The following is a 57,671-nucleotide window of genomic DNA, read 5'->3' as shown; positions in this document are numbered from 1 at the left end:
CGGCCACCCATTCAAAGCCGGGCTCGCTCAGGATGGTCAGATTGCAGCGATCGATGACCCGCAAACCGGCTGCCCGAAACGCTTCCGCCAACCGGCGGAAGTTCGGATTCATCTCCGGTGCGCCGCCGGTCAAATCGACGGTGGTGATCGCGGGGCACGACGCCACCAATTCCAACAAACGATCCGCCGTGCGGTCGTCCATGTTTTCGCGTTTCTTGGTCGGACCAGCGTCCACGTGGCAGTGCGTGCAGGTTTGATTGCAAAGTTTGCCGAGATTGATTTGAAGCTGATTCAGCTGGTTTCGCCAGAGCTGGCCACCTTCCAGACGCGATGCAAACGTTGGGACCACACCGGTGGGGAGACCTTCATTCACAATCGGTAGCAAACTCGACACAGGGGCTTTCTCCAAGGATTCATCTGGGCGGCAGGATCGATTCAAATCGTACGATCCGTCATCGGCAACAGCACACTTCGAGCACTGACGCCGGAAAGGTCGAAATGGAAACCATTTGAGCGGCCCCAACGTACAAGATGGCCAACGAAGTCCTATCCCCGTTGTTGCGACAAAACGGTAGGATGACGTTAGCACGGTATGGGGAACCGGCCGGTTGTGCGTCGAAGTTCGTTTTCGCAGAAAGCATTTGCGAAGCGATTTTCCCTGCAATTGATTGGTTTTTGAGGCGTTGGAAGATAGCTTCCGTCGTCTTGTGGGTGACTTGTGGCGTACAGTTTGCGTAGGGAAACAAATCGGGTCGAAAGATTCGCCAGTTTGACAGTCGGTCTGGTCTAAGGGACGGAGAATATGTACGAACGGTTTACTGACCGAGCCAGGAAAGTCATGCAATTGGCTAACCAAGAGGCTCAACGATTCAATCACGAATACATCGGCACCGAACACATTTTGTTGGGGTTGGTGAAAGAGGGCAGCGGTGTCGCTGCCAATGTGTTGAAAAATCTCGAGGTCGATCTGCGAAAGATCCGCCTCGAAGTCGAAAAATTGGTGCAAAGCGGTCCCGAAATGGTGACCGTCGGCAAATTGCCACAAACACCACGTGCGAAAAAAGTCATCGAATACTCGATGGAAGAAGCACGCAATCTCAACCACAGCTACGTGGGCACCGAGCACATCCTGCTGGGTTTGCTGCGTGAACAAGAAGGCGTCGCCGCGCAAGTTCTGATGAACTTGGGCCTGAAGCTGGAAGATGTTCGCGAAGAAGTGCTCAACCTGCTCGGACACGGGCTCGAAGGCGCTGAAGTCGGCGAACGCGGTGGCCGTGGTGGCGACAGCGAAGGCAGCAGTGGCGGAAGTGGAAGCAGCAAGAGCGGCAAGAGCAAGACTCCCGCCCTGGACAGCTTCGGCCGCGACCTGACCGAACTGGCTAAGAAAGGCGAACTGGATCCAGTCATTGGCCGCGAACGAGAGATCGAACGCGCCATCCAAATCCTCTGCCGCCGGACTAAGAACAACCCCGTCCTGCTGGGCGAAGCCGGTGTCGGTAAAACCGCCATCATCGAAGGCTTTGCCCAACGCGTCATCGGCGGCGAAGTGCCTGAAATCTTGGCCGAGAAACGCATCGTCGTTCTCGACCTCGCCATGATGGTGGCAGGCACCAAGTACCGCGGTCAGTTCGAAGAACGCATCAAAGCGGTCATGACCGAAGTGCGTCGTGTCAAAAACACGATCCTCTTCATCGATGAACTTCACACCCTGGTCGGTGCCGGCGGTGCAGAAGGCGCCATCGACGCGGCCAACGTCCTGAAGCCAGCTTTGGCACGGGGCGAAATCCAGTGCATCGGTGCGACAACCCTCGACGAGTACCGCAAGTACATCGAAAAAGACAACGCGCTGGCCCGTCGTTTCCAAGAGATCATGGTCGAACCGACCGGCAAGACCGAGACGATCGAAATCCTCAAGGGATTGCGAGAACGCTACGAAGAACACCACCGGGTGCAGTTCACCGACGATGCCATCGTGGCAGCCGTCGAAATGAGCGAACGCTACATCACCGCCCGCTGCTTGCCCGACAAAGCCATCGACGTGATCGATGAAGCCGGTGCTCGCGTGCGTCTTCGCACCATGACTCGTCCACCAGACTTGAAAGAGATCGACGAGCAAGTCGAAACGCTGAACAAGGACAAAGAAGACGCGGTTGCCAACCAAGACTTCGAAAAAGCCGCCAACCTACGTGATCAAGCTGAAAAACTTCGCAAGAAGAAAGATCAGATCACTCAAGAATGGCGTGAGAAAAGTCAGCAAACCGATGGCGTCGTCGACGAAGAGATCATCGCAGAAGTCGTCAGCAAGATGACCGGCATTCCATTGACACGTCTGTCAACGGAAGACTCGTTGCGTCTGCTGAAGATGGAAGAGGAACTGCACAAACGCGTCGTCAGCCAAAGCCAAGCGGTCACAGCGGTCGCCAAAGCGGTTCGCCGAAGTCGTTCGGGTTTGAAAGATCCCAAGCGTCCAACCGGTTCGTTCATCTTCGCCGGTCCAACCGGTGTCGGTAAAACGTTGCTCGCCAAAGCTCTCGCTGAATACATGTTCGGTGACGCAGACGCTTTGGTGCACATCGACATGTCCGAGTACATGGAGAAACACAACGTCAGCCGTCTGATCGGTGCCCCTCCCGGATTCGTGGGTTACGAAGAAGGTGGGCAGCTGACCGAAAAGATTCGCCGCCGTCCTTACGCGGTTGTTCTGTTCGACGAAATCGAAAAGGCGCACCCCGATGTCTTCAACATGCTGTTGCAAGTCATGGAAGAAGGTCGCTTGACCGACTCCTTCGGTCGCAACGTCGACTTCCGAAACACGATCTTGATCATGACCACCAACGCGGGTGCGGAAGCGATCAAGAACGAATCGGCATTCGGTTTCCAAAAACCGGATGGCGATGCGAGCTACGACTCGATGAAGTCTCGTGTGATGGACCAAATTGAACGTGTCTTCCGACCTGAGTTCTTGAACCGCTTGGACGACACGATCATCTTCCGTCACCTGACCACGACCGACCTCAAGGGCGTGATCGACTTCGAACTGTCGAAGGTTCGCGAACGGTTGCTCGACCGTGGCCTGGCCATCGACTTGAGCGACGAAGCGAAGGAGTTCTTGATCAAGAAGGGCAGCAACCTCGATTACGGTGCCCGTCCACTTCGTCGTGCAATCGAGCAACGCATCGAAGATCCACTCGGCGAAGAATTGCTGCGTGGTGCGTTCGAAGGCAAGGACACGATCATCATCGACGTTCACAAAGACGACAGTGGCAAGATCACACGTCTGAACTTCGAAGGCGAAAAACGAGGCTGGGCAGACAGCGACTCCGACGAGGAAGCGGTGCCTGCTGCCAGCAGCGATGACCAAGCAAAATCGGACGCTTCGTAGTTCGTTTCGCGAATGAATTTGAATGTGCCTCGGCGAGTCCCTCACTCGCCGAGGCATTTTTTTTGCCATCACCCGCCCGATCCTGAACGGGCGAATCTCCGATCCCAATCGATCGCGATGCCTCAACCAGCCGACAAGCATCCGCCTGCAGACGCGCCCTTGGGTTCGCCGAACGTCCAAACCAACCCCAACTCCGCCCTCTGGACTCGCCATCTCGGGCAGGTCGCAGACTTGAAAGACTGGTTTGAGAAGCTGGCCGGAATGAATCATCGACTCTGGTTCGATTCGGCCTCCGACCACAGTCACGACCGAGGACGCCACTCCTTTTTGACTGCCGATCCGGTCGCGTGGCTTCAGGCATCACTCACCGACCCTGACCCCTGGCCGACCTATCACGATTGGTGCCTTCGACTATCAAAGCAAGAACGGCCCACGGACCTGCCACCGTTTTGTGGCGGCATCGCCGGGCTGGTTGCCTACGAAGCGGCTTGGTGGATCGAACCAAGCGTTCAAATGCCACCGTCATTCCTCGGTGAACAGCCTCCCCTTGGCTTGGCGATTGGAGTCTACGACTGGACCATCGCAGTCGACCACTCAACCGGCTCAGCCACGCTGATCAGCAACGGCCTCAACGAGGATCTGGTCACAGATCCCCAAAGGGCCCAGCACCGCGGCGAAGCAATCCTTGAACGACTCGCTTCCCCCCGATGCGCCCCCACGGCCAGCCATACCGAGAATTCACAACCATCCGTTTCATCCGGCTTCCTGACCGAGGTGCCCGGCATACGCAGCAACTTTGACTCACCTCGCTACATCGCTTCGGTCACGGAGATCATCGATCGAATCCGCGCCGGCGATTCATTCCAAGTCAATCTCGCTCAGACGCTCACCCATGAAGCAACCTGCAGTGCAGAGGAACTGTACAGCCGATTGCGTCAATCCAACCCAGCTCCGTACGCAGCGTTCTTTGACATCGGCAGCGAGCAGATCCTGAGTTCCTCTCCCGAGGGCTTTCTCCAAATACGAGACCGCCACGTTGTCACCCGCCCCATCAAAGGGACTGTGCCGCGAACCGGCGATGAGATCGAAGACGAACGCTTGGCTCAAGTGCTCGGCGGAAGCGCCAAGGACCGTGCCGAGAACATCATGATCGTCGACCTGATGCGAAACGATCTTTCCATCGCCTGCCGAGACGACAGCGTTCGTGTGACAGGACTCTGCGAAATCGAACGTTACCAAAGTGTTCAGCACCTGGTATCAACAGTGGAAGGCCAACTGCGAGATGATGTCACCATCAGCGAACTGCTCGCCGCATGCTTTCCCGGAGGAAGCATCACGGGAGCACCGAAGATCGAGGCGATGAAGACGATTGCCCGGCTCGAAAGACAACCGCGAGGAGCCTACTGCGGATCCATCGGTTACGTGAGCGTTTCTGGCAACGCGGACTTCAACATTCTGATTCGAACCGTGACACAGCGAGATGGGCAGTGGCACTTTGCTGTCGGAGGCGGGATCACCGCTCGCAGCGAACCGCAAAGCGAACTGGAGGAGACCTGGACCAAAGCCGCCGGCCTGCTGCGTGCCATTCGCCCAACGGAAGAATAGCGAGCCACCACCACTTCCCATCACGATTCACTGGTTGGGATCGTTCAGTTCTGCCGCCAGCTTTTCGCGGAAGATCTTGCTGTTGTGCCGAATGTCGACGGGCAAGGGTTGATCACGGATCACAAAACGCTCGATCCGATGCGTGAGTGGGTTGCGAGCCGCACGATCACGCAGCCTCGCCTCGAGCTCTTGTGTTCGACGGGAATCTCCACTGATGGAAAGATCGACTGGCTGAACGACGAGCACCGGCTCCTGCTCCCCCGGCTTCCCGACACCTACCAACGCACACTTCTCGACCTGTTCATCCACATTGAAAACTGATTCACACGGAATGGTGAAGAACGTTCGCTTGGAAGAGACAATCCGATGAGCCTTGCGACCACAGAACCAAAACCGATCTTGATCGTCCAAGTAACCCACATCACCCATCCGATGCCAAAATGGATCCTCGGAGCCGCCTGATCCCTCATGGACTTTGTGCAGGGCGTTCTGATCCACGCGAGTGACGTACCGCCTGGTCACCATTGGCCCGCTGACGATCAACTCTCCAATTTTGCCACGCGGAAGTTCGTTGACATCGTCGATCGTGGCGATGGGTCCGTCGTTGATCTCGATCACTTTCCAACGCACGCCGTCAAAACGTGAACCGACACAGACGCCCTTGCCCTTGGACGCTGCTGGCCCGGTTTCTGAAATCACGGCGCGCGACTCGATGGACGCAATCGGCAACGCTTCCGTCGCACCATAAGGCGTTTCAATTCGGGCATCCTCGTGAACAAACCGCCGAAGAGATTCCAGGGTCGCGGCAGGAACAGGCGCTCCCGCGGACAACACGCGTTTCAGCGTTGGGAAGGGCTTCCCCACCGCATTGGCTTCGCACCAGCGAGTCACCGTCTTCCAAAGTGCAGGGGAACCAAACGCCTGGTCCACCTCCCACTGCCGTGCCGCCTGGATCAACTTTTTCGGGTCCACGTCCGCGGGCCGAGTGGGATCCATGTCGGGAATGATCGTCGTCACTCCCATCACCGCATCGAACAAACCGAACAGAGGGAAACACGCCAGGTCGCGTGAGCCTTGCCGAATCTCGTAGCGGTTTCGAATTCGATCGATCTGGGCATGAAAGGTTTGATGCGTGTAGGCGACACCCTTGGGCGGCCCTGTGCTGCCGGTGGTGAAGATCACCGCGGCATCATCGAGCGTCTGAACCTCCGGAAGCGTCAACGCCGAATTCCGCTCACCCAATTCCAGAATTTGCTTCAGCGTTTTGCCCCCCCAAAACCAACGCCGCCCCACGGTGATGTTGCGCTTCGCATTCGGAAACCTGCGTCGCAGGATCGCCCGAATCGCCTGCGCCTTTGGAATCCCCAAAAAGCCATCGGGGTTCACCTCCTGCAAGCAACCGACCAAGTGCTTGCGATCCATTCCTGGATCAATCAGCACCACCACCACACCGGCTTTCATCATCGCAAACACAAGCTCGATGAACTGAGCACCAAACGGAACCAAGCTCACCAAACGCATGCCTGGCTGGATCCCGGAAGCCAACAACCCGCGAGCAATCTGGGTGCTGCGATCGTCCAGCGTTTTAAACGTCGTCAACGCGTAGTCGCGGTCAGAACCGTCCCGCTTGGCAGGCCCCGACGGCTCGGCAATCGCAATGCCGCCCGGCAAAACTTTTGCGACGGCACTCAAGCGCGAAGCGACATTGCCGGTTGACCCCGCTGTGCCAGCCAGGACCTGTGAGGATTCTCGACTGCATGGACCGTCACTCATTTTCATTCACCAAGACTTCGAGAATTTGATCCGCGATCGATTCCTGCACGACCCGCTGAGCCCCCTTCCAACCTGGGATACCGTTGACTTCGATCAATTGAAGCTCCCCGGTTTCTGTTTCCAACCAGTCAATCGCAGCGAACTTCAATCCAAAGTCGTCACTGACCTGACGAGCCAATCGATCCCAAGTCGCTTCCATCGGCACAAGTTCGCTCTGCCCGCCACCACGAACGTTGGTCCGGAAATCGGATGCATTGCGACGCCGGATTGCATGCGAGTGATCGCCAATGACCAAGACTCGCAAATCCACCCCACCTGGCGGCACGAACTGCTGGACATACAGGACCGCGTTCACTTGAGCGAGTGTTGAGAACGCCGTCCAAGCCAACTCGGCATCGCGAACACGCATCACCCCGCGACCTTCGCCCCCAAAGATCGGCTTGATCACCACGTCGCCACCCAGGTTTTCAAAAGCCTCCATCGCCGCCGATCGCGATTGCACGACCTGCGTGGGCGGGGTGGGAACACCAAGAGATTGCACACGAGCCAAGGTCGCATACTTATCAATTGCAAACTCCAACGCACTGGGCGGATTGACCAAGGCAGTCCGGCAGACGCCGCTTCGCCCACGCACGAAATCATGCAGAACCGCTAGCCGGAACGTGATCTGTTCCATTGAACCCGCTGGCATGGTGCGGGTCAGGATCGCCTCGAAATCCGCCAGCGATCGCTCGCGGGAATCCGTCCCGTCGTGCAGCTGACACCATGCCGTTGAGCCCGTTGGAGTGGGCGCCGTGTCGTCCGCGCAGTGCAGACGGCTCCTCAATGTTTCGTAGTCCGCAAAGTGCAATCGAATCGAGCGACGCGAGGCTGCTGCCTGCAACTCCTGCAGGTGCCAACCCAGTGTGGCAGCACGGCCAAGAGGCTGAGACCGGGATGCCCCGGACGTCGCATCACGCCCGCCAAGAACCAGCACATTCGCTCGACTCATAGCCCGAATGATTCTCGCAAAACGCGATTGTTCAGCTGTCCATGACGCCACGATTTTCCCGTTTGCAACGAGTGAATGGTGACCACCGCGGGGCTGAACAGCATCGGATCGACGCGATAAAAATCGTAGTCGTATCGCTGAAAGGTTTTCGCGAACGGCTGCCCATGATCCTCGGAGGATTCGCTAGGAATTTTCGCGGCCACGCTCTCGATCAGATCGTCCTCGGCATCGATCCAAAGCGTCACGCGGGCCCCGTACAACATTGCATCGTTGGTTCGCCCAATGCCACCCACCGTGTCACCGAGCTTTGCTGGAGGCGGCAGGGGCGCATCGCCATGAGCCGACATCACACGGGCGACGTCGAATTCCAAGGCGTGCAATTTGTGCAACGCCGTCTCGACGCTTCGCGACACCACTTGAGCACTGCCAGCGATGCTGGTGCTCGGAGCAACCGCCAAACAGAGACGACTGGAATCCACGCCACATTCATCCGCCATCGCCTGAATCACGTCCTCCCCCGGCAGCGTCCCTGATTCAAGAACACCCACGGCAAAGTCGTCCCCGGTTGCCGGCCGCGACAACTGAAGCTGCTCCAACATCGCCTCTTTCCCGCGAAGCGAACGCATCGGACCACTCGCCATCGCGAAGTAGTCGCCGACTGAAACGGGCCACCCTGCGTACTGACCGCCCAAGCAGGCCCGAACCGGATGATCCGTTTGAATCGAAACAGCCAGCCCAACCAGGTCCTGGGGCGACGTGGGCGAATAGGAAACCGTCGCCAGATCACCCAAGCAGAGCCGAGCCAGCCCCAGGCCAGCCGCCAAAGAGCCACGGCAATCGACCCCAGCGTCCAACACGCGGGCCCCTGCGATCACAGACGCCTCGCAATTCAGTTCCAAGGCGGAATCCCAGAGAGACTCAAAACACCCGTGAGCCATCCGGCACAGCCCAGGATCGGATACGGAATGGGACGGATCATTGGAACGAGCGGAATTCATGCCACCAATCTAACGCCCGCTCCAGCAATTGACGATTGGCCCTCAAGCCTTGCGCTCCACCGAACCGACGCTCAAAATGAACACGCAGCGGTGTTTGCCAAAGTGCGTTGATTTCTTTGCCCCCAATTGAGACGACACGATGCTCCCCAAGTCCACCTTGCCAGCCATGACGCTCGTTGCTGCGCTTGCCACCGGCGTTTTCTGTTGCGAATTGGCAAACGCCACCGACGCCACCCCGAACAGGCAGAGAGCCGAGCCAGAAGTCGGACGAATGGCCAAGGAATTTCGACTCGAGGCGGTGGCTGGCAAACGTTCGGGCGAGGTCAGCCTGAGCGATGTCACGGGCGAAGCCCCCGTGGTGGTCGTTGTTCTGCGAGGTTTTCCGGGCAGTCAGTGTCCCGCCTGTGCCGGGCAAGTCGCTGACCTGGTCAAACATGCCCGCCACTTCCGCCAACGAAACATCGAAGTCCTGCTGATCTACCCCGGCCCCGCCGCGGAACTCAAGGCCAGGGCGGAAGACTTCCTCCAAGACTCCAAGTTGCCCGCCCCCTTCACAATGCTCTTGGACCCAGACCACTCCTTCACCCAGGCCTACGGACTTCGTTGGAACGCTCCTCGAGAAACGGCCTACCCGACCACCATCGTGATCGGCAAAGATGGCAAAATTGATTTCGTGAACATCAGCCGCACTCACCGAGGTCGCACCACGGCGACCACTGTCTTGGATCAATTTTGACTTTGCCCCCCGAATCGGCCGCTTGGCTGCAAGACATCTCAGGAGCCTCGTCCATCGACGAAGTTCAGCATGTTCAAACGCTCTGGAGCGGCTATGGACAAATCCTGCGAGTCAAACTGAAGCAACCAACCTGGCCCGATTCAGACTCCTCGACGAGCACATCCCGGGCAACCAGTGTCATCGTCAAACAAATCTCGCCGCCCAGCTCCACCGAGCCGGGTGGCGCTCACCCGCGTGGCTGGAACACATCGCAGTCTCACCGTCGCAAACTCCGATCGTACGAAGTCGAGTCGGCGTTCTACGCTCACCACGCCAGCCACTGCGACGAGTCCTGCCGAGTCGCAAAGTGCCTGGCCCAAGCCGAGTTGCCCGCGGGCCAGATCATCGTTCTCGAAGACCTGGACCAAGCGGGCTATCCGATCCGCCATCGCAGCCTCAACGCCGTTGGCGTGAACCAAGGGTTGCGATGGCTCGCACACTTCCACGCTCGATTCCTGCACCGCCGGGACCAAGCGAACCAGTGGAACGACCTGTGGCCGATCGGAACCTACTGGCACCTGGCGACGCGGCCTGACGAATTCGAAACGATGCCGGAAGGGGCATTGAAACAGGCCGCCGCGGCGATCGACGCGTGCCTCAACGATTGCGAGTTTCAAACGCTGGTGCACGGCGATGCGAAAGTGGCCAACCTGTGCTTTGCCGCTGGTCATGACCAATCCCCTGCGATGGTCGACTTCCAATACGTCGGTCGCGGCTGCGGCATGAAGGACGTCGCTTATTTCCTGAGCAGCTGCGTCAGCCAATCCGAATGCGAGCGAAATGAATCTCGCTACCTCGCGACCTACTTCGATTCCCTGCGGGACGCAATGTCAACTCACGGCACCGAACGAATCGAATTCACTGCGTTAGAAAATTCATGGCGTAAACTGTACCCGATCGCCTGGGCCGACTTTGTTCGGTTCCTGGAAGGCTGGTGCCCCGGTCACACGAAACTCACCGGGTACTCCCATCGCATGACCAACCTGGCGTTGGAACACCTTGGCCGCGAGCACACGCCTTCACCGAACGATTAAACTTCACCAAACGAAGCGACGCTGGGCGGCACACCCCTTCTGACTCTCAACTGGAATCCTGCGACATGTTGACCCGATCCCTCCTTCCCATCGCCGCGCTGTCGCTGCTCGTCGCGACAATGCCGCGACTCGCCAATGCCGAAGAAAAATCGCCGCCCAACGTTGTCTTCTTTTTGGTCGACGACCTCGGCTACATGGACATCGGCGCCAACAACCCCGACACGTTTTACGAAACGCCCAACATCGACCGACTGTCGCAATCGGGAATGCGATTCACCGATGGCTACGCGGCCAACCCGGTCTGCAGTCCGACCCGGTACAGCATCCTCGCGGGCAAGTACCCGTCTCGCGTTGACGCGACCAACTTCTTCACCGGCACCCGTCCAGGCAAGTTTCATCCCGCGCCGCTGAACAACCGGATGCCCTTGGAAGAAGTCACCTTGGCCGAGTCCCTGAAGTCGAACGGCTACGCCACCTTCTTCGCTGGCAAATGGCACCTTGGCCCGTCCGAGGAATACTGGCCAGAACACCAAGGGTTTGACGTCAACCAAGGCGGCCACAACGCAGGCGGCCCCTACAGCGGCAAGCGATACTTCTCGCCGTTTGAGAACCCTCGCTTGGAAGACAACACGACCGGGGAACACCTTCCCGATCGGCTCGCCAAAGAAGCTTCCAAGTTCATCGAACAACACCAAGACGAACCGTTTCTCACCTACCTGTCGTTTTACAGCGTCCACACGCCGCTGATGGCACCACCCGAACTGGTCAAGAAATACAAAGCCAAGGCCGAACGCCTCGGGCTGACCGAACAAGAGGCCTTTGGCGAAGAAGAAAAGCTGTGGGGCAAACCCGAGTGGAAGGGACGCCCCGTCCGACAACTCCAAAGCCACGCCACGTACGCCGCCATGGTGGAAGCGATGGATCAAGCCGTCGGCCGCGTCCTCCAGCAGATCGACGACCTCGGCCTCACCGAAGAAACCATCGTGATCCTGACCTCCGACAACGGTGGACTGAGCACATCCGAAGGCTGGCCAACCTCCAACCTTCCCCTCCGAGGCGGCAAGGGCTGGGTCTACGAAGGCGGGATCCGTGAGGCGTTCATGATTCGCGCCCCAGGAATCACGAAGCCAGGAACGACCAGCAATGAACCTGTTTGCAGCATCGACTTCTATCCCACGATCCTGGACCTCTGCGGGCAAACCGCCCCTCAGCAACAACAACTCGATGGTGTCTCACTCAAACCGCTCCTTCGCGGCGCTGAATCCCTGGACCGGCAAGCTCTCTACTGGCACTACCCTCACTACAGCAACCAAGGCAGCTTCCCCGGCGGAGCCATTCGCGAAGGCGATTGGAAACTGATTGAACGCTACGAAGACGGACGAGTCCACCTCTACAACCTGAAGGACGACATCGGCGAACTGAACGATCTCGCTGAACAACACCCTCAAAGAGTGAACGCGATGCGAGACCAACTTCATCGCTGGTACAAAGAGGTGGACGCAAAATTCCTGCAGCCCAAAGATGGCCAGCAACCCTGGCAGCCCTTCCAAGACTGAACGCCGTCGGCGGAGAAGCCCTACCGACCTGCTTCACCCTCCCGACGCGGTACCGTCTTCCGGGGGACGCGTTTGGTTGACCGCCAGCAACAAGCTCTCTCTAAACGAAGTATCGGGGGAGGTGCTTGCGGCAGAAACTCAACAAAATGCGGCACCACAAAAACGGTTCAATCTCCAGTCACGGAGCGACGAAAGCCGATAGCCTTGGGTTTCAACCCAAGGTCACACGCCGACGGCACACAACTCCCAAGTCGCGGAGCGACGACAGTTACTTGCCGCCTCGTCACCGAACGCCCCCCGGTTCGTATCCCGTACGATAGGCTCCCGAGCCCGCCGAAATGGTATCCCGACGCGTCAGCGAGACCCGCGCGGCATGCCCGACGCCGGCCCCGTCCGGGGCGAACGCCTGTGTTCCGCCATCGGTCTCGGGGCTTCCACCCCGAGCTAAGAAAGACGGCCCCATCCGGGGCGAAGCTCCCCGCCAAACGATCCCCCGGTGCGCGCCCCGCCATCGCCTCCACGGCCCAGATTTTGAAATTTACAATTTACAATTTACAATTTACAATTTCACTTTTTCAATCCGCCCCCATCGCATCCCTCGCCACCTGTCGCCGCTCCGCGGCTTGCCGAGCCAGGTGGTGTTGCCCAAGACCTCGGGTTGAAAACCCGAGGCTAACAACTGTCACCGCTCCGCGGTTCTTCAAACGCCCCGATACCGACAACCAGTCGCGGAGCGACGGCAACTGGGAACACGCCCCGAACACCTGTCGGCACTCCCTGGCTTTCCTACCTTGAGCGCCACACCCTACGGTCGTGGCGCTCCCTGCTTTCGCTTCCGATACTTGTTCGGATTGTCGGCTTGGCCGGTGATCTCGTACAGGAACATGCTCGGCTTGGTCGGACGTGGCTTTCCCCACTTACGACGCGTCAATGCCAGCGACATCGTCAGCTGATCTTGGGCACGAGTGATGCCGACGTAACACAACCGCCGCTCCTCGGCGATGTCCTCGTCCATCCCGCCCTTCAACGTGCGACTGTGTGGCAGAATCCCATCTTCCATGCCGACCATGTAGACGACCGGGAACTCCAGTCCTTTGGCCGCGTGCATGGTCAACAACCACACCGCGTTCTTCATCGCCAGCTTGTCTTTTTCGCTGCCCATCTCGCGACCGGCGAGCGCGATGTCGGACAAGAACCCCGATAGATCAGGCTCTTCGTTTTTGTCTTCGTAAGCGGCAACCGCGTTGGCGACTTCACCAATCGATGCCATCCGAGACTCACGCTCATCAGGCTGGTCGTACAGACGCGCGATCTCATCCGCGTACGCTGTCCGCTGCAACAAAGTCTCCAAACCTTCTCGCATGGTTTCGTTGGAAAGCCGCTGCTGAACGTCTCCCAACAACTGCTTCAGTTGGTCGATCCCGCGCAGTGCCGCCGGAGTCAAATCGGCAACCGACTCAGGATCATTCATCACCTGCCAAACCGGAATCCCCTTGGCAACCGCGCGGTCGATCAACATCCTCACGGACTTGTTGCTCAGTCCCCGCGCGGGCGTGTTGATCACTCGCAGCAACGAAATCTCATCGTCCGGCTGATTGATCCACTTCAAATAAGCCACGATGTCACGAACTTCGCGACGATCAAAGAACGACTGACTGCCCAGCATCACGTAGGGCACATCGTGCTTCCGCAGTTCGGTCTCAAACAGACGAGGCTGCTCGTTGGTTCGAAACAAAATCGAGATGTCTTTGGGCTGAATGTGCTCGTTGTCGATCAAGTGCTTGATCTCACGAACGACGGTCTCTGCCTCGGCTTGCTCGTCTTTGTGCTGCACGATCCGAGGGCGTTTGCCGGACGGCCGATAGGGCTTGAGCACCTTGTCGTGACGCACCGTGTTGAAGTCAATCAGCGTGTTGGCCATCTCCAAAATGGCTCCCGTGCTGCGATAATTGTCCTCCAGCCAAACCACTTTCGCGTCCGGCCAATCCTTGCTGAAACTGAGAATGTGCGACACGTCCGCACCTCTCCAAGCGTAAATCGACTGATCATCGTCGCCGACGACGCACAGGTTCCGGTGAGCCTCGGTCAGGAACTTGGTGATCCGGTACTGGCTCCCGTTGGTGTCCTGGTACTCATCGACCAACACATGGTCGTACTTGCTCGCTTCACGATCACGAATCTCTGCGTGCTCACTGAACAGCATCTCGGTTTGCAGCAGCAAGTCATCAAAGTCCATGGCCCCGCGAGCACGCAGCCCATTCTGGTAACGCCGGTAGCCGGACGCAGCGAAATGCTCCTTGTCGGTGCTGGCGATGCTCATCGCTTCCTCCGGAAACACCGACGCGCTCTTCCAACCACTGATGATCGAGAGCATGTCATTGGGTTTCAGAGCCGTGTTCGGCAACCGCAACTCACGCAGAATCGCTCGCGCCAGTGACTCTTGATCACTGCGGTCATAAATCGCAAAGGTCGCGGGAAAGCCGAGCGCGGGTGCATGCTCGCGAAGGATTTTCACGCACTGAGCATGAAACGTGCTGATGGTGGGCTTGGGCGGCCCTTTTTGGCCGCGTTTCCGCTTCTGCTTTTTATATCCCAGCAGATCGGCCACACGATCCTGCATTTCACCAGCCGCTTTGTTGGTGAACGTGACCGCCAAGATGCGATCAGGCGAAACGCCGTGCTTGATCAGATTCGCAATGCGAAACGTCACCACACGGGTCTTGCCCGTGCCAGCACCGGCGAGCACCAGGAGCGGGCCAGACAAAGTCTGCACCGCTTCGGCTTGTGGCGGATTCAGGCCCGCAACATCAAACGTGCTCAAGGAAGAAGATTCAGCCGTGGTTTATTCAGGCAACGTCAATGTTGACGCGACGACCTTCGCGGTCAAAACGGACTTTGCCGTCGACCAATGCGAACAAGGTGTAGTCGTTGCCCATGCCGACACCCGCACCTGGGTGGAACTTCGTTCCAACCTGACGAACCAAGATGTTACCGGCGATAACGGCTTCACCGCCGAATTTCTTGACACCACGACGTTGCGCGTTGCTGTCACGACCGTTGCGGCTGCTGCCCTGACCCTTTTTGTGTGCCATCGAAGTTCTGCGTTTTGATCAGTGAGGAGTGTTTGTAGATTATTTGAGAGGGCGAGAGATTAGCGGAACGTCCACGTGTAATCAAGTCGTCGTTCTAGCCCATATTGGTCGAGCATGTATTTTTGCTCTTCTGGATCCGAATACGCAGGCACGCCAAAGCGAACCCGGTCTTCCGTTTGATCCATTCCATCGCCAGGGCGATAGAAGTTCAATGTCAACGCTTTCCGGCGGTACGGTGCGTCGTCGCCTTCACCGTCCTGTTCAAATGCATTCGTCAAACCGAACACGTCGATTGAGAAGAAATCCAATCCAGGTTCCACATCCACCCAAGTCGCGACCCCCCAAGTGCCGGGAGCATTCTTGTCCGACGTGCGTGGGATTTTGACAGTGCTGATGTCCACCGAATTGTGCAGTGGTGCAGTGATTTGCTCGCGAATCGCAATGCGATCCATGGCTGCAGGCAAGATCTGATCGACATACTTCCGGTCGCTCTCGTGATCCTTCAACACCAACATCGGGAAGAATCGCCGGGAACTGTAGCTGACCGATTCGATCCGTTGGTAAATCGGAGTGTCGGGGTCGTCGACAGCGGGACGTAAATCACCGCCGCGATATCGAACGCGATACACCATGTAGTGCACCAACTTTCGCTGCAGTCGGCCGTCCGGACGTGGCACGTCCAAGTACATCTGACGCAGCGGTTTGAACGAAAACTCAAAGCAGAAAATTTCGCGACGCAAAATCACTTGCTTCGCCATTTCCTCGAGCGTGCGTGAACGAGGGTCGAAATGTGGCTCGCCATTGGGGTGCTTGTCGCTCTGCCACGCGATTTCAGGGTGGCTCTCCATGATCGACTTCAGCGTCAGTGGCCCGTCAAACGTTTCCTTCGGATCCGGGGCGGGCGGGATCTCCGTCACCACGCCCGGCGCGAATTCCGTTTGAACCTGAACCGACGGGTCCGCGTTCTGAGCGTTGGCGGTCACCGAAAAAGTGCCCGCAGATACGCACAAAACAACAGCAATGACCGGTTTTTGCGTCCATTGCGCCAGCACGCCGGTCCAGCCCCGCCTTTGCGGCAAGCCTGCCGAAAGGTCGTCCAAAGATCGAGATCGTGTGGCGAAAGTGAACATGAAAAGCCGTCGTTAACGCTTGGTCGTGGGAAGATCACTGGCTGAGATGACGTGTTCCGGGCCAGTTTTGCTCGGGTCGACCACGTCAGCTGCCTCCAATCTTAATTGCTGACCGGCCGAGGAAGCTGTTTCCGTGCCGTCCAAGCCGGATTTTTCTGCCGAGTCGACGTCGATTTCTTCGCCACCGGTGACCCCAGGTCCTGACCACTGCAGCGAAGCGGCCAATTGGACATCCGAGCCGTCCAACCGAGTCACGCTTTCACCATCCATCGTCAGGGTCGCTTGGACGCGGCGTCCGGTATCATCGCTGAAGTGCATCATGATCCACTGAATCGGAATGCCCTCGACTTCGCCCGTGGCCGTGACATGCAACACTCGCAATCCCGAATCAGCCAACTGCTCCTCGGATCGCATCAACTGATCGAGCTGCTTGCCCAGCGTTCGTTGCACATCCGCTTCGAATGCTTCCAGCGTCAACTGCTTGCCTTCCGAGAAACTTGGCAAGGACCTCAGGTTGCACTGGGCGATGCTCTGTTCGTTCTCGATCATCCGCAGAATGGCCTGCCCGGCACCATCCTGCATGATCCGCCACCGGCGGTCCAGCAGCGCCGAAACACCAATTTTCTCGCAGTCAATCGCCATCAGCATCCGCTCCGATGGCGGCGGAGAATCGAAATCGACGGCAACCGCTGTGCGTGGCAATGCCTGAGGCGTTTCCAGCGGCTTGCGGATCATCCGAATCGTCGCTGTGACATCGAACCCGGGTTCCGCCATCCCGATTTCGCGAGTCTCGTGAATCGCGACCGCGGCCCAAGTGACCGTTCTCACCGAATGCTGGAAGGTCAGTTTGCCGAGCACCCGCAACTGCGTTGGCACCCCACTGACAAATCCATCCAGCTTGCCCTGAAACTGCAATTTCGCGTTGCTGGCATCATTGGAAACCAAACTGATTTCAACGTCGCTCGCCGCCACACCACTGAGGTTGAACGCGGAAGCCAAATCGTTCGAATCGAGCGCCACTTTCTCGCCCACCGTCAACGTTTGGGTCGGCAAAAGATGGTCGAGCGCGACGCTCGCAATGGGCGTCCGGAGAAGATCCAGCTCGTCATGGTTCAGGTAGTCGCTGGTCGAATAAATCGCCTCTGGCAATGTGTCACGGCGAGCCACAATCGAGCCCAAATTGTCTCGCAATTGCGAGGTTTGGTCCAAGCGGCTCAACCGGCTGACACCCTCCGCCGTGTGGTAATGACGCTCCGCCGCGATGATCGGCGATTCCATGTCCGCGTTTCGCGGCCGCAACAAACGCTCCTCGTAATCCAAGGCGATTTTCGCGGTGATCGGCAACTGCTGCTTCGCGCTCGAGTCATTGCCACGAGCCAGCAACGGGTCCTTGGTCAAATTGACATTCCCCTTGACGTCCATTTCCATTCGAACGCGATACAGCCCCAGATCCAAGCGAGGGCGAAGGATCACATCGCTGGCCTCCGCAGGCCCCGCGGCAACAGCAATCGAACTCGCGCCCCACGTCCCCGCCACGCCGCCCATCGCCAGCAAGCGAGCCAGGAACGCACGACGAGTCGCGGAAGGAGAATTCGAAGAAACACAGCTAGAAGTCGAATTCGTCATGATCAATTCAGCGGATTGGCGGCAGAGTCGAAAATCTCGCGACCGCTTCGCATGGGCGGCCTCAATCCGTTCAATCGGCTCGACCGGTTCTCGCGGTTGACCGGATCTCGCACTTCTTGCCGCCTTTCTCAATCTGAGACCGCCAAAGTTTCAAACTGATTGTAAACTTTGCACTTTTTTGACAGTGACAAGGACACTTGCTCGTAGCCTCAAAAATTTTGTGCACGAGAAAACCAAGCGTTTTGCGGGACACTTGCAAAGTCAAATCGTTTTTTTGACTTGGAGCGGACCGTTTGGCCTGAAACTTTCACTAGTGGTCCCTCGTCCTGATCAGGGCAGGGTAGCCGCGCACTTCAGCAGGTTCGCTTCCTTTTTGACACTGGGTCAACGAGGGGAACTTGGTGAGGTATCGAAGACGAAAAACTCGTCTTTTTCGCTATCAACGGTGATCTCAGCGAACTCTCGGTGAGCTCACACGCTCTAATCAGGACAGCCCAAGAAGTCAGCCGAATTTCAGTGATCTGATGCTCGGATGCCTTCAACTGGCGTGGCACGGAGTCGCGCTGGACGAGACGGCAGTGAGAAATAGGATGGTTTTTGAGCAGCCCGTTTGGGCGGCGTTGAAAACGAAGTCTCCCTGCCCGATCAAACCGATCGTCTTACGGATAAGGCGACCCCCGGGCAAATTGGATTGACGTGCTGACGACCCGCCGGGGTCGCAAGGACAACGGCACGGACAATCTGGCATTGGGAAACCAAGATCATGCATGCGTCTTACCGAAACATTGCTGTCAAAGAACTTCGCGATCAACTGTCTCGATTCAGCCCTCGAGCCAAGAAGGTCGAGCAGTCCTTGCTGGCCGAGAAATTGCTGTCGGAAATTCAGCCCGATCGTGATTACTCAATGGACTACGTCACCTTCCGGATCACCAACTACCGCCCCGAATCTTCACTGCGTCAAACGATCGCGTCGGCCGACTTGGTGCACGACCTGCGTTTGCTGATCGAAGACCTTTCCGATTCAGCCGACATCAGTGCGGACGAAGCCGGTGAGCACGTGCACACCGTCGCCGATCTCAGTCGCAATTTCCACGTTTCCACCAAGACCATCAGCCGCTGGCGTGACGCCGGCTTGGTCAGCCGCAAATTCCTGTTCGGCAAACGCAAACGAGTCGGCTTCCTGAACAGCAGCGTCGATCGCTTCATTGCCAACAACCGAGACAAAGTCCGTCGCGGCGAACGTTTCAGCCAATTGAGCGACAATGAGAAGACCGAGATGGTCGAACGCGCTCGGCAATTGGTCGAAGGCGGAGCCACGTTTGCCGAAGTCATCCAGCAAATCGCATCGATCATGCACCGTTCGCCCGAAACGGTTCGCTACACGCTGAAAAACTTCGACGCCAAGAATCGACAACTTGCGATCTTCCCTCATCACCGCGAGACACTCAGCGAAGAAGACAAACGAGTGATCCACCAACTGCAATTGCATGGTGCGACGATCCCTCAATTGTGCAAACGCTTCAAACGCACTCGCACCAGCATCCAGCGGATCCTGAACGAAGTTCGGATGCAGCATCTGCTGGAGATGCCTCTGGAGTACATCTACAACGAAGACTTCGAAGACACCTCGCGAGAAGCCGAGTACCTGGGCGAGATGCCCGTTTCCGAATCCGCTCGCAAAGTGCGGGCTCCCTCGGAATTGCCAAGCTACTTGGCGGCCCTCTACGACGTCCCGTTGTTGAACCGGGAGCAAGAGGGGCACCTCTTCCGCAAAATGAATTACCTCAAGCACCGTGCCAACAAACTGCGTCAATCACTGATCGAAGCGGACCGAATGGACACCGCTGTGATGGATCAAATCCAATCGTTGTACGAAGAAGCGGTCAAGGTGAAGAACAAGATCGTGCAATCGAACTTGCGTTTGGTCGTTTCCATCGCGAAGCGCCATGTCGCATCGGCCGAAGACTTCTTCTCATTGATCAGCGACGGCAACATGTCCTTGATCCGTGCCGTGGAAAAATTCGATTACTCGCGAGGCAATAAGTTCAGCACCTACGCCTCCTGGGCGATCATGAAGAACTTCGCTCGAACCATCCCGAACGAATTCAAACATCGTGATCGCTTCCGTGCGACTCCAGAAGAAATGTTCGTTGCACACCAAGACGAACGTCTGGATCCGTACCTGGAAGAAACCGTTCAGCTCCAGCGTCAGCGCGAGCTGGCTCGTATCCTGGACCGCCTGGACGAACGTGAACAAAAGATCATCTCTGCTCGCTTCGGCTTGCAGCGTGGTGTGGAGCCATTGACCCTGAAAGAAGTCGGCGAAGAAATGGGCGTGACCAAAGAACGCGTGCGTCAACTGGAAGCTCGGGCGTTGAGCAAATTGCGAGATGCAGCACGCGACGCCAAAATCGATGTCGAATTGGGTGCCAGCTGAGCTCCATCGAGCCCACCCGAGACAAAATCATTGAGCTAGACTGGGAACCTTCCCCACCCGCTTCCCACCTAGCTTTTGTCGCTCATGAATCGCTCAGTGATCGCAGCGTGCCTTTTTCTGGGCACGCTTTTTCTCAATGGCACCTCCTCGAAAACCTTCGCGGACGAACGCCCCAACATCATCTTCATCTTCGCTGATGACTTGTGCTTCGATTCCATCGCGGAACTTGGCAACGAAGAGGTCGAGACCCCTAACCTCGACCGCCTCGCTCGCGAAGGCACCTCGTTCAATCACGCCTACAACATGGGCTCCTGGAGCGGTGCCGTTTGCTTGGCCAGCCGCACGATGCTGAACTCGGGACGCTTTGTTTGGCAGGCGCAGGAAATCTACAACCAATCCGAAAAGGAACGCCAAGCAGGTCGCTGGTGGGGCGAGATGATGAAGGCCGCCGGTTACCGCACCTACATGACCGGCAAATGGCATTGTCGCGCGAGCGCCGAAAAGTCATTCGACGTCGTTCGCGATACCCGAGCCGGCATGCCCAAGGATTTCCCCGAAGGCTACAACCGCCCGATCGAAGGCCAACCGGATCCATGGTCGCCATCGGATCCGAAGTGGGGCGGATTCTGGGAAGGCGGCACGCACTGGAGCGAAGTCGTCGCCAATCACAGCGATGACTTCTTCGCTGATGCGGCCCAGCACGACCAACCCACGTTCATGTACCTGGCCTTCAATGCCACTCACGATCCTCGCCAAGCCCCGCAGGAATACCTCGACAAATACCCTGCGGAAAACATCTTGGTCCCCGCGAACTACCAACCGCTGCACCCTTACGCAGAAGAAATCGGATGTGGCCGCAACCTTCGGGACGAGCGTCTGGCGCCATTTCCACGGACCGAATACGCCGTTCGGGTACACCGTCGCGAGTACTACGCGTTGCTAACGCACATGGACGCGATGATTGGCCGCATCCTCGATTCGGTTGAGGCTTCCGGCAAAGCCGACAACACATGGATCTTCTTCACCGCCGACCACGGCCTCGCTGTCGGCCAACATGGTCTTCTCGGAAAGCAGAACCCCTACGACCACAGCGTCCGCGTTCCGTTTCTCGTCAAAGGCCCCGGCGTCAATGCGGGCGGTCGAATGGAAGAACCGATCTACCTGCAAGACGTGATGCCAACGACGCTGGAACTGGCAAAGATTGAGAAACCGGAACACGTCGACTTCCACAGCGTGCTCCCGTTGATGGACGGAGCGGTGACACCGTACCCAGCCATCTACGGCGCCTACCTGAATCTGCAACGCAGCATTCGCACGCCCGAGCACAAACTGATCGTGTTCCCCAAAGCCAAAACAGTGCAACTGTTTGACATGCAAAACGATCCCGGCGAGCAAACCGATCTGGCCACCAACCCCGCCATGCAACCGGTCGTCAAACACCTCTTCGAGCAACTCCAAAGCCTCCAAAAAGACCTCGGCGACACCCTCGAACTCTCCGCCACCCTCATCGGATCCTAAAAAGGTGTCAGGTACCTTTTTGGATGAATAGGTAATTTACCGCTCCTGCAGCCTCTGAACTGGAAACGGTTCGGAGGCGGTTCCAGCAAGAAAAACGCTGCCTCAATCGCATCACGCGATGACACCATCAACGAAGCAAATCCCCCAGTCCCCCAAAAAGGTACCTGACACCTTTTAGGATCCCGATCCCAACTTCGCTGGGATCAAACTGTTCACGTCGCTGAGGCCGCGGCATGGCAGTGCTCTCTATCTCGGCCCCGACTGACAAGACAAATGGACCCTACGCAGCGGCACTCGCGAGCCGAGGTTTGGTGGGTGGCGTCAGCCGGCGATCCGACGCGACGGATAGATCAAGGCATTGTTTTTGGACTGTGGTTGGCCGCTAGCATTCGCCGCACGCAGTGGGGGAAAGATCAGGCTGGAACCAGGAGTTTTCGTCCGAAGCCACCAGGTTGCTTGCTTGCCTGTTCACAAAGCAAGCGAATCGTTCCGTGCTGCGTCGCATTCGCCTGAAGTGACCAGAGCGCGGCTCCCTTGCTCGCCAAGTGCAGTTTCAGTGGCTCGTCCATCGCTTGCAAAATCCGCGAACAGGTTGCATTTTGGTCTTTGATCGCCAGCCATAGAAACAGATCGGTATCACCTGGTGTCATGACCTCCCAACGGGCATCTTCAGACAACTTCCCGATTCCAATTCCGAATTGTTGAAGCTCAGTACGCTCCGCATCGGACAATTTTAAATCAGCCGCATCGCTGGAGAGCGTTTGATTGAGGAATTCACGAGTCCGGTCGTCTCGGTCCAGCACGGCAACAATCTTTGCAACGACTTCCGTTTTCCCGGTCACTAGAAACTCCGCCCAACACAGATCCATCTCACCGGGCGACTGAATCGAATCGGGCAGGTACTTCGCTTCACGAAGCTCGTTGGGGGGATCGACAATCAAGTCAATCGCTTGACGCAACGGACCGGATTCCTGGGACCGCATTTCCTGCAATCGTGCATGAGCCTCCGGATAGATTTCCGCAATTCGCACGAACATCAACATGATCGTCGGGTTCTCATCGAACAATTGTTGCCCGACCGCATAGCGCAATGCCATCCAAACCGATTCCGGATCGAAGCGGCGATAGACCCCCGATGTCACCTCGGCAAACTTCGTCGCATCGAGATTGGGTTCGGTTGAATCATGGGCAGCGGCTGACTCGTGTGACATGTTGTGTTTCGGCAGAGAAGATGCGTTCGGTTCGGTGACCGCCAGGACTTTTATCCCGAGGACGGGGCACCAAGATTACACATCCAAAGGGGCTGCGAAAGAACACTCGCCCCCGCCGGTGCGTTCATTCACGCAGCCAACATGCCTATCCAATTCCCGACACGGCCCAAAAAAGGTGTCAGGTACCTTTTTGGAAGAGTAGGTAATTTGCCGCTCCCGCAGCCTCTGAACTGGAAACGGTTCGGAGGCGGTTCCACCCAGGAAAATGCTGCCTCAATCGCATCACGCGACGACACCATCAACGAAGCAAATCCCCCAGTCCCCCAAAAAGGTACCTGACACCTTTTAGGGTTGGAAATGCCGAGGATGCCTCTCAAGTGGGTGGCAACATCCGCCGGTGGGCATCGGGCATTTGCTGGAGCGGCGCCGAAGCGGATTGATCCGGCCTACTCGTGGGTGGGTTGTGAAATGTGGACTGGCAAGGGAAAGACGGACGCACATTTCGCGCGTTCTTGATCTAACTCGCCCGCGACTGGCGTCGCCATTTCAGCAATCGGCTTGCGCGTTCTTGGCTGGCCGGAGGGCCAGCAGGTTGGCGAGGATCAGGATGGTTCCGCCGAGTATCAATTCGAAGGTCAACCTCTCGTTTGCGTACTCAACGGCACACCAAACGCTAAGCAGTCCGGGAATGAACATGGCCCAGGTGGACGCCATCAGTGGTTCCAGGGTGTAGAGCACCGATGCCTGCGTCGGAGACACGCTGGGTTGAAATCGATTCATCAGCGAAAATGCGACCAAAGACGGGAAGATCGAAAGCAACACGATCAGCCCATAGAACCGGGGCTGGATCGTCAACGCGTACCAACCAGAGTTGCCTGAATCGCTTGCTGCAACCTCTGGAATGCTGGGTTGAATCAGGGCAAAGAACAGCAACGCCAACACGGCGGTGGTTCCGAACATCGATGGTGTGAACGCGAGCGAATCCAGCCGTTTTCCAAACCAATCGACAGCGACAATCTGGCCGCTGAAAAACAACACGGCGAGCAGCGTCAACGTGTCACCAGCTTTCCACTGCCCCAGTCCATCGGGTGCGAAACGCAGGCCGCCGTCGGCCCACTGGAGCAACCCGGTCAGTATCGCCACGCCGATCAGGGACACGCCCCCGGCAAGCAGCACGATTGGTCGTGGCCGTTGTCGTTCAAAGAGCGTCGCAAGAATGGGCGTCCACACCACCGCGAGGCTGGTCAAGAATCCACTGCGAGACGCGGGAATGGTCGACAGTCCGGATACCTGCAAGACCATGCCGACGACGAACAAACACCCGATTGCGATTCCGGCCAGAAAGTGCGGCCACCGAACACGTCGAAGCACCCCGCTGCAACAGACCGCGAACATCAAAAAAGCCAACGCGAATCGCAATCCGGTCATCCATGCCGATGCCGCGGCACGGAACGCCCCCGAGGCCGTGTGTTCATCCACACCAAAGTGCTCGTCAGCGAGCAGATTCAACGCCTTGATGAAGGGGAACGAGGATCCCCACAAAACGTTGACCACGACCAACGCCAGAACAGCACGACGATGCGAAACCAATTGGGCTGATTCTGACAAGGGAAGCTGACATCAGGCAAGAAGTTCGGGGATGGGATCGTCGTCGCCCCCGATCTTAAAGGGACGTCCGTTGGGCGCGAAGAACTCCTCGTCCAGCGGCAACCCTGCCGCCGCAGCGATGGTCTTGTTGAACGACGAAACGCTGACCGGATACTCATCGACATAGCTGCCGTGTTTATCCGAAGCCCCCAGGACTTGCCCACCCTTGATCCCGGCTCCCGCCAGCAAACTGCAGAACACCCCCGGGTGGTGATCACGGCCCGCGTTCGCATTCAGCTTCGGCTTGCGGCCAAATTCGGTTGTCAAAACCACCAGTGTCTCGTCGAGCAATCCCTTCGAGTGCAAATCACGGAGCAAGAACCCCATCCCGTCATCGACCTGAGTCGCCTTCTCGTCCAGACGCGAATAGAGGTCTTGGTGCATATCCCAGCCACCGAAGTTGACTTCAACAAACCGGGCTCCCGATTCCACTAAACGGCGTGCAAGCAAGCAACCTTGGCCGAACGAGTTGCGACCATAGGCGTCACGAATCTTGGCATCCTCTTCGTTCAAGTCGAACACTTTCAAATGCTCGCTTCCCATGAGCTTGCGAGTTTCCAAGTAGAGCTGGTTGTAGGCTTCGACATCGTTGTTCTTCCGCTGCGACTGAAACGACTTGTCGAATCGATTGGCGAGCGCCAATCGGCGATAGAACAGTTTTTCATCCAAGTACTTCGGCAACTTGATGTTCTGCAAACCCGAATTGGCATTGGCAATCGGAACGGGCGACAATGCCGGCGGCAAAAAACCAGCACCAGGATGCCGGTTGCCACTGCCGATCAAGAAATTGCCCGGCAACTCTTTGTTCTCACGACCTTGCCGGTCCACCATCCAGGCCCCCATGCCGGGATGCTGAATGGAGTTGATTTGCTTGTAGGCAGTCCGCATCAGGTACCGACCTTGTTCGTGTGCGCCGGTTTCGGTGGACAGTGATCGAACGGTCGCGATGGCTCCCGCGAGGTACGAAAGTTTTGGAAAACGATCCCCGAACTGGATGCCGGGCACTCGAGTCGCGATGGGCTTGGTTTCGCCAGCTTCTTCGACACCAACCTTGGGATCAAACGTGTCCAAATGCGACATCGCACCATCCATGAACAGATAGATGATGTGCTTGGCTTTCTTGGCAGAGGCCGACTCTGCAAGAGCACGGCTGCTGGGCGACAACTCATCCCACCACGGCCCGCCTAGCATTCCACCAGCGAATGACACGCCGAGTGTTTGTTTCGCCAACCGGCTGATGAATCGTCGTCGATCTTCCAGGGTGAATTCAATTCCGGCCATGATTCGGTCTCGTGGGGGTGAACCGCAACGCGGGCGATGAGTGAGATGAGAAGGGAGGATGCGATGTCAATCGACGACGCACCCAACAAGGGCACTGTCGGTCACTGGATGAACAAGAACTCTCGTGTGTTCAGCAGAGCCCAGATGATGTTGCCGTAGCCGACACCGGTTTGGTTCTGACTGGAAAGTTCACGCGATGCGAGGACGCGATCTTCCGTCGATGGTTTGCGAGTCAACACGCTCAGGAAAATCGCATCGATTCGTTTCTTGACGTTGTTCACTTCGAGGACGCTGTCGACCAAAGCCGAACCGGGTTCCAACATCACGTGGGTGATCGGGCCATTGAACATTGCCAGGATCTGCGGCACGGTGGCGTCGTCTTGGGCCCCATTGATGACCTCTCGATCACCTTGACCAAATTGACGCAAGAAATGATCCGCTGGCAGTGGCGAAGGCAATTCACTGGCCCGGCACAACACGTTGCGCTGGTAGGCGTGCTGGTTGAGATTGCGTTTGTAGACGCCCGCGAAATAGGTTTCCTTGAACTTGGCGGAGCGTCGCTGGACCTCCGCAAAATCCACCTTGGAAAAATCCAGGTCCATCACAGGCTTCATTTCTGCGGCGGTGGGACGTTGGAAAGGCCAGGGGTTGTCCACGGCTAGCGTCAGAATCGAATCCCAGACTTGTTCCGCTGTCATCCGCCGGACGGTGGGGCCGGGGAAGTAGTAGAGCTCACCATCGGTGATGTCGAAATCGACCGCTTGCCGCTGATAGGTTTGGCTGTAGAGGACAATGCGGGTCAGTTCTTTCAGGTCAAATCCACGTCGGATCAATTCTTTGCACAGGTGCTCCATCGCGGCTTCATTGACACATGGATTCTCGTCCCGAATGTCATCCACAGGATCGACGAAGCCGACGCCCATCAAACGCTTCCAAAGTCGGTTCACGATCGTTTGACTGAACCGAGGATTTTCGGGACTGGTCATCCACGCGGCGAACTGCTCACGCGGCGTTGCCTTGGCCGCAGAAGTTGGGATTTCCCCCCAGAGCACCTTGGGCTCAACAAAGTCCTTCGGCTTGGCATCGCGATAGGCGTAGTCATGCGGCAATCGCAGACGTCGCGGTCGCTCACTGACGATGTAGGTGTTCGCTCGGGCGATGCGTTGAAACTCGCCGGGAACGCGTCCTTTGTCGTAGCGTTTTTTGCCTTCGTTGATGAGCGCGTTCGCGGGATTGGTTTTCTCGAATCCGGGATCGCCCTTTCGCATCCGAGTGCTGGTTCCCGCGGTGAATGCTGCTAGTTGGTAGAACTGATACTGCGACCACTCATCAAACGGATGGTCGTGGCACTGAGCGCATCCGATTTGAGTTCCCAGAAAAACTCGCACGGTGTTGTCGATGTAAGGCAGCGGCATCCCATCATCACGAAGCTGAAACCCGGTCGCGGGGTTGTCCCAAACTTTGCCGTCCGCTGTCAGCATCTCGTAAACCCACTGGTCGTAGGGTTTGTTCTCGGCGATGGATTCCTTGACGTATCCGTTGTAGGGATCCGCGACCAAGTTTGGCTGAGGGCGATCGACCAATCGCAATGTGTCCGCCCACCAGTTGTACGAATGACTGACGTAGTCGGGGCTGGAGAGCAACTGGTCGATCAGCTCTTCCCGTCGATCGCTGGATTTGGATTCGAGGAACCGATTGGCTTCTTCCAGAGTGGGAATGCGTCCGGCGACGTCCAGGTAAACGCGTCGCAGAAAGACTTCGTCGCTGGCCAGTTCTTGTGGTGTGATGCCCTCGGCCAACAATTCTCGTTCGATGAAGGTATCCAGCTCGTTCGCTGCGTAGCGAATTTCTGGGCGACTGGATTGGCGGACGGGAGCGACGTCCATGTCCACTGGCTTCTTCGTGCGGACGCTTTCGGGAAGGCGAATCTTCGTTTTCGCGTTTGACTTTTTGACGTTTCGCTGGTTGGCTCGCTGGGCGAACAGGTTGGGTCCCCCCAAGAAAACCAGCAACAAAACCATCCCAATCAAACGCTTCGAACCGCCTCGGTGACACATCGCGTCGACTCCGAAAAAACCAGAACTCAGAAAAGATGGCATCATGCTCCGTCCCCCTCTATCATAGTCCATCGACTCAGGAGCAACTGGCCAATCAAACGCTCAGATCGCCCGCTGATTTTCACTCCCCCCCTCCCAGTCCCACCTCCGCAACGAGTGGTTGCGCAACAAACCGAAGAGGCTCCCGATGCCCTTGGCGTCGAGATCACTTCGGACAACGATTGCGACCTCTCGTTCAAACGCATCCCCACTGACTATGAACCCAAACGGACCCACCTTGATGAATCCTCTGCGTTTTCGCCGGTTCCTTCGCCAACTCACACAGCATGCCTGCGTTGCCATCGCAGCATGCTCGATGGCTTCATCGGCCACGGCCGCACCTCCTGAGGCTGCCGAAGCCACAGCGAACTGGGAAACCAAAACGGTCGCTTCCGATGAGAAGGATTCGAAACAACTGGATGTGGAGATTTATCGGGGTGGAAAGTTGATCGCCCGTCACCATTCCAGTCTGCTCGGTACCCCAGGACTTTACCCGTTGCATTCGCCCTCGGGATTGCCGCTGACTCGCGACTACCCGATGGAGGAGAAGGGCCAGTACGAAAAGGACGACCACCATCACCACCGTTCGCTGTGGTTCACCCACGGGATCGTCAACGAGTTCGACTTCTGGTTGGACAAACCCACGCCCCACACCGGATACATCGTCCAAACATCGCTCACGAAAGACGAAAGCGAAGACGGCGTCACCCTGAACACGACCAACGACTGGAACGACAAAGACGGCAAACGCGTCTTGAGCGATCAGCGCCGATGGACATTCACCGAATCACAGGGTGACACCGTCATCGACCTGGACGTCCGACTGAAGGCCACCGATGGCGACGTTGTCCTCGGTGACACCAAAGAAGGCACGCTAGGAGTTCGCGTCGCAGGATCGATGAAGGTCGACTCGAAACTGGGCGGAACCGCACAAAACGCGGAAGGCCTGAAGGACGGCACGGCATGGGGCAAAAAATCGTCGTGGGTCGACTACAGCGGCCCGATTCAGCAAGCCGATTCAGACGAGCCAACCGACTGGCCCACCGCTGGCATCACGATGTTTTATCATCCAGAGAACCCACTTCCGGAGTGCTACTGGCACGTTCGCACGTATGGATTGTTCGCAGCCAACCCATTCGGACGCCAACACTTTGGCCAACCCGAATACGAGGGCGTCAAGATCGCCGAGGGAGAGCACCTCGACCTTCACTTCCGAATCGTGTTGCATGATGACGGCTTTGATCGAGAAAAATCGGCGCAGCATTTTGCCGACTACTCCAAGACCGAACCATCGTTTTGAACGCGTCACAAGTTCCCTCCGGTGAGTCATCGCCGGCATCTCCCAAGGCGTTTCATCCCCAGGGTTTCCGATTGGATGGGCGCCGTGTTGTTGTCACCGGCGGCACCCAAGGTGTCGGCGGCGCGATCGCGCGCGGCCTGACCAGCGTGGGCGCGGACGTTGTCTTGATCGGCCTCCAGCATGATCCCGCTGCGGAAGCCACCTTGGTCGCCTGCCGTGAAAACGGTCAGCGTGCGGAGTTGATCCTGTGTGATCTATCGGCACCCGCCGAATCTTGGGTCGACGGGTTGCTGCAACAAATCGATGACGTGCTGCCCGGTGTGGACACGCTCATCAACAACGCGGGCACCTTCATCGACACACCCTTTCTCGAGATGACCGCGGAACGCTATCAAACCACGATGAACTTGAACGTCGGGGCAGGGTACTTCCTGACCCAGGCCTTCGCGAAACGCTGGGTGGCGAACCAGGTCGCCGGACGAGTCCTGTTCACCGGTTCGATCAATGGTTTCTTGGCCGAACCCGATCACACCGCGTATGACACGTCCAAAGGTGCCGTCGCTGCGATGGTGCGTTCCCTCTGCGTTTCGCTGGCTCCCCACCGGATTCGCGTCAACTCGATGGCTCCAGGATTAGTTCGAACGCAGCTGACCGACGTCGTCAATCACGACACTTCGATCGAATCCTGGATGCAGTTGCACACGCCCAACGGCACGATCCCCTCCGCGGACGCCTGTGTGGGAGCCGCCATCTTTCTGCTCAGCGATGTGGCAGAACATGTTCACGGACAAACGCTGCTGGTTGATGGCGGCATGAGTGCGTGGCAACAACCGGACCTTCCCGCCGATCATTGATCCGCGATCCCTTCCTTCCTCTCCTTCCCACCGAAGTCACGCACCATGTCTGACCCTCGATTCCGCTTTCACCGCGTGTTGTTCGCGGCTCTGTTCCTTTGCAGTTCCGTGGGTGCCTTGCATCCAAGTCTTGTTCGCGGCGATGTCAAACTGCCCGGCTTCTTCAGCGACCATATGGTCCTGCAACAAGAAAAACCGATCCGTGTTTGGGGTTGGGCAGAACCTTCGGAAAAGGTCCAAGTCACGATCGGTGACGACCAGGCCAGCACGCAAGCCGACGCAGAAGGGCACTGGGTGGTCGAACTTCCCAGTCGCTCGGCGAGTGCCGATCCGGTTGAGATCAAGGTGACCGGCAACAACGAAATTGAGCTCCAAGACATTTTGATCGGCGAAGTCTGGTTGTGCTCGGGCCAGTCCAACATGGAATGGCGAGTCCAATCCAGCGTCAACGCGGCCGAGGAAATCGCTGCGGCAAACTTCCCGCAAATCCGGCACATGAAAGTGCCTCGCGTTCCATCGCCATTCGCCCAGGACGATGTGCTGGCACCGTGGCAGGTCTGCTCTCCCGAGACCGCCGGCCAATTCACCGCCGCCGGGTACTTCATGGCTCGACGACTGCATCAAGAACTGAACGTTCCCATCGGTTTGGTCAATTCGTCTTGGGGCGGCACTCGCATTGAACCTTGGACCCCACCAGTCGGGTTCCAAGGAATCAAAGAGCTGAAAGAGATCTCGGACTCGGTCACTCAGCGAACACCGGGAACCGACGCCTATGAATCGGCGTTGCAAAACCACTTGAAATCAACCAAGGCGTGGATCGCGAAAGCGGAGCAAGCGTTGGCAAATGATTCGTTCCTCGAACCCGCCCCCGAATACCCCAGTTCATTGGCGCCGTTCACATCGCACGGCCAGCCAACAACGCTCTACAACGGCATGATTCATCCACTGATTCAAATGCCCATTCGAGGTGCGATCTGGTACCAAGGCGAAGCCAATCGGGGCGATGGAATGCTGTACAAGGCAAAAATGCAAGCGTTGATCGAAGGCTGGCGAGCGAAGTGGAACCAGGGCCCTTTTCCATTTTACTTTGTGCAGATCGCCCCCTATCAATATGGTGATGAAGCAGGCCCGGTCCTGGCCAAGTTCTGGGAAGCTCAAACAGCGTCACAAACCATCCCCAACACCGCGATGGTGGTCACCAACGACATCGCCACACTGGACAACATTCACCCACCCAACAAGCAAGACGTCGGCAAACGCTTGGCTGACCTGGCGCTGCGTCATGACTATGGAAAGACGGACTTGGTCGCACACAGTCCGGAACTGGAATCCATGCAACCCGAGGGCAGCCAGCTTCGATTGCGTTTCAAGAACGTCGGCGGTGATTTGAAAACCAGCGACGACCAATCGCCCAATTGGTTTGAAATCATCGGTCCAAATTCAGGTGGATTCCAAACAGCAACGGCCAAGATCGAAGGGAACGAGATCGTTCTGTCATCCCCCAAGGTCCAGCATCCCGTCGCCATGCGATTCGCCTGGGACAAACTCGCCGAGCCCAACCTTCGCGGTGCGACCGGTTTGCCCGTGTCCGCCTTTCGAGCTGGCAAAGTCCCCTCGTTTGCCCAGACGATTCCCGGTGCGGACGACTACGAATTGGTCTACGAACTGGACCTGAACAAACTGGGAGCTTCCATTCAGTATGACATTGACCGCCACGCTGACATTTTCAAGTTCGATCGCGTCGCCTACTTGGTCTCTCTGGAAGATGCCAGCGGCAACATCAAATCGGTCTTCGTCAGCATGGATGCGTTCACCGACGACATCGAGAAACTGGCCATCCCCACGGTCGAATCGAAAGCGACTTTCCAGCAAGCGGTCGAGTCGATGAATGTCCATTGCAGTGATGCCAGCGTGTCCAACGGAACCGGTGTCTCAACCGGACGGATTGAGTTTTGGCCCAACAATTACAGCCCCAGCAATGACGCGAAAGTCCCCGGAGCATCTGGCACGGCCTTCGACTTTGGTGACCAACCCGGGCCGCCCGCGGATGGTTACGGCTGCATGCAAGTCCACAACGTGGGCGCCCGCGAAACCGTCTTTGCACTCAACAATTGGAAGCGAGGACGGGACGCCGATCTCGGAATTGGCAATCACTCGGGTGAGCACACCGATTGGACCTTCGCCAGCAACGCGGCTCAGTACGACAACAAGAAGTTGCAGGTCTTGGTCCGTCCCGTGAAGTGACCGCCGAAGGCAACTTTGGCCCCCCGCCCGCTGGAATGCTTGCGGACCATCGAACGGGGGCGATGCGCGACCGATCAGGCCAGCTCAGGAACCGTTCGGAATTAGGCTGTAGCGGAGCGGCGCGAGCCGCCCGGTGTGTCACCGGAGGGCTCGCGCCCTTCCGCTATCTTTTGAAATCCCGAAGTTGTTTCCGAATGGTTCCTCAGTGATTGGCTTGGCCTTTGATGGTTCGCTGAGCGACTTCCCAAGCCTCATTGAGATGCTCGGCGTAGACGTCAGAGGACAACAGGTTTTCTTCCGAGGCGTTGCCGCGAATTTCGATCAGCCATCCGTCGACGTAGGGCGATGCGTTGATGACAGAAGGCTCGTCCAAGGCGTTGTCGTTGATCGCAATCAGCTCACCTGCGATCGGTGAGAACAGATCGCTTTCCGCCTTCTTGCTCTCAATCGATCCGATCGTTTTGCGGGCCGACAAAGGCGTTCCCGGTTCCACGATCCAATCCAGAAAGTAGACGTCTTGCAGCAGACGCACCGCGTACGCTGACAACCCGAACCGCCAGACGCATTGCTCGCTGCCACTGGCAGCGGACTGGTCCGGCGATGGCGTCGCCCACATGTGATTTTTCGCGTAGTGATAGCTCTTGGGGAACGAGGCCTCAAACTCGCCCATTGCGAATTGGAACTGCTCACCGAGAGTGGAATCTGAATCGTTCATCTTGATCAAGCTCGCTGAATCACTTGGCTGCCGCGATGTCTTTTTCGGCATGCACAAAGCCTTGCGGGAAGACACGCTCGAACTTGCTGGTTGCGACGCGTTTCCACAATCCGGTGCGGCCCACCACCTTGCCGACTCGCGTCACGGGCACACCCCAATCGGTCGATTCAACAATCGACGCTTGCTCGGGCGAGACGCAGAAGATCAACTCGAAATCTTCTCCGTCACTCCAGGCATGTTCCAATGGCGTGCGGCCACTCGTTTCGGAAAACTGATGAGCCGCATCTGAAATGGGCAGCGATTCCAATTCCAACTCCGCCCCCATTCGGCTGGCCGCCAGCATCCGGTCGAGATCCAGGCTGAAACCGTCGCTGACATCGATCGCCGCATGCACGTCGACTTTCTCTTTCAGCTGCGCCGCCAATTCGACTCGCGGTTCAGGGCGAAGATGCCGCCCCAACAAGCTGCCACCGAGAGACCCGGTGACGAACAGAGCGTCGCCCTCTTCGGCTCCCGTTCGCAACCACGGTTTTTCGACCCACCCGAGCACCGTGATGCTGATCGAGAGCGGGCCGTCGTACGTGGAAAGATCGCCGCCCGCGATCGCGACTTGGTACTTCTGGGCCGCTTCGAGAATGCCCTCGTAGACTTCACCGGCGATTTCCGTCGCGTTTTCGGAAGGCAGTGCCAATGTCACCAGTGCGGAGGCAGGCGTCGCCCCCATCGCGGCGATGTCACTGAGATTGATCGCCATCGCTTTGAACCCGATGTCGGCCAGCGACTGATCCCCCGAACGAAAATCCACGCCATCAAGGATTTGATCGGTGCAGGCAACCTGACGCAGGGAAGACGGGGCAGACGAGGATTCCCCCGGCCAGTCAATCACCGCCGCATCGTCGCCGATTCCGACGGCGACCTGAGGCAATTGACGAGTTCGACCGCGAAGGTAGGCGAGAAAGGACTGTTCCATTCTGAAGTTCAGCTTCTATGTCAGGGAGTGTTTGGTGGGCAGCATGCGAGCGTCATCGACAATCATCGTCCCTCATCCCAGCATCTCGCAGCATACTCCGCAAGCAGTTGCTCGATTTACTCTGCAAGCAGTTGCTCGATGGTCTGACGCATTTGCTGTTCACCAGGGGTGCCTTGCCAATTCATTTCGCCCTGCCACCATCGACGAATGAACCCCTTCTTGTCAATCAAGTAGGTCGTCGGCCACATGGTATTTCCCCAAGCATTCCAGTTGCCGGATTCTTCGTCAAACAAAACCGGGTATTCAAACCCGTCCTTTTCCACCGCAGCCAAAACCCGTTCCCGACTTCGCTCGGCCGACGTTTCCGGCCTTTGGATTCCGATCACCACCAATCCCTGGTCCGCCATGTCGTCATGCCAGGCGTGGTAGTGCGGGAAGTTTCGTTGGCAGTTGATGCACTGAAACGCGTAGAAATAAACCACCACGACTTTGCCACGCAGATCTTCCATCGTGGCGGGTTCGCCCTGAATCCACTCCGCACCGTCGAGCACAAACTCGGGGGCTCGTGGGTAGGTTCGCATCACCTTTGAGAAGTCGAACGTCGCGCCCAGCAATGATCCGATTTTGGCTTGTTGATCCCGAGTCAACTGGCCGACCAAACTCTGCCGCTCTCGAGCTTGGATCGCGGCGACATCACTGGCCGCTTCGGCGGCTTCCAACTCTTTGTCCGCGACCTGTTTCTGCAGCTTGGCGACTTCCTCGTCGGTCGCGGCAAACGTTTCTTTGAGCGTTTCAACTTGGCTGTCGCTCAATTCCAGAGCGGCGATCGCATCGGGATGCACCACAAATCGAGTTCCAGCGGCCTGCTTTTCCAATTGCTCCAAACGCTTCATTTGGTCATCGGACAAAACCCCAGCCAGTCGGTTTTTCAGCGTCGACGTCAACTCTCGAATTTCAGCGGATTGCTGCTCGAGGGGAGTGATCCGGTTGACCCACCAGCGAGGATCAACCTCCGCGATGGCGTCGTACACTTGCTGGATCTGATCGGTGGAAAGCTGCAATTCTGCGTGCACCGAGTCGTCACGAATCATCTGCAGCACGTACGGCTGAGCCGGCGAGGCGGACGGCTCTGCCGCCACCGCTCGATCCATGCCAACTGTCGTCGCAAAAATCCCCAGCACCGCAACGAACCAGAACATCAAAACTCGAATCGGCATCGGGAATCTCGCTAGAGCAGACGGAATCGCTTGAGAAGAGGCGGTTTCAGTCGACGAACGGCCCATCGCACTGTCGACCACTGACCCAACGCGAAATGATTGTATTCCCCCAGTCTCCGCCAGAGTCCAGCCAAGCCAGCTGACGAGCCCGGTTTTAGGGAAGGTCACCCCAAACGCGCCGGCACAGGAAATTGCAAACTGAATTTGGTCCCGCGGCCGGTTTCACTTTGAACTGAAATCCGCGCCCCGTGAGCTTCGATGATTTTTCGAGCGGTCGGCAATCCCAACCCGGAGCCACCATCTTTGGTGCTGTAGAACGGTTCGAACATGTGCAGCACCGTGTTGTCGTCGACGCCGGATCCGGTGTCGATCAAGTCCAGGTTCACCCCACCACGAGTGCTGTAGGTGCGGGCCCAAAGCTGTCCGCCATCGGGCATCGCTTCCAGCGCGTTCTTCACCAGATTCATGAGCGCCGATTGCAGCGCGTCACTGTGCAGGCGAATCGATGGTAGATCGGGATCGAGATACCGCTGCAACTCCACGTCTTGGGAATCCGCCTGAGCCTGGTAGGCATCAAGGACTTGTTGGATCTGGTCATTCAAGCTGCCCGGGACCAAATCGATGTGCCGCAACCTGGCAAATCGCAAGAAATCTCGCAGCAGCCCTTCCATGCGTTCGCACTGGTTCCGAACCATGTCGACTCGATTCTGGCAGCGACGACTCGACGGAGAATCGATCTCCATCAAATCTTCACTGAGCAAATCGATGTTCATGTGGATGATGGAAAGCGGGTTCTTGATCTCATGGGCCAGCGACCCGGCGAGTTCCGCCAGTTCTTCATAGTGGCCGCGTGCCTCACGCATTTCCGCTTCGTGTCGAGCTTGCTCGCGAGAACGGTCGCTGCGAGACGAACTGTCACGTGCACCGCCCGCTTTGGCAGGGGGATCATTCGAGGGCAGAGTGTCGTCGTGACTGGAAAAAATCGGCTCGGACATGAAAGAACACGGGACAAAGGGCGGGCAACGGTTCGGCCCCATCTCTCCGGAGGGCTCAGCAACCATCAATTGTATAGCTCAATGGCCCCGCTGCCGATTGCCGAACCCCTGATTTCCCGGGGGGAAGGAACGAATCGCGGAGCATCCATGGGGACCCTCCCACGGCGACTGGGGGCAACTCACGACCTCGACGAACGTGTGCTTCGAGGCTAAAACATCCGATTCGCTCATTTCTTTTCCCGAACGATCTCGATGGGTCGCAAATGTCCTCCGCTGCCGCTGCTTCCGAAACCGCTCCGAACTCCGACCCGTACATTCAATCGCTGTTTGCCGAACGAATTGGCGGAGCGAACTACGGCAAGAGCACCGAGATTTACAAGTTTGAAAAGATCAAACGCGCCAAACGAAAAGCCTTGGCGGATCACCCTGAGCGGCAATTGCTGGACTTCGGAATCGGCGAAAACGATTCCATGGCCGACGCGTCGATTCGCGAAGTCATGGGCCGTGAAATCAACCAAGTCGAAAATCGTGGCTACGCTGACAATGGCGTCGCGGAATACAAGGCAGCCGCCGCTCGATTCATGCAGCGTCAATTTGGCGTTCAGCTGGATCCTGAAACACAGATCAACCACTGCATCGGCAGCAAACCAGCTTACGCAATGTTGCCGGCCTGCTTCATCAACCCAGGCGACATCACGATGATGACCGTGCCGGGCTATCCCGTCGCGGGCACTCACACACGCTACTACGGTGGCGACGTCTACCGATTGCCATTGCTGGCCGAGAACAAGTTCTTGCCCGATTTGGACGCGATCCCCGACGATGTGTTCCGTCGCACCAAGTTGATGATTCTCAACTACCCCAACTCGCCCACGGGTGGCACGGCACCGAAGTCCTTCTTCGAAGATGTGATCGCGCTGGCGAAAGAAAAGGAGTTCGTGGTCGTCAACGACGCCGCTCACATCATGCTGACCTTTGACGGCAAACCGTCCAGCTTCCTCGAAGTCCCCGGTGCCTTGGACGTTGGTGTCGAAGTTCACTCGATGAGCAAAGGCTACGACATGATCGGATGGCGAATGGGATTCGTCGCCGGTCACCCATTGGTTGTCAAAGCGTTCTCGGACGTCAAAGACAACAGTGACAGCGGTCAATTCATCGCCACGCAAAAAGCTGCCGCGGCGGCACTCGATGACGATTCCATTCCAGAACGCATCCGCACCAAGTATCGTCGGCGAATGGAAAAACTGGTCAAAGTCCTTCGAGACTGTGGCTTCGAAGCCGAGATGCCAGGCGGCACCTACTTCCTCTACACGAAGTCACCGTCCGGAACAGCCAGCGGCGAAACCTTTGCCGCTGCGGAAGATGCGACGCGGTTCCTGATTGAAGAAAACGGCATCGTCACCGTGCCCTGGGACGACGCCGGTTCGTTCCTTCGTTTCAGCGTGACTTACATCGCCGAAGACGAAGCCGCCGAAGATGCCTTGATGGCCGAAACGGCTGCCCGGTTGAACGGAGCCGGTTTGCAATGGAAATCCTAGGCGGTCCCCATTTCTCGGTCGCAGGAGCAGGCGAGAGCCACGGCCCTGCGGTCACCACGATCATTCATGGGTGCCCTCCTGGGGTTCGCATTCGTCGACGCGATGTGCAACCGTTCCTCGACCGACGTCGGCCAGGTGGCAACAAACACGGCACGCCCCGCAATGAAAAGGACAAAGTCGTCTTTCTGTCGGGGCTGTACCAGGATGACATGGATGCGCTGCTGACCGGATCGAAATTGTCGGTCGAGGTGGACAACCAATCGTTTGCCACCGAAGGCTACGAAGACGGCTTCACCACCGGGGAACCCATTGCGGCGATCGTGTTGTCGACCAGCAAGAAATCAGGCGACTACACCCAGTTCAGTGGCCCTACCGGGGAAGTCCGGCCGGGCCACACGGATCTGGTGAAATTCCACCAATCCAAAGGCTTCGTCGACGTTCGCGGTGGCGGGCGTTCGAGCTACCGATCGACCATCACCGATGTCATCGGCGGCAGCGTGGCTCGCCTCATCCTAAGGGAATACTTTGGGACCCGGTTTGTCTCTTCGATTTGCCAAGTCGGTTCGCTGAAGGCCAGTCGTCGGTTGGCGGACTCTCTGACGATTGAGAATGTGGACGAGATCGAGAAGACGCTCGGCGAAGCTGAGATCGCTTCGATCGATTCAGACTTCGCAACCGAAGCCGGTGAGCTGATCAAGGAAACTCGCAAACGTGGCGATTCCCTGGGTGCGGCGGTCGAAGTGGTCGCCGTTGGCGTTCCGCCCCTGGTGGGTCAACCGCTCTATCAAAGCCTGAAGGTTCGCTTGATGGGAGCCCTCGGTGGCCTCAACGCGGTGCAGTCCTGCGAGATTGGATCAGGCGCCGATGTGATTCCGCGGACCGGCAGCGAAAACAACGATCCGATTCGCAGCAAGGGCTATCAATCCAACACGCACGGTGGATTGATTGGTGGCATCACCACCGGCAATCCCCTGGTTGCTCGAGTCGGCTTCAAGCCCACCTCGACGATCAACCTGCCGCAAGATTCCATCAACAAGCAGTTCGATGAAATCGATTTTGAGTTGGCCAAGGGTCGGCACGATCCATGCGTTGGCGTTCGAGCCGGCGTGACATTGGAATCACGCATGGCGATCGAACTGCTCAACTCCGTGTTGGCCTATCAAGCCACCGCTCATTGTGGTGACTCGATCAAGCTGTTTTGAGCGAGCGAGTGTTGCTCGCTCGGTCGAAACCGAGCGATCCATGCACCTGCGATCTCAGATCGCTTCGCTGCCTTCGAACAAGGACACTTCCGCTCCGTCGAGGAAGCTGACCAGTGACTTGGCTCGGTAAGGTTGCTGCAACTTACGAACAGCCTTGCTCTCGATTTGACGAACACGTTCGCGGGTGACCTGGAAGATCCGCCCCACTTCTTCCAACGTGTAGGTGTAACCGTCGGCCAAACCGTATCGCAATCGAAGGATCTCACGCTCGCGGTAGTTCAGCGTTTCCATCGCCAAATCGATCTGGTGCTTCAACGCTTCGCGGTTGGTTTCCACCAACGGATCGTCATTGCGATGGTCTTGCAGGAATTCACCAAAGACACTGTCGTCGTGATCGCCAACCGGCTGATCCAAGGACAATGGCTGGCGACTCATTTTCAGAATCACGCGAGTGTCATCGAGAGACAAACCACTGCGACTGGAGACTTCTTCCGCGGTGGGTTCCCGGCCATGTTCTTGGACCAAGTCACGAGTGATTTGGCGGATCTTGTTCATCGTGTCGATCATGTGCACGGGCACACGGATCGTGCGGCTTTGATCCGCGATCGCTCGCGTGATGGCCTGACGAATCCACCATGTTGCGTAGGTGCTGAATTTGTACCCGCGAGCGTGCTCGAATTTGTCGACGGCTCGCATCAAACCCGTGTTGCCTTCTTGGATCAGATCCAGGAACGACAACCCTCGGTTGCGATACTTTTTCGCGATCGAAACCACCAACCGCAAGTTGCCCGCTGACAGAACTCGTTTGGCGGCGTCGTAGTCATCGCGATAGGTGTCGCATCGTTCGACACGGCGAGAAAGCGTGCGAGGTGTTTCGTAGGTCAACCGCATCAGGCTGCGGAGTTCGGATCGCAACTCATCGCCCGACGGCATGCCAGGCATGGTTGATCGATGATCGTCCGCCAAGATGGCCCTGATCTCTTGCATGCGTTCGCAACTGCGCCGGAGCTTTTCAAAGATGGGCTGCAGCTTGTTGGTTCGCAGATTCATCTCCTCGACCAACCGTACCGCCTTGTTTCGGCGAATGACGAGGTTCCGCCAAGCCGCACGACGACGACGCATTGGCAGCGACGAATTGATCGCGACCATGTAGTCGCCGCGGTTTTGATGCAGCAAGTAGTCCAATGTGCGAGTGTTGGGAACGATCCGTTTCATGATCGCTTTTTTCTCGGCCGCGTTGGTCACGCTGACTTCGATGGTGCGATCCAGACGCAATTGCTTGTCACGGACCTGTTGCAGCAACTTCAGTGCGGCTTGCAACATGAAGTCCGTTGCCATCATGCAATGACGGTAACGTTCCCGGGTGGCTTCGATCTGCTGAGCCGCGGCAACCTCCTGGTCTCGCGTCAACAATGGGATCTGCCCCATTTGCATCAGGTACATACGCACCGGGTCTTCGGTGGGATCGGTCGGAAACTCGTCGCGACGAGAAACCGCGTCTTCGTCGCCTGCCGCACCGGCTTCGATTTCCTCGGAGATCGAATCCGAGAACTCCTGCCCCATCGTGCGTGATCGGCGATTGACCGAATCCTCGGCATCAAAGGCGTCGTCCTGCAAGCTACGGCGGCTGAGCTTCTTTCCCATCAAGGTCTCCTCGACACCCGAAACATTATCAACACGATTGGGTGAGTGAGACCAAGCACCGGCGGTGCCAGTCGCCTCTTGGGGCAACACATAAATCATAGCAAACCGTTGTCGCAGAAGGAGTTAGGCGGACTGACCGCCTGCGGGATGAATGAGTTTGCGACGTGGCGTGTGGGTTCCAGACATCACCGACGTTGCGTTCCCGCAACACTCGGTGAACAACCACCACACACCTCAACACCGTGATTATTTGATGCACGACGTTCCCCCGCCTCGCATATCAAAACGTAGGTCACGTCTGAGTGATGTCACGCAAGATTTGAATTTCGTTGTCATCATTTTGGCTCAACAGATGGATCTCGGAATCCGGCCCGCGGGGGCAATTCCCCCCCGACCAGACGCCTCCGCCCTGCCGAGCTGATTTGGTGAATCAGGTGCCCCACCGTCCGCTACAACGATTCCCACCCACCGTCTAAACTCCTTTGTGGCGTTGCGAAAAAATGCGTGGTCGCGAAAGCGGTCCAATCAATAAGACGCAGCTCAACGACGCGAAGTTCCGTGGAGGTTCCTCGAATGCGACTGGATGGATTGGATGAGTGACTGGGCCGACTATGCGCCGCTGAGCCCCGAACATGTCGCCGATCCGTCGCGTGTCCACCAATCGCTTTCTGCGATCGCAGGCAGCGGCGTCTCCGAGGATCTGCTGCAACTGCTTTGGTCGGGGCTGGTTGAACACCTGCACCTGACGGATGACCCCGACGAATCCATCGATCGCCTGAGCCAGTTCATCGGCGTCTCGCGCAGCCCGATGGCTCTGCTGGCGCTGTTCGAACGCGATCCGATGATGCTGCCTGCGTTGCTGCAGGTACTCAGCACCAGCCCAGCGATTGCAAAATTGCTGATCAACGACCCGGAAAGCTTCGACCTGATTCGAGCCAGCGACGGTTCCCCGGCGCAGCGATCGGTGCTGATCGACGAATTGTCCGGCGAAATGGAAACGATTCAGTCCAACCGCCGCGCTTCGTTCGCGATCCGGCGATTTGCGAGCCGTGAGATCCTTCGAATTGCCTACGGCGAGTTTGTTCGTGGCCTGCCACCGGACAAGGTTCAATCTCAAATCAGCTTCGTCACCGACGCGATCATGGAGGCTGCATTGGCGTTCGCAATCACGTCCTTGTCGGCCAAACGACCAACCCCGCAGCGCATCGACGGAAGCCAACCGAGATTCTCGATCATCGCCTTGGGCAACTACGGCGGGCAAGAAATTGGCTACGAATCGCAACTGGATTTGTTGCTGCTGTGCGACCAGATCGACCGCAAGAACGCCAGCCACATCGACTTCCATCAACAGGTGGCTCGCAGCCTGGTCGAACTGTTGCAATCCAACGGCAGCCAGGTCATCCCGTTCTCGTTGCGATTCGACCATCAACCCACTCAGAACGAATTGATGTTGTCCGACACCCAGCGTTTGGGAGTTCAGTCCACACGCCCACAATCGTCGTTGGGTCGTCAGCCGACCAGCAGCTCAGGAGCCGACATCGACTTCTTCGGCATCAACGAAGCCGCCACGCATTACGAACGGAATGGTCGCACGTGGCAACGCCTGGCATTCGTCAAGGCACGCCACGCAGCGGGCGACGAAGCATTGTCCCAGTCGTTCCTGAAACGAATCGAACCTTGGGTGTATCACCACTTGCTGACTCGCAGCGAGATCGCTGACATCCGGGTGCTGAGGCGGAAACTGGAAAAACGAGCCCTCGCGACCACCTCCACCGACGCCACCCCGATCGCGGATGTCCCCGGCGGTCGTCGCGACATTGAACTGACCATCCAGTTCTTGCAATTGCTTCACGGAGGCGACTTGCCTGATGTTCGAGTCACTGGAACGCTCCCCGCCATCACAGAACTGTCGCGACATGGGTGCCTGACCTCCCAAGAGGCCACCATCCTGTCGACCAACCACGCGAAACTGTGTCGCTTGGAACACCTCTTGGCAGTGCTGTTTGATCACCGAATCTCACACTTGCCCGACGAGGCGGATGTTCGCGCTCGGCTCGCTTGGCGACTGGGAGTTCGCACCGAGCCGGCCGATGCCGCTGCCATTCATCTCAAGGGGGACGCGGCACGTTTTGAAGAGATGTTGCAAGAAACGTTCGACGTCAATCGAAAGATCATCAACCACTTGATGGTTGACGAAGTGCCCCCAAGCGAAATTCCAGTCCCCGACGGAAACTCTGGTTCTGGCGACGACAGTGAACCCAGTTCGCTGCATGATCTGGCGGTGATCACCGAACTGATCCTGGACCCGGATCCAGACATGGATGTGTTCCACCAAACCGTCGCTCAGTATCGATTCAACCACGTCCCGCAAGCGATCTCCAATGTGCTTGCGCTCAGCCAAGAAACGGTTTCGTTCCTTTCTCCTCGGCGATGCCGCCACTTCTTTGCTGCGGTGGCTCCTCGCGTGTTGCAAGAAATCGCGGCTTCTCCCGATCCAGATTCCACGCTGGCTCGGCTGGTCGCGATGACGGATTCGATTGGCGCCAAAGCCACCCTGTGGGAATTGTTGCGGACCAACGATGCGACGCTTCGCCTCACGGTCTCGATGTGCTCCTTGGCTCCTTACCTGACAAACATCCTGATCGATCATCCCGGCATGATTGACGAATTGATCGATTCCTTGGTGATGGATCGTCTGCCGACGACCGAACGCTTGGATGCGCAAACCATCCGGTTGTGCGATGGCGTGGACGAGATCGTCGATGTGCTGCGAAATGTCAAAGCCAGTGCTCATTTGATGATCGGGGTCCGTGATCTGCTGGGGAAGGAATCCATCGATTCGATCAGCCAGTCGTTGACCGATACGGCGGAAGCCTGCTTGCGTCGCGTCATCGACCAGGAACACGAGCGGCTTGCCCAACGGTACGGAGACCCCCTCGATCAAAACGGGGAACAATCCGAGTTGGTCGCTGTCGCTCTGGGACGTTTTGCCGGCGGCGAAATGAACTACCACAGCGACTTGGATCTCACGTTCGTGTACACCGCGGAGGGCGAAACCCAACGTCGCGTTGGCGGTCCAAAATCGACACTTTCCAATCGTCAATTCTTCAATCAGTTGGCGGGCAACATTCTTCGGCGGATGGACCAATCCAACGAAGGCCGCTTGTACGAACTGGACTTGCCCTTCGCCGGCGGCGCCGACGAGTCGGTCTTGGCAATGTCACGGGACCAATTTCTCAAACCGTTTCGCCTGCGGACCGCTTCGCTTTGGCAATCGGTCACGCTCTGCAAGGCTCGACCTATCTCGGGTTCCCGCGAAGCACGCGAATCGATTGACCAGATGCTTCAAAGGGTGATTCGCAGCGTCAGCTGGCGTGACAGCATGAACGGGGAACTTCGTGACTGGCGTGAAAACAACGAATCCACCGCAGGCCCCAACAACCTCAAACGCGGCGTCGGAGGGCTGGTGGATATCGAATTGATTGCTGCCGCAGGCGTCCTCCGAGAGGCCCATGACAGTGACTTTCCGCTCCACGCCAACACCGTTCGGTGCCTGGAAGAACTCTCTCGCCGGAAGTGTTATGCCGAGGACGATGTTCAAACATTGGCTCGCAACGGCCGTTTGTTACGAAGCATCGAAGGCAAACTCAGATTGCTCAACACAGTGGCCCGACATGAGCTGCCGATCGGCTTCGAAGATGAAGAACCTCCGCTAGAACTCAAACAATTGGCGATCCTGACGGGAACCGAAACACCTCGTGAATTGCGAAGGCAATGCGAAGCGATCCGCCAAGAAAACCGTGACCTGCTCAATCGGTTGGTGCCGAAAACCTAGTGGTCTGTCACAGCTAAAAGTGAGGGTTGATCGTAGTGGACGAGGCCACGAGTCCTTGGATTTGACGCCAGTTCAGGACTCGTGGCCTCGTCCACTACCCTAAAAACAAGTCCTGACAGACCATGAGTGCCGTGCCACAGCTTGGAATGAGAGTGGATGAGAACCGACTAAATCAACAGTCGAACTAGCGTCAAAACGCGAAGCTGTGTCGCAGGACTGACACGTGATCTCATCGGCAGCATTCACCTCTCGAAAAGGTCAGAGGGTCGCTTCAATCCATTCTCGCCAATCTTGCCACTGAAATTCGTCCATGCTGGACGCTGGCAACGAGGGCAGCATCACGGTTCGGCCCAGGTCGGGACGTTCCAGGTGAACCGACAGCAAACCGTTGATGTCCAGCTCGAACCCGAGTCGTCGCCTGGGGTTCACTTCGTCGGGCGCCACCTCGATCGTATGCCGACCAAGAGTCTGCCAATTCTCGCCAATCTTGCCGGAAGACTCCACCAATGACAAAGTCATCTGGTTGTCGCGTGCGGTACCGTTGAGCTGACGATTGGTGCGAGCTGGCGTGGGCGTTCCTCTTGGAATGATCGGCAAAATTCGCCGCTTGCCGTCACGATCAGCGACAACGAATCCAATGGAATGACCCGCCACACCTTTGGCAGGCGGTTCCGAACACAACTGGCCTGGCAACTCGGACGCCACACAGGCTGCCGCGCCGTGAGCCGCATCGACTTGATCGTAAAAAGCGATCGCCGCATTGGGAGCCCCTTTCGTCAGCACACGATCGCGAATTGCAGGCAAACGCAACAAGGGCCCCATTGCCAAACAATGCCTCAGGTCAGACGGCAGCACACCGGCACGCTGGCAAACCAACTGAATGCTTTCTTCAATCGACAACATCAAATCTTCGCACTGGGTCAACCACTCCTCACGAGTCAGTTCCACCGTGTCAACGTGGTTTTGGTGAGCGATCTCCACCCGTGTTTCGGGCATCAACAACAACTGGTTCATCGCTCGCTCACCCGCCATCTGGATGCGTGTGACGTGAATCAATTCCTGTCGGTTGGCTGGCAGCCCTTGAACGCGTTGGGGATCGCATGGCAACCGAGACGAAATCATTTCCACCAATCGCCGGGACCATGCCATCGTGCCGTGGCACCAATGTCCCGAGGTCGCGATTTGTCGGATCTGGCCGCCGTAGACTTGCAGAACCGATACGTCCAACGATTGCCCTGTCAGGCCGACATACAGGATCGGCGCCGACGACTGCGAATCGATTGGCGGCAACGGTTCTTCCGCATGACTGCTGCGAGATGGAGTTGTCATCGCGAAGCGTGTCACCGCGATGCTGCGTTCGATCAAACGCACCGCTGGCAAGCCCGCCAATTGCGCGGCTTGATAAATCGCGCGGCGATGCAATTGGTCATAACTCGAAGGGACCGTGATCGCGACGGCATCGGGCCAGCGTGCATGCCGTTTCCAACTCGTTCCCAACGCCATCGGCGACGACGAATCGCCATCAGGTGAACCGGGTGAGTCCAGTTGGCTCAATGTATTGCCAAGCAAATGCCGCATGCACAATCCCATCGTGACCTCGGGAGGGCACATCCGCCCACCGATCCGCCGCATCATGTCATCGCGGCCAAAGTACATCATCTGGCAATGAGCCACCCGCTGCGGATGCCGCTCACGACGTTCGTAGGCACTGTCACCAAACAGAATTGTCGACAGCCCGGTGTCCCGGTCCGTCTTTTCAGCGACCGCGATTCGGCACAGCGGACGGGGGCCTTGCGATGACATCCCCGGCCATCCCGACAACATGGATCCATCGGACTGAGTGATCGCAGTGGCAGCGTGGGTCATCCCGAGCTCAATGCCGATGACACTGAGCAAACCGCGGCGGGTGGATTCCCCTCCCACCGTCGTGTGATCTTCGCCGGTTTCGCGCCTCGCAAAATCCAACACCCAGGCGGGGGTCGAACGGTCGTTGTCGTAGGGCGACATCGCGCGCGCGACTTCGTCCATTGAGCCGTACCGCTCCGCCGGATCTTTGGCCAGCATCCGACGCACGATGTCCGCCAGTTTCAGATCCACGTCGTTGCGAAGCGTCATCAGATCCGGCACTTCACCATGGCGATGACCGTACACCTGTTCGACCAAATCGCCCGTGAACGGTGGATGTCCCATCAACAGATAGAACAGCGTCGCCCCCAGCGAATACTGGTCGCTGCGCGAATCGGCCGAGTTGGCGTCCTCGAGTTGTTCCGGTGAGATGAACGACAACGTCCCCAGCAGAGGTCGGTTCTTCGCTTCCGTGGTTGCAGAACTGAGAGGGTTGTGATCCTCCGGAAGATCCAATTCCCGCGGCTTGATGTCTCGAGGCGAGGGATACCAATCCGCCGAAAAACGAGCCAATCCGAGATCCAATAACTTGATCGTTCCATCGTGGGCTCGCATCAAGTTGCCAGGTTTGACGTCGCGGTGCACGATGCCGGCCGCATGAGCGTGATGCAACGCGAAAGCCGCTTGGCGGATGGCGGATGCGGCATCACCGATCGACATTGGGCCTTGATCGTTGACCCATTGCGACAGCGTTCGCCCATCGACGTACTCCATCGCCAGGTAGTGAATGCCGTCGGCTTCTCCCGCATCAAAGGCGGTGACGATGTTCGGGTGCATCAACCGGGAAGCCGCGCGAACCTCTTCGTAGAACCGATTGACGGATTCCACCCGATCGAGCCAACGAGTCGGCAAGATTTTGAGTGCGACAACGCGCCCCATCGACCGATGCTCGGCCAGGAACACTTCGCCCATCCCACCTCGGCCGATTGGGCGTCCGACTTTGTAGACCCCCACAATCTCGGGGATGGACCGATGGAACGCTTCGACTTCAAATCCAACCTCGGAATGCGTTTGGTCCCGAGTCAATTCACCCATCGATTCGGCCGCGGATGCGTCCATGAGTTCCGCCCACGAACTGGCATCGTCCCCACCGGACTCCTTGGAGTTTTCGGTGTGACGTCGCGTGTCCCGGCCGGCGGCATCGCCGAACAGTTCAGGTTCGTCAGAAGAATTGGACAAGGGCAGACGGAGGATGGGAGATGGAGAAGGTGCGAGAACGCAACCGAAGTCCCTTCCTGACCGAGTCGCACTCGGTTCCGGAACTGGCGCCCTCGGCCTACACTCTTGTTTAATAGCGTAACGACGCAGCGGAAGATTATCCGCCATGATTTTCGCATTTTCGGTCCCTCCGTCCACCCTTCCCAACGAATAAACCGCACCTGTGGCCCCGACTTCCTCCTCCGACGCCCCCCGTCTGCGAATCGCCACCCGAGAAAGCCCCCTGGCCATGTGGCAGGCCGAACATGTCGCTGAATCCCTCAAAAACCGAGGATTTCAGACCGTCATCGTGCCTTTGGTCAGCAAAGGCGACACCGACATGCGTCCGATCGACGGCACTCGTCAGGTCGGCCTGTTCACCAAACGTATCCAACAGGCCCTCGTCGACGACGAAGCCGATGTGGCGGTCCACTCGCTCAAAGATTTGCCCACGGAACCGGACAATCGCTTCGCACTGGCAGCGGTCCCCCCCCGAGAATCCGTCTTGGACGCGTTGGTCTTTGCCGACAACAGCCCCCACTGGAATGCCTCCTCCAGCGCGTCAGGCAGCGGCTCACCGCTGGCCTGTTTGCCGCAAGGATCTCGAGTCGGAACGGGCAGCACACGACGGTTGGCCCAGCTGAAACAACTCCGTCCCGACCTGGAAGTCCTGCCCATTCGCGGCAACGTGCAGACTCGGTTGGCCAAGCTCAACGCGGGCGAATTTGACGCGATCGTGCTGGCCCACGCTGGAATTCTGCGTCTGGAGATGACCCGCCTGCCTCACCAGTTGTTCCCACTCGACGAAATGCTGCCTGCCCCCGGACAAGGCGCCTTGGGGATCGAAGTGCGAAGCGACAACCCCAACGCACTGCGGGCAGTCTCCCGTTTGAATGACGCTGCGGCACGCTTAGCTGCGACTGCAGAACGCAAAGTCCTTTCCGAGCTCCACGGCGGGTGCCTGGCCCCGATTGCCTGCCACGCCCATCTGGACACTTCCGATCAAGGCACTGAGCTTTGCCTGAATGCGATCGTGATGTCAGCCGATGGGAACGAACGATTGCAAGAACAGGCCCGCGTTGCAGTCACTCCCGACGACGCCGATTTGGAGGTCGCCGCAGCCCATCAACTGGGCACGTTGGTTGCCGATCGACTTCGAGCGAACGGTGCAGACCATTTGATTCGTACGGTTCGCGACGACTCCTGATTCCAGGCTGCCACCACCAGCCGCCACCCTCCCTTCGTTTCACCTCCCCCATCGATCATGAACTCACCTGCGAATTCATCTGCCGCTCGTCCCACCGCTGGCCCCAAGAGCGTGGCTGCCTTTGAACGTGCCTCCGCGCTGATGCCCGGCGGAGTCAACTCACCCGCACGAGCGTTCGGTGCCGTCGGTGGCACGCCCTTGTTCATCGAACGAGCCGAAGGCCCCTACCTGTTCGACCTCGACGGCAATCGCTACCTCGACTACATCGGTTCGTGGGGGCCCATGATCCTGGGGCACGCGCATCCCGAGGTCATCGGCGCAATCACCGCGGCGGCCTCCAAGGGCACCAGCTACGGCGCGCCGACCGAAGCCGAATCCCAACTGGCTGAGCAGATCATCGAAGCGGTTCCCAGCATCGAAAAGGTCCGCTTGGTCAACAGCGGAACGGAAGCCACCATGAGCGCGCTCCGTGTGGCTCGAGGCGCAACTGGACGCAAGAAAGTCATCAAGTTCGCCGGCAACTATCACGGCCACGTCGACGCATTGCTGGTTGCGGCCGGAAGCGCTGCGGCAACGTTGGGTGCCCCGGATTCTCCCGGTGTGACCCCCGGTGCCGTCCAAGACACACTCGTTCTGTCCTACAACGATGTGCCCGGTTTGCAGAACGCTTTCGAACAACATGGTGCCGAGATCGCTGCCTTGATCTTGGAACCGGTGGTGGGAAACATGGGCTGTGTTGTGCCAACGATGGAATTCTTGAACGCCGCACGCGACCTGACAACGCAGCATGGATCCATCCTGATCTTCGATGAAGTCATGACCGGTTTTCGAGTGGCCTACGGCGGAGCCCAAGAACGGTTTGGAGTCACGCCCGACATGACCACGCTGGGCAAAATCGTTGGCGGCGGGATGCCGTTGGGAGCTTACGGCGGCCGCGCCGAGATCATGAACCAGGTGCTTCCGGCGGGCAAAGTCTTTCAAGCCGGAACACTCAGCGGCAACCCGGTCGCCGTCGCCGCGGGCTCGGCAACGCTGCGTTTGTTGAAAGAAAATCCTCCCTATGAGCAACTGGAGCGATTGGCGACCCGTTTGGCCGATGGCCTGGACCGCGCCGCCAGCGACGCGGGCATCGCTCACACAGTTGCCAAAGCCGGCGCGATGCTGACTCTGTTCTTCAACCCGGATTCCGTTCAATGCTGGGATGATGCGGATCGCTGCGATCGAGAGGCATTCGGACGCTACTTCTGGGGGTTGATTCAAGAAGGCATCTACATGCCATGCAGCCAATTCGAAGCGATGTTCTTCAGTCAGCAACACACCGAAGCGATGATCGACGAAACGATCGCCGCCGCGGACAAGGTACTGAAGTCGCTGTAAGAGCGGGCCGGGCGGCTCTCTCTTCCTGCTGCTTTGACTTGGCATCGACACCGAAGAAACGGCCAGGAACCCTGTGAGTCCCGCTCATTGAGGCCCAGGATTCTGCCCGTCTTGGTAGGCACGCAGGCGGTCGATCAGCACCAGCAATCGATTCGCGGCGGTGGGCAACGCGACTTCACCCAGTTCGGTGAGCGCGGCGGATGGCCCGCGAGTTTTCTCGCAGACCTGCTGCATCTCAATGGAGATGCGGCGAGCCAAACGTTCTTGGTCTTGGCAGAACCGCAGCCGGGTTTTCCAGCGAGCCACATTCTTGGCTTCTTCGGTGGCCGGCACTCGATCGCCGGAACGCACCGTCGAACGTTTTCGGCTGAGCTGATCCTGCGCGGCGGTCAGCTCCCGTTCGGCCAGGCGATTTTGATCGCGCCAGTACGCGATCTGATTGACCGAGAAATGTTCGTCGACACGATTCAGGATCGCGTGAATGGAGTGGCTGGACTGACACATGCGGTCCGCCAATCGCTCGACAGCCTGTCGAAGGGCATCGAGCGAATCAAGGTCTCTGACGTCGCTTTGCGTCACGCCAGTTCATCGAGGAAGCGGTCGAGTGCCGCGTCCATCTTCTCCGGAGTGTCGTAGCTTCCATCGGCGATTTGACGACGGATGTCGGCCACACGATCAATCCGGATTTCACCGCCACCGGCAATCGGCGAGGCAGAATCCAATCGATTGACGGAAGTCGCGGCACTGGACAGGTCGAGTTGGTCCACTGGCGCGGCGGTGGTCCTCTGCGTGGCGGCATCTGCCTTCAGGCGGTTCGCACCAGCATTGGCAGCTGGCTTGGAAACCGATGAAGCGGCTTGGCTCGTAGAAAGTCGAAATGGACCGTAAATTTGCATCTTGACGCGTGCTCCCGGGAGGAAAGCGGAATTGACAACCGGATCCTATGCCGGACCTTCGTGGCCCATTTGGCATGTCGATCGATCGACAAAAATTTGAAAAGGATTGTGGGTGTGACAACCGATCCGTCTTGAACAAACGCCAACAGCGCATGCCAATCAGGGAACTCTCGACTCGGTTATCAGCGTTGCAATCCTTGTCCCAGGAATCAATCCGTCAGAATCGGTGGAGACTTCGCAAGCGCAGGTTTCGAGAACACGTCTGATATCGGCTTCCAAGACCCAGGGCCTGCAGTCCCAATTGAATTCTGAGCAAAAGTTCTGGGCAAAATTCTGTTCGGTCACACTAGCAATCGCGTGAAACCGCCGGCAAGGTCAACGCAGCCAAAAAAACCGGCTTTTGCAGACGAATTGTTTCAAGCCCGAACGATTTCCATCCGAGACGCTTCCGTCTGCATTCCGAATCGTTGGGCGGGTGCCGTTTTCAAGTGCTGTGATTGTCACCACTTGCGGCTCTCGGTTGACCCACGCGAGAGGTCGCGAAGCCTTTTGGTGCGGGTTTCCGCACGGTGCACCTCCCCCGGAACAAAGAGGTCGTGCGGCTTTCAGGTGCTGTATTGCCAGGCGCTTGTCATCACCCTCCCCTTGGGAGGGTCGAGCGAGGGGAGGGCTCAGCATTGGATCCAGCGCGTAACTCTTCCCGGCCCGAAGCGGTCCGCCCCTCCCAAAGGGAGGGTGAAGAAAAACGGCACGACCTCTGCAGCGGGCGGGGTTCGCAAGCTGCTACGAGCACGGCACTTAAAAAGCGGCACGCCCTCCGCCCTGGGGGCCACTCCAATGCGGCCAGCTCGTCCCAACACCCGAAATCGTGGCACGAGCAACTCCCACGCCGACGGTTCGGGCAAGGTACCGGCTTGCCCGAAAGGTACCGGCAAGGGACGATGTTGGCCCGCGTCATTCTTCATTCGCCATCCCCATCGTCGCCGACGGCTTTTCTCGGACCCCCGATGACCACGAAGACAGAATCCTCCGCTCCCTCCACTGCAAACGCCAACGTGTGCCTCGTTGTGCTGGCCGCTGGCAAGGGAACTCGCATGAACAGCGAACTCCCCAAAGTGCTTTGCCCGGTCGTCGATCGCCCCATGATCCACTTCGTTTTGGACGCCGCTGACAAGGCTGGCATCCAAAAGAAGATCGCCGTGGTGGGCTATGAAGCCGACCTCGTCCGCAAGGAACTGGGGACTCGCAACGACGAGACATTGTCCTTCGCGGAGCAAACCGAACAACTCGGCACGGGACACGCCGTTCAAATGTGCCTCGATCAATTGGCTGATCACGATGGCCTGACACTGGTCATCGCCGGTGACTCGCCGCTGATCCAACCGTCCAGTTTGATCAAATTGATTGAGCACTTCCAAGCCACGCGTCCCGCGTTGCTGCTTGGCACACTGACCAAAGACGACCCGACGGGGCTCGGCCGCATCGTGCGAGACGACAGCGGACAATTCACCGGCATCGTGGAACACAAAGATGCCACCGATGAACAACGTGCCATCTGTGAAGTGAACATGAGCACGTACCTGTTCAACAACGCCGATTTGCTGGATTCGCTTTCCAAACTCAGCAACGACAACGCTCAAGGCGAATACTACCTGACGGATTGTGCTCGTCTGCTTCACGAAGCTGGACGTCCCGTCGAAGCCTTGCCCGTTCTGCAGGATTGCGAATCGCTTTCCATCAACAACCCTGAGGAACTTCAATTGGTCGACCAAACAATGCGAGCGATGGGTTATGCGTGAACTGAAAATCTTCAGTGGCCGAGCAAACCATGATCTTGCTGAAAAGCTTTGTCGTCACCTGCATCTGAAGCCAGCTCGCATCACGCTGGGTCAATTCCCAGACGGCGAGAACTACTGCAAACTCGATGAAGACGTTCGTGGTCGCGACGTGTTCTTGGTGCAACCGACTTGCCCGCCGGTCAACGACAACTTGATCGAGTTGTTGACGATGATCGATTGCTGCAAACGAGCCAGCGCCGAACGCATCACCGCGGTCATTCCCTACTTTGGGTACGCGCGTCAGGATCGCAAAGATGAGGGTCGTGTGCCGATCACCGCGAAATTGGTCGCGAATCTGATCACGCGGGCGGGTGCGGACCGGGTCCTCACCATGGACCTTCACGCCGCCCAAATCCAAGGATTCTTCGACGTCCCTGTCGATCACTTGTACGCCGCTCCGGTGATCAACGACCACTTTGTCAGCCGACGATTTTCTGGTGATGAAGTGGTGGTCGTCAGTCCCGATGAAGGCAGCATCAAACGCGCACTGGGTCACACCAAACGGCTCGGTGGCAGCTTGGCCATCGTCGACAAACGCCGCACCAACGCTCTGGAAGTCCGCCAGAACACGATCATTGGCGGTCCCGTCGAGGGCAAGATCGCGTTGATGTTCGATGACATGATCAGCACCGCTGGATCCATCTGCGGCGCAGCTCGCTTGGTTCACGAAGCCGGTGCGAAAGAAATCCACATCGCTTGCACCCACGGTGTTCTGTGTGGCCCTGCCATCGAACGACTTCGCGATGCTCCGATTGATTCCATCACCGTGACCGACACGATTCCCGTGACAGGTGAGAAGTTGCTGCCCAACCTGGTCCAACTTTCGGTCGCACCGTTGTTGGCCGAGGCGATCAAGCGGATTCACCACGACCAATCGATCAGCGAACTTTTTCGCGAACGCTGATCAACGAGAGACGCCACGGCGATGCGATGACAGAAAAAGGTGTCAGGTACCTTTTCCCGGAACGTTGGGAAAAGGTACCTGACACCTTTTTCCCGACTGCTCCCAAATCACTCTGTGTCTTGGCAGAAGTTTTCGACAATTCCCACGCCGGTCAATCCATTCCGGCGAAGCTCGCTGACGAGTGCCTCCACGTCGGATTCGTTGGTGCGGCTCATGTCACGCACGATCAATGCCGAGTCACAAAGGCTGGCGGTCGACAAGGCAGCGGTGCCGCAATCAATGATCACCAGATCAAAGGATTGCTTCAGTCGTTCGACCACCTGTTCCAACTCGCTCGATGCCGGGGACAGTTCGTCGGCACCAGGCAACAAGGGAATCAAAGTCAACGCGTCGGACTCCGATGCCACCGCGACTTCTTCCACGGGGATGCCATCGCGAATCGCATCGATCCAATCCAGGTCCAGTTCGAGGGCAAAGTCATCGCTCAGCGTGGGGCCATCGATGTCAGCGTCGACCAAAGCAACCTTCATTCCGGTGTAAGCCACACTGAGCGCGATGCCCATCGCAACCGTCGAACGACCTTCGCCGGGCAGCACACTGGTCACAGCGATGGAACCCAGCCCGTCGACTTGAGCGTCCACGATGTGTTGTCCCAATTGATCGGCCAGCGATCCACAGAGGAACAATTCCGACACCGTGTCCGGGATTTCAAGTTCCGTCACTTGCCACGCGGCCACAAACGCTCGCTTGGCAACTTCCTTGGGTTCCTCCGTGGGAACCACAACCGGCTGGGCTTCCGCAACGGGTGCTGGTTCAGCAACTGGAGTTGGTTCAGCGATGTCCGCGGTTTGCTGCTGCATTGACTCGGCGAGATAACGTTCCGCTTCACTCACCTGCAACGTGACCCGAGCCGCCACATCCGGAACCGAATGCGATTCCCAATCACGAACCGGTGCACGGGGTGGCGCTGAATCGAAAGCTGGCGCCGGCGAAGCATCCATTTCGATGGTGTTGGTTTCGACAGCCGGTGACGCAGGTATCTTGGCGACGCCCGAAACGATCAGCGGCTCGCCAATTCGTCGAGCGGTGTCATCCACATCGACAGGACGGTCGATGCGTAAACGAGTCGATTGGTCCGCCGTTTCCATCCAGATGGAGGTGGACTCCGTCACAGATGCATCCAACTGCATTCCGGTCGCGTCGTCGCGACGATCACCCCGCATCGGCTTCAATCGATCCGAGGGTCGTTTGATTGCCGACGGGGAATCTTTCAGCAAATGCGTTTTCGGTGCGGGGATCACAGGTTCCTCCACCACGGCCGTTTCCACGGCGGTGGTTTCGTCGACCGTTTCTCGTTGGCGACGCATCGAGGCGGCACGATCCAGTCGCAACACCGCCTCGTCCAGTCGCCGTGTGACTCGTTCGGATCGCTCCAAACCAGTCAATGATTCTTGGGTGGCGGTGTCATTCGTCCGCGGTGGAACCACGGCGGAATCGATCGAATCGACCGCCTGCATTTGGGCCACCGTCTTGGAAACGTAACGACGATTCCGGGCGTGCGATTGAATGAAGTTATTGGGTTGATTCATCACGTTTCCCTGTCACTCAGCGGCGCAGATTGGATTCGGGAAAGAAAGACGGGGTGGCGACTCTGGCTTCGGGCTGGTCGCCGGAGGAGGGAACTTGGTTTCCAACGGAAACCTCCGGCCCATCTCCTGGCAAAGCAAACTGAAAATCCGGAGACAATGGCGATTGGGTGGTCGGGAACACTTCCGGCGAAGCAGGTCGTGCACCATCCGCCGAGGCTTGCTCCCCCAATTCCGATGGCATAGGCGGCAGGTAGTCGATCCAATTGGTGATCAATCCTGGCGTGCCGGTTTGCAACGGGGCTGGAATGGCGGGCGACACAGCGTCCACTGGACCCTCACTGTTCCCTGGAAGAGAGCGATCGTCGTCAGGCAGCCCCAACTCCGAATTCGCTTCTGAAACTGGCGAAGTCAAACCAGGGTTCGAAGGAGCCATGGCGACTTGAGGTTCACGGACCACGGGGGCGAATGATTCAGCAACCGGTTCGCTGTGAAAGGGAGCGGAATCAAAAGGAGGCACTCCACCAACGCCATGTTGGGTCGCGGAGGATGCCAACTGCGATTCCACCAAACTGGTTCCGCTTGGAGCCGATCCGAATTCGCCCGCACGTGTCGGCTGCCCTAATTTTGTTTTACTCATCGAATGAGTCGGTGCGTTCAACCCTGGCATGTCGCCCGCTGGGCCTTCCAGGCCCCCACTGTTCGCGCCCTCTCTGCTCGAGCCCCCCAATTTCGAAGCCCCCGCAACCGAGGCCCCTGTCTTGTAGGAGTCAGCCTTGAAGGGCGTCGGTTTCGGGGCCAAAGTGTTGGCTTCCGCGCCAGCGACTTTCGTTGCTGAATCGGAGATGGACCGAGATTGTTTGGGTCGAGGTGTTTTTTTACTGGATGCCACCGAACCGAAACTGGACTTCGCTTCCAACTTGGATGCGGTTTCGTCGACAGCCGGTTCCTTTGCGCTCAACACTTCCGAGTTTTGCTGAGCGTTGGGATGCCTTCGCGGAGCGAACACCGCCCAGCATGCAATCAGTGCCAGCAACGCCAGCAGCGTGTTCCGAGAACCAACCAGAGCCAGGGCCCGATTGCTCAGCGATTCCGAGGTGGCTTTCCAGGATCCGTCCCGGTCGGTTTCGGCGGACACCGAGGCTTTGCCCGCGTCCACAGACGTGTTGCGTGGCGGCGAGCTTGGTTGAGTCGCAGCAAACGATTCCACTGCTTTCGCGATCACCACCGGTTCTTCCACCGCAGCAGGTGGCGGAGGAACAGGACAAGTCACAGCCGCAGCAACCGGCGTCAAATCGGGAAGCCTTGTGACGCTGGAATGATTGACCGCGTCGGGCGCGGTTTGTGTCGCCGCATCCAGCAAGTCTTGCATCACCGGTGAAGCGGGTGCGTCTTGCTTGACGGACGACGAATCCTCCTCGGCACAGCCCTCACCTGAATCCGTTGGCGGATGCAAATCGGGCAATCGCAGCAGGGTCGGCGCGATTTCTTCGAACTCCGCGCGTGACGGATTGGAAGGACGTCTTGGATCAGTGTTTTTGGACGCGGTTGTCATGCGTACTTCTCTCGTTTTGGAACGTGAGTGGTCGACGGAAACATCCTCCACGTACAGGACTCTCCAGGCGCAACATCTCCCCCTCCACGGATCGACAACGAACGGAAACGATCTTGAGGGAAATCCGGAATAGCGAAACTTTGCGGGCCAGGACAAGACGGATCAAGCCATGATCCACCTCCGTCTTAGTTTCACGCGATTGCGTTTCATTCCTGTCCCAGCAATCCGCCCTGCGAAAAGGTCGTGCCGTTTGGAAATGCCGTGCTCGCAAGGGTGAATCCACCCTCCTGAACGCAATTCAAGCAGGTCGGTAGGACTGATCAGGCACAACCATGTGAGCCGTTTGGGCGTTCGCCCCGGTTGGACGTGGCAACAGTGGCGTTTTCTAAAACAGTCCAAATGCCGAAAGACTCCTGCCGACCTGCTTGGCGTCTTGCGAACCCCGCCCGCGCAGAGGTCGTGCAGTTTTGAAGTACCGTGTTGCCAAGCGTTTATGATCACCCTCCCTTGGGACGTTCGAAAAATAAATGGTGGCGGGCG

The 57,671-nt window shown here is 57.8% G+C and carries 39 protein-coding genes (1 of these 39 running past the window's edge); 17 read left to right on the top strand and 22 right to left on the bottom strand.

Features of this window, described 5'->3' with window-relative positions:
• On the bottom strand, positions 1–439 hold the start of the coding sequence (arsS, locus tag RISK_RS23655; RefSeq protein WP_160311496.1) for an arsenosugar biosynthesis radical SAM (seleno)protein ArsS. It extends 605 nt beyond the left edge of the window; 439 of the gene's 1,044 nt are visible here — the first part of the coding sequence; it begins with the start codon at positions 437–439; its stop codon lies off the left edge, out of view.
• A gap of 363 nt (positions 440–802) precedes the next feature.
• Between arsS and RISK_RS23645 the strand changes: the two genes are divergently transcribed.
• Positions 803–3,382 carry an ATP-dependent Clp protease ATP-binding subunit gene (locus RISK_RS23645; RefSeq protein ID WP_047816800.1) on the top strand — a complete coding sequence of 860 codons (2,580 nt, stop codon included), beginning with the start codon at positions 803–805 and terminating at the stop codon, positions 3,380–3,382.
• A 117-nt stretch (positions 3,383–3,499) separates the two neighbouring features.
• Positions 3,500–4,987 carry an anthranilate synthase component I family protein gene (locus tag RISK_RS23640; RefSeq protein ID WP_236696625.1) on the top strand — a complete coding sequence of 496 codons (1,488 nt, stop codon included), beginning with the start codon at positions 3,500–3,502 and terminating at the stop codon, positions 4,985–4,987.
• A 27-nt stretch (positions 4,988–5,014) separates the two neighbouring features.
• Here RISK_RS23640 and RISK_RS23635 read toward each other — a convergent pair whose 3' ends face one another.
• Genes RISK_RS23635 through mch form a run of 3 tightly spaced genes read right to left on the bottom strand, consistent with a single transcriptional unit; the run spans position 5,015 to position 8,749 of the window.
• On the bottom strand, positions 5,015–6,760 hold the full coding sequence (locus RISK_RS23635) for a fatty acid CoA ligase family protein (protein ID WP_047816799.1): 1,746 nt from the start codon (positions 6,758–6,760) through the stop codon (positions 5,015–5,017).
• A complete protein-coding gene (locus RISK_RS23630) occupies positions 6,753–7,751 on the bottom strand; it encodes an ATP-grasp domain-containing protein (RefSeq protein ID WP_047816798.1) in 999 nt (332 codons plus the stop codon). The genes RISK_RS23635 and RISK_RS23630 overlap by 8 nt, the downstream gene beginning before the upstream one ends.
• Positions 7,748–8,749 carry a methenyltetrahydromethanopterin cyclohydrolase gene (gene mch, locus RISK_RS23625; protein ID WP_047816797.1) on the bottom strand — a complete coding sequence of 334 codons (1,002 nt, stop codon included), beginning with the start codon at positions 8,747–8,749 and terminating at the stop codon, positions 7,748–7,750. Before mch ends, RISK_RS23630 begins: the two co-directional genes overlap by 4 nt.
• Positions 8,750–8,888: 139 nt before the next feature.
• Here mch and RISK_RS23620 point away from each other — a divergent pair, with 139 nt between their 5' ends.
• The 3 genes from RISK_RS23620 (at position 8,889) to RISK_RS23610 (ending at position 12,114) form a co-directional block, all read left to right on the top strand.
• On the top strand, positions 8,889–9,485 hold the full coding sequence (locus RISK_RS23620; protein WP_047816796.1) for a peroxiredoxin family protein: 597 nt from the start codon (positions 8,889–8,891) through the stop codon (positions 9,483–9,485).
• Complete coding sequence (locus tag RISK_RS23615; RefSeq protein WP_047816795.1) at positions 9,482–10,558, top strand: oxidoreductase family protein; 1,077 nt, start codon at positions 9,482–9,484, stop codon at positions 10,556–10,558. The genes RISK_RS23620 and RISK_RS23615 overlap by 4 nt, the downstream gene beginning before the upstream one ends.
• 65 nt (positions 10,559–10,623) lie before the next feature.
• Positions 10,624–12,114, top strand: a complete 1,491-nt coding sequence (locus RISK_RS23610; protein WP_047816794.1) for a sulfatase — start codon at positions 10,624–10,626, stop codon at positions 12,112–12,114.
• Between the two features lie 805 nt (positions 12,115–12,919).
• Here the strand turns inward: RISK_RS23610 and RISK_RS23605 are convergent.
• From RISK_RS23605 to RISK_RS23590, 4 genes are read right to left on the bottom strand one after another with little or no spacing between them, the layout of a single operon-like run.
• Positions 12,920–14,935, bottom strand: coding sequence for an ATP-dependent helicase (locus RISK_RS23605; protein ID WP_047816793.1), 2,016 nt, complete (start codon positions 14,933–14,935; stop codon positions 12,920–12,922).
• A gap of 25 nt (positions 14,936–14,960) precedes the next feature.
• Entirely contained in the window at positions 14,961–15,206 is a 246-nt protein-coding gene (rpmA, locus tag RISK_RS23600; protein WP_007327901.1) for a 50S ribosomal protein L27, read from the bottom strand.
• Positions 15,207–15,265: 59 nt separating this feature from the next.
• The gene (locus RISK_RS23595; protein WP_047816792.1) at positions 15,266–16,336 is read right to left on the bottom strand and encodes a hypothetical protein; all 1,071 of its coding nucleotides are present in this window, start codon (positions 16,334–16,336) and stop codon (positions 15,266–15,268) included.
• Between the two features lie 12 nt (positions 16,337–16,348).
• Positions 16,349–17,962 (bottom strand): hypothetical protein, encoded by a 1,614-nt coding sequence (locus RISK_RS23590; RefSeq protein WP_047816791.1) that lies wholly within the window; start codon positions 17,960–17,962, stop codon positions 16,349–16,351.
• A 763-nt stretch (positions 17,963–18,725) separates the two neighbouring features.
• Between RISK_RS23590 and RISK_RS23585 the strand changes: the two genes are divergently transcribed.
• On the top strand, positions 18,726–20,399 hold the full coding sequence (locus RISK_RS23585; RefSeq protein WP_047816790.1) for a sigma-70 family RNA polymerase sigma factor: 1,674 nt from the start codon (positions 18,726–18,728) through the stop codon (positions 20,397–20,399).
• A gap of 84 nt (positions 20,400–20,483) precedes the next feature.
• Positions 20,484–21,917, top strand: a complete 1,434-nt coding sequence (locus RISK_RS23580) for a sulfatase-like hydrolase/transferase (protein ID WP_047816789.1) — start codon at positions 20,484–20,486, stop codon at positions 21,915–21,917.
• 413 nt (positions 21,918–22,330) lie between these two features.
• Here the strand turns inward: RISK_RS23580 and RISK_RS23575 are convergent, their stop codons facing one another.
• The 4 genes from RISK_RS23575 to RISK_RS23560 form a co-directional block, all read right to left on the bottom strand.
• Positions 22,331–23,128, bottom strand: coding sequence for a hypothetical protein (locus RISK_RS23575; protein WP_236696624.1), 798 nt, complete (start codon positions 23,126–23,128; stop codon positions 22,331–22,333).
• A gap of 546 nt (positions 23,129–23,674) precedes the next feature.
• Positions 23,675–24,736 (bottom strand): DMT family transporter, encoded by a 1,062-nt coding sequence (locus tag RISK_RS23570; RefSeq protein ID WP_047816788.1) that lies wholly within the window; start codon positions 24,734–24,736, stop codon positions 23,675–23,677.
• A gap of 12 nt (positions 24,737–24,748) precedes the next feature.
• The gene (locus tag RISK_RS23565) at positions 24,749–26,056 is read right to left on the bottom strand and encodes a DUF1501 domain-containing protein (RefSeq protein WP_047816787.1); all 1,308 of its coding nucleotides are present in this window, start codon (positions 26,054–26,056) and stop codon (positions 24,749–24,751) included.
• Positions 26,057–26,157: 101 nt separating this feature from the next.
• Positions 26,158–28,155 (bottom strand): DUF1549 and DUF1553 domain-containing protein, encoded by a 1,998-nt coding sequence (locus RISK_RS23560; RefSeq protein ID WP_047816805.1) that lies wholly within the window; start codon positions 28,153–28,155, stop codon positions 26,158–26,160.
• Positions 28,156–28,393: 238 nt separating this feature from the next.
• Here RISK_RS23560 and RISK_RS23555 point away from each other — a divergent pair, with 238 nt between their 5' ends.
• Genes RISK_RS23555 through RISK_RS23545 form a run of 3 tightly spaced genes read left to right on the top strand, consistent with a single transcriptional unit; the run spans position 28,394 to position 32,550 of the window.
• Positions 28,394–29,452: a DUF6807 domain-containing protein gene (locus tag RISK_RS23555; protein WP_236696622.1), complete on the top strand. Its 1,059-nt coding sequence runs from the start codon at positions 28,394–28,396 to the stop codon at positions 29,450–29,452.
• Positions 29,449–30,306: an SDR family NAD(P)-dependent oxidoreductase gene (locus RISK_RS23550; RefSeq protein WP_047816785.1), complete on the top strand. Its 858-nt coding sequence runs from the start codon at positions 29,449–29,451 to the stop codon at positions 30,304–30,306. The genes RISK_RS23555 and RISK_RS23550 overlap by 4 nt, the downstream gene beginning before the upstream one ends.
• A gap of 45 nt (positions 30,307–30,351) precedes the next feature.
• Positions 30,352–32,550 (top strand): sialate O-acetylesterase, encoded by a 2,199-nt coding sequence (locus tag RISK_RS23545; RefSeq protein WP_047816784.1) that lies wholly within the window; start codon positions 30,352–30,354, stop codon positions 32,548–32,550.
• 202 nt (positions 32,551–32,752) lie between these two features.
• Here the strand turns inward: RISK_RS23545 and RISK_RS23540 are convergent, their stop codons facing one another.
• The 4 genes from RISK_RS23540 to RISK_RS23525 form a co-directional block, all read right to left on the bottom strand.
• The gene (locus RISK_RS23540) at positions 32,753–33,265 is read right to left on the bottom strand and encodes a glycine cleavage system protein H (RefSeq protein ID WP_047816783.1); all 513 of its coding nucleotides are present in this window, start codon (positions 33,263–33,265) and stop codon (positions 32,753–32,755) included.
• Between the two features lie 19 nt (positions 33,266–33,284).
• Complete coding sequence (gene thiL, locus RISK_RS23535; protein ID WP_047816782.1) at positions 33,285–34,235, bottom strand: thiamine-phosphate kinase; 951 nt, start codon at positions 34,233–34,235, stop codon at positions 33,285–33,287.
• A gap of 116 nt (positions 34,236–34,351) precedes the next feature.
• Entirely contained in the window at positions 34,352–35,452 is a 1,101-nt protein-coding gene (locus RISK_RS23530; RefSeq protein WP_047816781.1) for a redoxin domain-containing protein, read from the bottom strand.
• Positions 35,453–35,616: 164 nt separating this feature from the next.
• Positions 35,617–36,447 (bottom strand): sensor histidine kinase, encoded by an 831-nt coding sequence (locus tag RISK_RS23525; RefSeq protein ID WP_047816780.1) that lies wholly within the window; start codon positions 36,445–36,447, stop codon positions 35,617–35,619.
• Between the two features lie 263 nt (positions 36,448–36,710).
• Between RISK_RS23525 and RISK_RS23520 the strand changes: the two genes are divergently transcribed.
• Together RISK_RS23520 and RISK_RS23515 are read left to right on the top strand one after the other, a co-directional pair.
• A complete protein-coding gene (locus RISK_RS23520; RefSeq protein ID WP_047816779.1) occupies positions 36,711–37,985 on the top strand; it encodes an LL-diaminopimelate aminotransferase in 1,275 nt (424 codons plus the stop codon).
• A complete protein-coding gene (locus RISK_RS23515; protein WP_047816778.1) occupies positions 37,973–39,187 on the top strand; it encodes a chorismate synthase in 1,215 nt (404 codons plus the stop codon). Before RISK_RS23520 ends, RISK_RS23515 begins: the two co-directional genes overlap by 13 nt.
• A gap of 54 nt (positions 39,188–39,241) precedes the next feature.
• Here the strand turns inward: RISK_RS23515 and RISK_RS23510 are convergent, their stop codons facing one another.
• The gene (locus RISK_RS23510; protein ID WP_047816777.1) at positions 39,242–40,930 is read right to left on the bottom strand and encodes an RNA polymerase sigma factor RpoD/SigA; all 1,689 of its coding nucleotides are present in this window, start codon (positions 40,928–40,930) and stop codon (positions 39,242–39,244) included.
• 493 nt (positions 40,931–41,423) lie between these two features.
• Here RISK_RS23510 and RISK_RS23505 point away from each other — a divergent pair, with 493 nt between their 5' ends.
• A complete protein-coding gene (locus RISK_RS23505; RefSeq protein WP_236696621.1) occupies positions 41,424–44,666 on the top strand; it encodes a [protein-PII] uridylyltransferase family protein in 3,243 nt (1,080 codons plus the stop codon).
• Positions 44,667–44,924: 258 nt separating this feature from the next.
• On the opposite strand, the gene RISK_RS23500 is transcribed toward RISK_RS23505, so the two are convergent.
• Positions 44,925–47,750, bottom strand: coding sequence for a protein kinase domain-containing protein (locus RISK_RS23500; RefSeq protein WP_047816776.1), 2,826 nt, complete (start codon positions 47,748–47,750; stop codon positions 44,925–44,927).
• Between the two features lie 235 nt (positions 47,751–47,985).
• Here RISK_RS23500 and hemC point away from each other — a divergent pair, with 235 nt between their 5' ends.
• A complete protein-coding gene (gene hemC / locus RISK_RS23495) occupies positions 47,986–48,975 on the top strand; it encodes a hydroxymethylbilane synthase (protein WP_261340234.1) in 990 nt (329 codons plus the stop codon).
• Positions 48,976–49,032: 57 nt separating this feature from the next.
• Positions 49,033–50,352, top strand: coding sequence for a glutamate-1-semialdehyde 2,1-aminomutase (gene hemL, locus RISK_RS23490; RefSeq protein WP_047816774.1), 1,320 nt, complete (start codon positions 49,033–49,035; stop codon positions 50,350–50,352).
• Positions 50,353–50,436: 84 nt separating this feature from the next.
• On the opposite strand, the gene RISK_RS23485 is transcribed toward hemL, so the two are convergent.
• Both RISK_RS23485 and RISK_RS23480 read right to left on the bottom strand, forming a co-directional pair.
• Positions 50,437–50,931, bottom strand: coding sequence for a hypothetical protein (locus RISK_RS23485; RefSeq protein WP_047816773.1), 495 nt, complete (start codon positions 50,929–50,931; stop codon positions 50,437–50,439).
• A complete protein-coding gene (locus RISK_RS23480; RefSeq protein WP_047816772.1) occupies positions 50,928–51,248 on the bottom strand; it encodes a flagellar biosynthesis anti-sigma factor FlgM in 321 nt (106 codons plus the stop codon). Before RISK_RS23480 ends, RISK_RS23485 begins: the two co-directional genes overlap by 4 nt.
• A gap of 1,055 nt (positions 51,249–52,303) precedes the next feature.
• Between RISK_RS23480 and RISK_RS23470 the strand changes: the two genes are divergently transcribed.
• Both RISK_RS23470 and RISK_RS23465 read left to right on the top strand, forming a co-directional pair.
• Positions 52,304–53,047: a sugar phosphate nucleotidyltransferase gene (locus RISK_RS23470; protein WP_047816804.1), complete on the top strand. Its 744-nt coding sequence runs from the start codon at positions 52,304–52,306 to the stop codon at positions 53,045–53,047.
• Positions 53,040–53,990: a ribose-phosphate diphosphokinase gene (locus RISK_RS23465; protein ID WP_047816770.1), complete on the top strand. Its 951-nt coding sequence runs from the start codon at positions 53,040–53,042 to the stop codon at positions 53,988–53,990. The genes RISK_RS23470 and RISK_RS23465 overlap by 8 nt, the downstream gene beginning before the upstream one ends.
• A gap of 107 nt (positions 53,991–54,097) precedes the next feature.
• On the opposite strand, the gene RISK_RS23460 is transcribed toward RISK_RS23465, so the two are convergent.
• Both RISK_RS23460 and RISK_RS23455 read right to left on the bottom strand, forming a co-directional pair.
• On the bottom strand, positions 54,098–55,579 hold the full coding sequence (locus RISK_RS23460) for a tyrosine-protein kinase family protein (RefSeq protein WP_236696620.1): 1,482 nt from the start codon (positions 55,577–55,579) through the stop codon (positions 54,098–54,100).
• Between the two features lie 16 nt (positions 55,580–55,595).
• Positions 55,596–57,131, bottom strand: coding sequence for a hypothetical protein (locus tag RISK_RS23455; protein WP_053061286.1), 1,536 nt, complete (start codon positions 57,129–57,131; stop codon positions 55,596–55,598).
• Positions 57,132–57,671 lie beyond the last annotated feature (540 nt).

The organism is Rhodopirellula islandica, assembly GCF_001027925.1.
GTDB lineage: Bacteria > Planctomycetota > Planctomycetia > Pirellulales > Pirellulaceae > Rhodopirellula > Rhodopirellula islandica.
Note: the sequence above shows the minus strand (reverse complement) of the source record. Positions and strands in the feature narration are given on the sequence as shown.

Excerpts from the sequence above, each read along its gene's own strand:
- RISK_RS23525 (WP_047816780.1), bottom strand. The coding sequence starts at position 36,447 with ATGTCCGAGCCGATTTTTTCCAGTCACGACGACACTCTGCCCTCGAAT.
- RISK_RS23640 (WP_236696625.1), top strand. The coding sequence starts at position 3,500 with ATGCCTCAACCAGCCGACAAGCATCCGCCTGCAGACGCGCCCTTGGGT.
- RISK_RS23520 (WP_047816779.1), top strand. The coding sequence starts at position 36,711 with ATGTCCTCCGCTGCCGCTGCTTCCGAAACCGCTCCGAACTCCGACCCG.
- RISK_RS23460 (WP_236696620.1), bottom strand. The coding sequence starts at position 55,579 with ATGAATCAACCCAATAACTTCATTCAATCGCACGCCCGGAATCGTCGT.
- RISK_RS23630 (WP_047816798.1), bottom strand. The coding sequence starts at position 7,751 with ATGAGTCGAGCGAATGTGCTGGTTCTTGGCGGGCGTGATGCGACGTCC.
- RISK_RS23545 (WP_047816784.1), top strand. The coding sequence starts at position 30,352 with ATGTCTGACCCTCGATTCCGCTTTCACCGCGTGTTGTTCGCGGCTCTG.
- RISK_RS23610 (WP_047816794.1), top strand. The coding sequence starts at position 10,624 with ATGTTGACCCGATCCCTCCTTCCCATCGCCGCGCTGTCGCTGCTCGTC.
- RISK_RS23560 (WP_047816805.1), bottom strand. The coding sequence starts at position 28,155 with ATGCCATCTTTTCTGAGTTCTGGTTTTTTCGGAGTCGACGCGATGTGT.
- RISK_RS23590 (WP_047816791.1), bottom strand. The coding sequence starts at position 17,962 with ATGACGAATTCGACTTCTAGCTGTGTTTCTTCGAATTCTCCTTCCGCG.
- RISK_RS23595 (WP_047816792.1), bottom strand. The coding sequence starts at position 16,336 with ATGTTCACTTTCGCCACACGATCTCGATCTTTGGACGACCTTTCGGCA.
- RISK_RS23455 (WP_053061286.1), bottom strand. The coding sequence starts at position 57,131 with ATGACAACCGCGTCCAAAAACACTGATCCAAGACGTCCTTCCAATCCG.
- RISK_RS23480 (WP_047816772.1), bottom strand. The coding sequence starts at position 51,248 with ATGCAAATTTACGGTCCATTTCGACTTTCTACGAGCCAAGCCGCTTCA.
- RISK_RS23510 (WP_047816777.1), bottom strand. The coding sequence starts at position 40,930 with ATGATTTATGTGTTGCCCCAAGAGGCGACTGGCACCGCCGGTGCTTGG.
- RISK_RS23580 (WP_047816789.1), top strand. The coding sequence starts at position 20,484 with ATGAATCGCTCAGTGATCGCAGCGTGCCTTTTTCTGGGCACGCTTTTT.
- rpmA (WP_007327901.1), bottom strand. The coding sequence starts at position 15,206 with ATGGCACACAAAAAGGGTCAGGGCAGCAGCCGCAACGGTCGTGACAGC.
- RISK_RS23465 (WP_047816770.1), top strand. The coding sequence starts at position 53,040 with ATGCGTGAACTGAAAATCTTCAGTGGCCGAGCAAACCATGATCTTGCT.
- RISK_RS23555 (WP_236696622.1), top strand. The coding sequence starts at position 28,394 with ATGAATCCTCTGCGTTTTCGCCGGTTCCTTCGCCAACTCACACAGCAT.
- RISK_RS23530 (WP_047816781.1), bottom strand. The coding sequence starts at position 35,452 with ATGCCGATTCGAGTTTTGATGTTCTGGTTCGTTGCGGTGCTGGGGATT.
- RISK_RS23540 (WP_047816783.1), bottom strand. The coding sequence starts at position 33,265 with ATGAACGATTCAGATTCCACTCTCGGTGAGCAGTTCCAATTCGCAATG.
- RISK_RS23565 (WP_047816787.1), bottom strand. The coding sequence starts at position 26,056 with ATGGCCGGAATTGAATTCACCCTGGAAGATCGACGACGATTCATCAGC.
- RISK_RS23515 (WP_047816778.1), top strand. The coding sequence starts at position 37,973 with ATGGAAATCCTAGGCGGTCCCCATTTCTCGGTCGCAGGAGCAGGCGAG.
- RISK_RS23635 (WP_047816799.1), bottom strand. The coding sequence starts at position 6,760 with ATGAGTGACGGTCCATGCAGTCGAGAATCCTCACAGGTCCTGGCTGGC.
- RISK_RS23620 (WP_047816796.1), top strand. The coding sequence starts at position 8,889 with ATGCTCCCCAAGTCCACCTTGCCAGCCATGACGCTCGTTGCTGCGCTT.
- thiL (WP_047816782.1), bottom strand. The coding sequence starts at position 34,235 with ATGGAACAGTCCTTTCTCGCCTACCTTCGCGGTCGAACTCGTCAATTG.
- mch (WP_047816797.1), bottom strand. The coding sequence starts at position 8,749 with ATGAATTCCGCTCGTTCCAATGATCCGTCCCATTCCGTATCCGATCCT.
- RISK_RS23505 (WP_236696621.1), top strand. The coding sequence starts at position 41,424 with ATGAGTGACTGGGCCGACTATGCGCCGCTGAGCCCCGAACATGTCGCC.
- hemL (WP_047816774.1), top strand. The coding sequence starts at position 49,033 with ATGAACTCACCTGCGAATTCATCTGCCGCTCGTCCCACCGCTGGCCCC.
- RISK_RS23585 (WP_047816790.1), top strand. The coding sequence starts at position 18,726 with ATGCATGCGTCTTACCGAAACATTGCTGTCAAAGAACTTCGCGATCAA.
- RISK_RS23645 (WP_047816800.1), top strand. The coding sequence starts at position 803 with ATGTACGAACGGTTTACTGACCGAGCCAGGAAAGTCATGCAATTGGCT.
- RISK_RS23575 (WP_236696624.1), bottom strand. The coding sequence starts at position 23,128 with ATGTCACACGAGTCAGCCGCTGCCCATGATTCAACCGAACCCAATCTC.